Origin of the sequence: Providencia sp. PROV156, assembly GCF_028480905.1 — a bacterium.
Taxonomy (GTDB): domain Bacteria; phylum Pseudomonadota; class Gammaproteobacteria; order Enterobacterales; family Enterobacteriaceae; genus Providencia; species Providencia hangzhouensis.
Genome location: NZ_JAMPPE010000013.1, coordinates 1 through 57,671 on the forward strand (window position 1 = coordinate 1; position 57,671 = coordinate 57,671).

The window sequence follows — 57,671 nt, forward strand, 5'->3', positions numbered from 1 at the left end:
AGTCTGAAGAGCCGGTAAAACGGCTCTTTGTTTTAATTTCAACAAAAACTTCAACCAAGGAGGGAGGCGATGGCAGCCAAACAAGTTTGTCATCTTATCTGGTTTCGTAATGATCTACGGGTCACTGATAACAAAGCACTTTCCTCCGCCTGCGCAGACCCAAATGCAAAGGTAATCGCCCTTTTTACGGCAACCCCTAAGCAGTGGCAACAACATGATATGGCTGAACGGCAAATTTCATTCATTCACCAGAATCTTGTTGAACTGCAGAATTCACTCGCAGAGCTTGGTATTCCACTGGTTTGCCAAACCGTTAACCATTTCACCGATGCGGCACAATGGGTACTCGATTACGCAAAGACACAGCAAGCGGATGCCTTGTTTTTTAATCGGCAATATGAGTGGAACGAAAAACAACGAGACGAGTGGTTAATCAATCAACCTCATGGGTTGCATATCCATGCTTTCGATGATTATTTATTACTACCACCCGGCTCCGTGACGACTCAAAAAGGGGAGATGTATCAAGTTTATACTCCCTTTCGCCGAGCCTTCCTCACCCAACTTACCGTGACAGATTGCCGTTCACTACGAGCCCCAGAAAAACGAGCGGCCGCTATCAACATCGATAAGGCTTTGCCATTATTTCCGCACCAGCCAATTGAAGACTCCCAGCAATTTCCTGCCAGTGAAAAATCTGCTTTGCAGCGACTAAGGCAGTTTTGTTCCCAGAAAGTCTTCGATTATCAAAACGATAGAGATATTCCTTCTATTGATGGTACCAGCCAATTATCACCTTACCTCGCCGTGGGAGTGCTATCCCCTCGCCAATGCTTCAACCGATTACAAGCAGAGAATCCCCAAGTGTTGGATTACCCAGATAGCGGGGCATTCACTTGGTTAAATGAGTTAGTCTGGCGTGAATTTTATTCACATCTTTTAGTCGCGTTTCCACGTCTATGCCACCACCAACCATTTATTGAATGGACGCAACACATTCATTGGAATGATTCTTCAACGGATTTTGCAGCGTGGAAAACGGGGCAAACGGGTTACCCTATTGTTGATGCCGCTATGCGCCAGCTAAATACAACAGGTTGGATGCATAACCGCCTACGAATGATTGTGGCTAGTTTTTTAGTCAAAGACTTACTGATTGATTGGCGCAAAGGTGAAAAATACTTTATGAGCCAACTACTTGATGGCAGTCTAGCCGCAAATAACGGCGGTTGGCAGTGGTCAGCCTCTACTGGCGTTGATGCCTCCCCTTGGTTTCGTATCTTTAACCCAACCACTCAAGGGAAAAAGTTTGATGCGCAAGGGGCTTTTATTCGCCATTGGTTGCCCGAATTGCAGCAAGTCCCCGACAAATATATTCATACACCTCATGAATGGGCTGTGATCAGCAACACTGCGCTTAATTACCCAGAGCCGATTGTTGACCATAAACAAGCTCGGTTAGCGACTTTGGCTGCGTTTGAGGCAGGTAAACGTAATAGTTTGAAGCAATAAATCGTTTAAAATACGATAAATAGCAAAGTTATTATTTGCTTTAAGAACTACTATAACGCTTCAATCATAAGGAGCAGATATGAGCGTTATTTTACAAGTTGATTTTCCGTATCAGGGGCCATGGGGTGATGAAATGGCATCCGCAATGAATGATTTGGCGGAATCAATTAACCAAGAGCCGGGCTTTATTTGGAAGATTTGGACTGAAAACCAACAAACACAAATGGCAGGTGGTGTGTATTTGTTTGCTTCAGAAGCTGATGCACAAGCTTACCTCACCAAACACAGCGCACGATTAAAATCCTTTGGTGTTCCTGATGTTCGCGGTGAAATTTTTGCGGTAAATAACGCGCTTAGCCAATTAAACCAAGCGCAGTTTTTAGCGCAATAATTTTTAGCGCAATAAATAGCTATTGGCACTGAAATTCAAACAACATCACATCTGAGGTAAATGAGCCATCTGCTTGTACTGCAAAGTGGCTTTTTACCTCATCACTTAATGTTCCTTGGTAGTGGCGGATAGCCTCAACGAGTGCCTTTGGTGTACGCATCCGTTCGACCCAACTGGTAAATTCCAGCGCTAAACGGAAACTTTGTACTCGTTGAACAAATAGCCCTGCATTATTAAACATACCAGACCATTCTCCCGCAGAATAATCACGAATATGTGAGGTATCCCGAAGCACTTCGAGCGTTTGTAAGTAAATATCCAATAATGGATGCCCCGGTGATACCACATCAATAAAAATGCCTTTTCCACCCGGTTTGAGCACTCGGCGCACCTCACGTAGTGCTTGTTCCACATCGTGCCAATGGTGTGCTGAATAACGGCTAATCACTCGGTCAAAACAATTGTCATCAAACGGTAGAGACTCCGCAGTCCCTTTGCAGGTAGTGATATTGTTTAATTCACGTTCTTGTGCATTTTTAGCCACAACATTGAGCATTGAGTCCGATAAATCATAAGCCGTCACTGACTTCACCAACGGCGCTGCATGGAAACTGGCATGCCCTGCTCCACAGCCAAGGTCAAGCACGTCCTCGCCCTGACAGTCTTGTAGCAATTGTTGCAAAACAAGTAAGTCCTCACCTTGTGCATGAACTTGGCTGGTTAAATACGAGTTTGCTTGCTGGTCAAATTGTTGATAAACCGCTTGGTGGTGCGTTTTCATCTTTGTTTCCCTACATTCAGTTGCTAGTAACTCATCACAACAGAAAATGATTGAAAATGCACCTATTAGCTCAATAATTAATTCATATCGTATAATGACTAATGAAAATCACCTACACGACGCTCCACCAGCGTTAAAATACTGTACAACGCCACAACGGTATCATCCTGATTAAACACTTGCACATCCCATTCAACAACACCATTGGGTTTATCTTCAGCAAGTTTTTGCGTTTTTTTGATCTTTTTCTTGCACGTTAGGCGAACTTGTATGGTGTCTCCGATTTTCACCGGTTCAATAAAACGCAAACTTTCCATGCCATAATTGGCGATTACGGGCCCAACACCTGCATCAACAAATAACCCTGCGGCTGCTGAAACGACAAAATAGCCGTGCGCAATTCGTTCACCAAATAACGACTGTGCTGCGCCAATTTTATCGACGTGAACATAAAAATTATCACCGCTGAGACAAGCAAAATTAACAATATCGGCCTCTGTAACGGTACGCCTTGCAGTCAGTAATGTGTCGCCAATCGCTAAGTCTTCAAAATGTTTACGGAATGGATGAACTACATCAGCGATAGTGTCTGCCCCGCGAATCCATTGCTTGGTAATGGCTGTTAGCATCGAAGGGCTACCTTGGATGGCAGTACGCTGCATATAGTGTTTGACAGCTCTCAACCCACCGAGCTCCTCACCACCACCTGCACGACCTGGGCCGCCGTGTACCAGTAACGGAAGCGGAGAACCGTGGCCTGTAGACTCCGCGGCGGATGCTTCGTTTAAAATTAGCATCCGCCCATGTGCCCGCGCACTCGCACGAATGACCGTTTGCGCGACTTGTGCATCAGCAGTGACTAACGTCCCCGCAAGACTACCTCCACCTAAAATCGCCAACTGCACCGCCTGTTCGATATTGTCATAGCTCATTAATGTGGCGACAGGGCCAAAAACTTCAATTTCATGTACCGCAGTCGAATTAAACGGCTCTGCACAATATAACAACGTTGGTGGATAGAAAGCCCCGTACTGGCTATCTGCTCCAATAACATCCAGCTTTTCGAATTGCCCACCACATAGGACTTCACAGCCATGGTCACGTAAATAATTCACTTTCTCTTGTACGTCTTGGCGCTGTTCTAAGTTAATCAATGCACCCATTCTAACCCCTTCCACCGCAGGATCGCCCACGGTTGTGGCAGATAAACGTTTCAATAACGCCTGCTTCACATTTTCGAGCTGGTTTTTCGGCACAATAATGCGACGAATCGCGGTACACTTCTGTCCCGCTTTCGCTGTCATTTCACGAACGACTTCTTTAATGAATAAAGCAAATTCAGGCTGTTCTGGCTGGACGTCATCACCTAAAATTGCACAATTCAGTGAATCCGCTTCCATTGTAAAAGGCACTGATTTGGCAATGATACGTGGATGCGATTTTAGTTTTTGCCCTGTACTAGCCGACCCTGTAAAAGTCACCACATCTTCAAAATCGAGGTGTTCAAACATATCGCCAACACCACCGCAAACCAGTTGAATTGCGCCATCAGGTACCAGGCCGCTATCCACCATTAACTTCACCATCGCCTGTGTTAACTGTGCTGAGGCGGTTGCTGGTTTGATAATAGCAGGCATGCCAGCAAGCCATGTTGGAGCCAGTTTTTCTAACATACCCCAGCACGGGAAGTTAAATGCATTAATGTGCAGGGCAACGCCACGGCGAGATGTTAAAATATGATGCCCAATAAATTGCCCTTGTTTCGATAATGGGATCATTTCATCTTCAGGCCAAATCGTGTCATCTGGTAGCTCACGGTTAGCGAGCCCCGAATAAGAAAATAGTGTGGCAATTCCCCCTTCAATATCCACCCAGCTATCCGCTTTGGTTGCACCAGTTTGTGCCGAAATCGCATATAACTGCGCTTTATGTTCCAGTAGATATTTTGCTAGGGCCTTAAGCATTTGCCCGCGTTGCTGGAATGTCATCGCTGACAATATTTCGCCCCCCACTTGGCGACCATATTGCAAACTTTCAGCTAACGGCAACCCTTCAGTCGTCACCGTATATAAGGTTTCATTCGTTAGCGCATGGTGAATTTTTCGCCCTTCGCCCTCACCTTGTACCCATTTTCCCATAATGTAACTTGTTAAATGCTGCATATTCCTCTCCAGAAATAAAAAACATCAATTCAAATCAGATGACAAATATGTATCATAAAAATAATCATAGAAGCTAATTTAAATTTAACAAATTAAGAACAATTTTATATAAAATGCCTATTTTCATTAAAACCACACAAAAATCAATAAATTTAACTAATTGTTTTTTATTTAATTTTACTTATTGATTGTGAAGTGCATCGCAAAACAAGGTTAATGAATATTGATCTTTATGTTAACAATTCCTAGCATTGATGTTAAATAAACATGATTCACTATTTTAATAAAAAATAACATTAACGAATCACTTAATGGAAAGATCAATGAGCGAGCATAACCAGGCTAACTTCGAAGCCAAAATCGAAGCAGATATTTCCATCGAGCCCAAGGACTGGATGCCCGATGCGTATCGGCAAAACCTTATCCGCCAAATTGGTCAGCATGCCCATTCAGAAGTCGTCGGCATGCTACCAGAAGCGAATTGGCTGACTCGAGCCCCAACACTCCGCCGTAAAGCGATTTTACTGGCCAAAATTCAAGATGAAGCAGGCCATGGTTTATACCTGTATAGCGCTGCCGAAACCCTTGGTTGCTCTCGTCAAGATATCTACCAAAAGCTACTTGATGAAAAAATGAAATATTCCTCCATTTTTAACTACCCGACATTAAGTTGGGCAGACGTAGGAGTGATTGGATGGCTTGTCGATGGTGCGGCAATTGTGAACCAAGTTGCATTGTGTCGTGCCTCTTATGGCCCTTATGCACGAGCAATGGTGAAAATCTGTAAAGAAGAAAGTTTTCACCAACGCCAAGGTTATGAAGCTGTTATGGCACTTGCAGAAGGCACCGATGAGCAAAAAGTGATGCTGCAAGATGCGATAAACCGCTTTTGGTGGCCAGTGCTAACGATGTTCGGCCCCAATGATTCGGACTCCCCGCACAGCGCTCAAAGCATGGCTTGGAAAATCAAGCGCTTCAGTAATGATGAGCTACGGCAAAAGTTTATTGATAACACCGTTCCGCAAGTGGAAGCGTTAGGTATGACGATCCCTGACCCTGATCTGGTTTGGGATGAAGAACTTGGGCATTACCGTTTTGGTGAAATCGACTGGGAAGAGTTTTATCAAGTTATTAAAGGCAATGGCATTTGTAATCACGAACGCCTTAGCGCTAAGCGCAAAGGGTGGGAAGACGGCGCATGGGTACGTGAAGGTGCAATGGCACATAGCCGCAAACAAAAATCCGTTAAAACCGCGGCTTAATCACTGACCATTTTACGAAAAGGAAAACACCATGAGCAATCAAGATTGGCCTTTATATGAAGTTTTTGTCCGTAATAAGCAAGGGCTTGCGCATCGTCATGTCGGCAGTTTACATGCGGCTGATGACCAAATGGCACTGGAGAATGCCCGCGATGCATATACAAGGCGTAGCGAAGGCTGCTCAATTTGGGTGGTGAAGGCCGCACATTTAATTGCCTCACAGCCCGAAGATAAAAGCACCTTCTTCGACCCTGCGGATACCAAAGTCTATCGTCACCCAACCTTCTATACCATCCCTGATGGTATCAAAAACATGTAAGGAGCTTGCCATGAACCAACAAGAACAGCTCCACCATTACACATTACGACTTGGCGATACCCCCTTAATTTTAGCGCAGCGCCTGTGCGAATGGTGTGGCCATGCCCCTGAGCTCGAAATTGACCTTGCGTTATCCAATATCGGCTTAGATTTGCTAGGGCAAGCGCGTAACTTTTTGAACTATGCCGCGCAATTAAAAGGAACTGAGTGCGATGAAGACACCCTTGCTTTTTTGCGTGATGAACGAGAATTCAGCAATTTATTATTGGTTGAACAACCCAACAATGGCTTTGATGACACTTTAGTGCGCCAATTTTTTATGGATGCTTATCATGTTCCATTATATGAAGCGCTAATTCATAGCCGTGATGAACAACTGTCTGCCATTGCTGAGAAATCCCTCAAAGAAGCCGTTTATCACTTGCGTTTTAGCCGTGGTTGGATGATCCGTTTAGGGGATGGCAGTGAAGAAAGTCATCAACGAATCCAACGTTCAGTCAATGAGTTATGGCGTTTTACTGGCGAACTTTTCCATGCTGATGACGTTGAAATCGCACTTAGCGAATTAGGCATCGCCGTTGACCCACGTTCTTTACAAGCCGCATGGTTAAACACCATTAACGAAACATTCACTGAAGCGACCCTCACTGTGCCGGAGAAAAAAGCGTATCGCTTAGGCGGCAAGCAAGGCAGCCATACTGAACATTTGGGCTTGTTATTAACACAATTGCAGTTTGTGCAACGCGCTTACCCGAACTGCCAGTGGTGATGCTATGGAACAGAGACTGCAACATTGCGAACTTCAATCGCCCCAGGTTCACCAGATCTGGCAACAGCTCCACCAAATACCCGATCCTGAACTACCCGCACTCTCTATTACTGATCTTGGCATGATCCGCAATGTGCTACCTGCGGCTCAGGGTTGGAAAGTTATTTTTACACCTACCTATTCAGGTTGCCCAGCAACTGAATTTTTACTCAATGAAATTAAAACTGTTCTAGGTAATGCGGGTTTTCCAAATATCGATATCGAAATTCTGTTAACCCCTTCGTGGACAACAGATTGGATGAACCAAGATGCAAAAAGACGCTTGCGTGAATTCGGTATCGCACCACCACAAGGTACGTCCTGCGAGCACCCAGAACACAAAGGTGCGGTTCGTTGCCCACGTTGTGACAGCGAGCAGACCGAAAAAATTAGTGAATTTGGTTCCACTGCATGCAAGGCATTGTATCGATGCACTGAATGCTTAGAACCGTTTGATTACTTTAAATGTATTTAGGGGCACCTATATGACTGTATTTCATCGTTTAAGTATTGCTGCCATTGAGCGTGACACCCCTGATGCTGTCGCCATTACTTTTAACGTACCCGATGCATTACGAGAGCAATATCATTACCGCCCGGGGCAACACCTCACATTAAAAGCCTCTATTAATGGTGAAAACCTACGTCGCTGTTATTCCATTTGCAGCTCACCGGATGAAAACACGCTAAAAATTGGGGTGAAAGCCATTTACGAGGGGCGCTTCTCTAATTTCGTTAACCAAGAGCTACAAGTTGGCGATAGCCTTGATGTGATGGTTCCGCAAGGGCAATTTGGCTATCAGCCAGAAGCAGATAACCACGCACACTACCTTGCCGTCGCTGCTGGCTCTGGGATCACACCATTGCTCTCCATTATTAAAGCCACATTACAAACTGAACCCAAAAGCAGTTTTGTGTTGATTTATGGTAATCGAAATAGCCGCTCAGTGATGTTTAAAGAAAGCATCGCAGACCTAAAAAACCGTTTTGCAACACGTTTCCAAGTTCTCTACCTATTCAGCCAAGAACAGCAAGATAGCGAACTACTCAGCGGCAGGATTAGCCAACAACAGCTCAGCGCCTTAAATAACACCTTATTAAATTTTAAACAATTTGATCGGGCGTTTATTTGTGGGCCCGACAGCATGATGGATGAGGTACATGACACGCTAGTCGGCTATGGCATGCCAAAGGAATATGTTCACACCGAGCGTTTCAATACTTCAGGCGCTAAATTCAAACCCACAACAGCTATGACTAGCGAAACACGTCAAGTCAGTATTCACCTTGATGGCAGAACGATGGATATCGCCATGGATAGCCAAGACGACAGTATTTTGGATGCCGCACTGCGCCAAGGTGCGGATTTGCCCTACGCCTGTAAAGGGGGCGTTTGCGCAACCTGCAAATGTAAATTGCGCTCTGGTGAAGTGGAAATGGGGGTCAATTACAGCCTCGAACCCGACCAAATCGCTGCGGGGTACATTCTTAGCTGCCAAGCGTGGCCAAAAGGCGATGGTGTTGTTTTAGACTTTGACGTGTAGGAGCTGTAATGGAAAACCACTGGATTTTGTCACAACAACATAACCGCGTTTTGACACTCACGTTAAACCGCCCTGAAGTGCGTAATGCCCTGAGCACCGCCTGCTTAGAGTTGCTCGTTCAGCACCTCGAACAAGCACAAATAAATGATGAGGTCGGTGCGATCGTAATCACCGGAAATCCGCGTTTTTTCGCAGCCGGTGCCGACCTTAAAGAACTACAGCAACAAACCGTTGCGAATGCGATCACCGATAAACGCCCCCAAGTTTGGCGCAGGTTATCCATGATATCAAAACCTATTATTAGTGCTGCAAATGGTTATGCACTAGGGGCAGGTTTTGAATTATTACTCGCCAGCGACATCATCATTGCCGGTGAGTCCGCTCGCTTCGGCTTACCCGAAATTACTCTGGGTTTAATGCCAGGTGCGGGAGGAACACAGCGTTTAATTCGCGCGGTGGGCAAATCCCTCGCCATGCAAATGGTACTAACGGGTGAACCAATCAGTGCAAAACACGCGTTGCAAGCAGGGTTAATCAGTGAGATTTGTGTGGATGAATTGGTGTTAGAACGCGCCCAAAAACTGGCAGAGCGCATCGCGATGCATGCGCCTTTAGCGGTACAAGCCGCGAAAGCATCACTGGTGCATTCTCAAGAAAACCACCTTACTGAGGGGTTACAGCTTGAGCGCCAATATTTTGTGACTTTAGCGGGTACCAACGATCGACGTGAAGGGATCGAGGCATTCTTCGAAAAACGAAAACCCCAGTTTACAGGACAATAATCATGACCAATGAAGCAATGATCCTCACTACTTTAGAAAATGGGGTTCTCACCGTCACTCTCAACCGCCCCGATAGGCTGAATAGTTTTAACGATGAAATGCATCGTCAGCTCAGTGAAGCAGTCAAAATAGCAGAACGCGATGAAACCGTACGCTGTTTAGTGGTCACTGGCGCAGGCCGTGGATTTTGTGCCGGTCAAGATCTGAATGATCGTAATGTGAGCGTGGGCAGTGACGCTCCCGATCTCGGTTTCTCTGTTGAAACTTATTATAACCCCTTGATCCGTCGCCTAACCGCATTACCAAAACCAATTATTTGCGCGGTCAATGGTGTTGCAGCGGGTGCAGGAGCCGCCATTGCACTCGCTGGTGATATTGTCATTGCCGCAAAAAGTGCCAGTTTTATTCAATCTTTTTGCCGCCTTGGCTTGGTTCCTGACTCAGGGGGGAGTTGGTTTTTACCTCAATTAGTCGGCCATGCACGGGCAATGGGGATGGCATTATTAGGCGATAAAATAAGTGCGGAGCAAGCATTACAGTGGGGAATGATTTGGCAAGTCACTGAAAATGAAGAACTCACTAATACCACTCAACAGCTTGCGCAACACCTTGCGACCCAACCCACTTATGGCTTAGGGCTTATCAAAAAAGCCATTTATGCCGCGGCAACTAACACTCTTGATGAGCAACTCAACCTTGAGCGCGACTTACAGCGCCTTGGCGGGAGAAGTGAAGATTATCGCGAAGGAGTTAGTGCTTTTTTAAATAAACGTGAACCACAGTTTAAAGGAAGATAATCATGACCTTACCTTTGAATTTAGCCATCAATACCGTCGCCGTTATTGGCGCAGGCACTATGGGTATTGGTATTGCGCAAGTTGCCGCGAGCGCGGGTTTACGTGTCTTGTTGTTTGATGTTAACCAAGAGGTTTTACGTCACTCCCTTACCGAAATGACTCAACGGCTCAATAAGCGCGTGGAGCAAGGAAAAGCAAAACCCGAGGTCACTGAGGCAATTATCGCAAAAATTGCAGTGGCAAAAAGTCTCTCGGCACTGTCAGATGCACAATTGGTAATAGAAGCTGTTGCTGAAAAACTTGAGGTAAAGCAAACCATTTTCAGTGAACTTGAAGGCATTTGTAACGAAAAAACCATTTTTGCTAGTAATACTTCATCGTTATCAATTACCGCAATCGGTAGACAATTAACTCATCCAGAACGTCTTGCAGGATTACACTTTTTTAATCCCGCTCCCGTGATGAAATTGGTTGAAGTGATCCGCGGGCTAGAAACATCAGATACGGTGATAAAACAGCTAAAAGAATTGACGCTATCATTTGGAAAAGTGCCAGTGATTTGCCGTTCCACCCCTGGTTTTATTGTCAACCGTGTGGCTCGGCCTTTCTACGCAGAAACAATGCGTGCCCTTGAAGAACAAATTGCGTCCCCTGCCACATTAGACAGCGCCATACGTGACGCCGGTGGTTTCGCTATGGGGCCATTACAACTAACAGATTTAATTGGTCATGATGTGAACTATGCGGTGACTGAATCGGTATTTCAGGCCTTTGGGTATGACCCACGCTTTCAAACCTCATTAATGCAATTGGAATTAGTCCAAGCGGGTCATTTAGGCCGTAAATCGAAGCAAGGATTTTATCATTATGATGATAATAAACCCCAGCCTTTACCTTTAGTCGCAGAAAAAATTCACCTTGACCAGCCTCTAAACATAAAAGCTCATGGCGATTGGCAGATATTTCCTGAGTTTGCGCAGCTTTTAACTGAAAATGGGATCTCTCTCGAAGGATTAACACAACATTCCGAACAATTCCCAACACTTATTGTTAATGACGTTATTATTATGTTAACGAATGGTGAATTGGCGTCATCACATACGCAAATACAAAAACAAGCGGTCGTACATTTTGATTTGTCAGCAAATTACCTTACAGCAAAAGCCATCACGATAAGCTGTGCAGCACAAAATAATACGCAGCAAAACCAACAAGCAATCGCATTTTTTCAATCATTAGGCAAACACGTGATTGTATTACCAGACTACCCTGCGCTGTTAACCATGAGAACGGTCGCGATGTTGTGCAATGAGGCATTAGATATCGTCAATAAGGGAATAGCAACTGCGTTAGATACCGATAATGCCATGTGTTTTGGTGTGAATTACCCCAAAGGCCCACTCGCTTGGGGGATGCAACTTGGCTGGCAACGCGTGCTGTCCGTACTTGAAAATTTAGCACAGTTTTATGGCGACAGCCGTTATCGGCCAAACCCACTTTTAAGGCAATTAGCAGCCGGTTATCAATCTTTATCTTTCAAGGAGCAACCATGATTTCACTGCCAAACGATACACTGGCCCAGCAATCAGCTCACATTATGTACCGTGATGATGCATGTGCAAAAGCTATGGGTATGTCCATTGAAAAAGTCGAAGAAGGCTTTGCGCAATTGAAGATGCCTATCACAGCACAAATGCTTAACGGCCATAAAACCTGCCACGGCGGGCAATTATTTAGCCTTGCCGACACTGCATTTGCCTACGCCTGTAATAGCCAAGGGCATGCCGCTGTTGCCTCAATGTGTTCCATTGATTTTATTCGTCCCGGTTTTGAAGGTGACTTACTGACTGCCACTGCCACGATGAAACACCAAGGCAAACGTAACGGCTTATATGAAGTCGAGATAACTAACCAAGATGGCAAAACACTCGCTCTATTTCACGGTCGCTCTCATCGGTTAGGCCATCGTTTAACAGGAGAACAATCATGATAGATGCGTTTATTTGTGATGGTGTCCGCACCCCAATTGGCCGCTACGGTGGCGCTTTATCACCATTACGTCCTGATGACCTTGCCACAGTACCATTAAAAGCCTTAATGGAAAGGCACCCGCAACTCGATTGGTCATTAACTGACGACATCATTTTAGGTTGCGCAAACCAAGCAGGAGAAGACAACCGTAATGTAGCTCGCATGGCAGGACTGTTATCCGGGCTCCCTGTTTCAGTTTCTGGTACCACCATTAACCGCCTATGTGGTTCTGGGCTAGATGCCATTGCATTAGCGGCAAGAAGTATCAAATCTGGTGAGTCCGGGCTCATGATTGCCGGAGGCGTCGAGTCCATGAGCCGAGCGCCGTTTGTCATGGGCAAACAAGAATCTGCATTCTCACGCCAAGCGCAAGTATTTGATACCACTATTGGCTGGCGCTTTATCAACCCGCTGATGGAACAACAGTTTTCCACAGATTCGATGCCAGAAACTGCGGAAAATGTGGCTGAAACCTACCAAATTAGCCGTGAAGACCAAGATGCTTTTGCATTACGCAGTCAACAGCGTACTGAAACTGCCAAAGTTAACGGTATTTTTGCGCAAGAAATCATCCCTGTCACGGTTAAACAACGTAAAAATGAATACGTCGTCAGTGAAGACGAGCATCCAAGAGCAGAAACGACATTTGAACAATTACAAAAACTAAAAACCCCGTTTCGCGATAACGGGACTGTAACAGCAGGTAATGCTTCTGGTGTTAATGATGGAGCTGCCGCACTGATTATCGCATCCGGCACTATTGCCAAGCAGCAAGGGCTAACACCACGGGCTCGTATCATCGCTACAGCCACTTGCGGCGTTGAGCCAAGATTGATGGGGATCGGTCCACTTCCTGCCTCGCAAAAAGTATTAAAAATGGCAGGGCTCACCATCGAACAAATGGATGTTATTGAACTAAACGAAGCCTTTGCCGCTCAAGCACTCGCCGTTTTAAGGGGGCTTGGTTTACCTGATGATGCCTCACACGTTAACCCTAACGGGGGAGCCATTTCGTTAGGCCATCCACTTGGAATGAGTGGAGCAAGGCTTGTTATTGCCGCTATCAATGAGCTGCACCGCAAGCAGGGGCGTTATGCATTATGCACCATGTGTATCGGTGTTGGCCAAGGGATAGCAATGATTATTGAACGAGTCTGAACAACGTCTTAATACAAATAAAAGCAGCCTGAAAACCCGACACCTGCTCAGGCAAATACCAGAAACGTCATTTATTCACGTGAACTGGTGACCATAATAATTATGAGGACAGGCAATTATGAGCAATATACAAGATAGCATCGACCCAATTGAATTTGCATCGCGGGATGAGATCGAGTCTTTACAGTATTCTCGAATGAAGTGGACACTCACTCACGCCTATGAAAACGTCCCCATGTATCGAAAGAAATTCGATGATGCGGGTGTACACCCTGACGATTTCAAACAACTGAGTGATATCGAAAAATTCCCTTACACGACCAAACAGGATTTACGTGAAAACTACCCATTTAGCACCTTTGCCGTGCCAATGGACCAAATCATCCGCATTCACGCCTCTTCGGGAACTACAGGGCGTCCAACTGTTGTGGGTTACACCCAACGGGATATCGATAACTGGGCTGATCTGATCGCACGTAGTTTACGTTCTGCAGGCACTGTCCGAGGCGATAAAGTCCATGTTGCTTACGGCTATGGTTTATTCACCGGAGGCCTAGGCGCTCATTATGGCGCGGAACGCCTAGGGGCTGCAGTGATCCCTATGTCTGGTGGGCAAACTGAAAAACAAGCGCAACTAATCGCGGATTTCAAACCCGATGTGATCATGGTAACTCCATCGTACTGCTTAAGTATTATTGATGAACTTGAGAAAATCATGGGCGGAGATGCTAGTAAGTGCTCACTTAGATTAGGTGTCTTTGGCGCTGAACCTTGGACAGAATCTCTCAGAACAGAAATTGAAACCCGCCTTGGTATCAAAGCGTTAGACATTTACGGTTTATCTGAAGTCATGGGGCCTGGTGTCGCTATGGAGTGTGCAGACTCAGGAGAGAGTGGCCCAACTATCTGGGAAGACCATTTTTATCCCGAAATTATTTCCCCCAATACCTTAAAAACATTAGGAGCGGGTGAACATGGTGAGTTAGTGTTTACTACCTTGACAAAGGAAGCTATGCCTGTGATTCGTTACCGAACTCGCGACCTCACCCACCTTATGCAGGGGGTAAATCGTAATATGCGTCGAATTGGTAAAATCACCGGTCGTTCAGATGACATGATGATTATTCGCGGCGTAAATGTGTTCCCTTCTCAGATTGAAGAACAAATTATGCAGTTTAAGGAGCTTTCTCCCCACTATCAGTTAGAGATTGGTCGCCAAGGCAATATGGACAACTTATCTGTCCGTGTTGAGCTCAAACACCCTGAACAACTCACTTATGATGAACGCTGTAATATCTGCCACCATTTAAAGCACCGAATCAAATCCATGGTTGGCATTAGCACCCGTATTAGTATTGTAAATTGCGGCGATATCCCTCGTTCTCAAGGCAAAGCCGAACGAGTAATTGATACTAGAATTGCGATTTAATTCAAATTATTAAGGCATATTGGAGTGAACTACTCTGATATGCCTTAATCTCTGAGAAAGTGTTCAAAACAGGTAATGGAAGACAACCTTTAAATTTATGTCTACTATTCAGTAAGCCTTCTGATACATAAATTTTATAGATGAAATATAAATGGAAAATAAACTTAGCCAATTCATACAACATGCAATAGCAAGCCAGCCCATTAGTGGTACGTCTCTAATTAGCTCACTCTATGGTGATGCTTTGCACCATCGTGGTGGCGAAGTGTGGTTAGGAAGCTTAACTAAGCTGTTAGAACCGATGGGCTTTACTGACCGCTTTGTTCGAACCTCCGTTTTCCGTTTACAAAAAGAAGGTTGGCTCGATGTAGAAAAAATCGGCCGTCGCAGCTATTACCGCATTTCTGAACGAGGGCAAAGTCGGTTTCGCCGTGCAGAAAATAAAATTTACCTCGCAGGGCAGCCTGATTGGGATGGAAAGTGGGATTTACTACTCCTCGAAGCGGCTGATAAAGACGAAAAAATTAGGCTAAAAAAGGAACTGAGTTGGCTCGGTTTCGGGCAATTTAACACGTCTCTCATGGCGGCACCAAGCTGTGCGCAAAGTGATGTACCGACACTACTTAATGAACTCAATGCTACGGAAAATGCCATTTATTTTCATGCCGATTACCCCTATAGCCGCTCAGAAAAAAACCTCAAAGAACTGGTTTCACACGCTTGGTCTTTGCAAGAAATTTCAGAGCATTACCATCAGTTTATTTCCTTATTTAGGCCACTTGCACTACTCCTTAAAGAAAATACTGACGCACAGATTTCCCCTGAACACTGCTTTCAGCTACGTTTGTTACTGATCCACTTCTACCGACGTGTCACGCTTAAAGACCCGTTATTACCTGATGAACTCCTTCCTACACAATGGGAAGGCCATATTGCTCGCCATCTTTGCACCAATATTTATCAACGCATTGATCAAGCGGCAACCCAATATGTTTCTGAACAGTGCGAAACGACGGTTGGCGAACTGCCTCAGCCATCCAGCGCTTATTATCGCCGCTTTGGTGGAGTACTCAGAGATATAGCCGCCTAAATACACATTACAGGAGCCTGTATGCCTTTTTATCAAATCGATGGTATTACGCCCGTCGTAAGCCCTGAAAGTTTTGTGCACCCTACTGCTGTGGTAATTGGTGATGTTATTATTGGCAAAAATGTCTATATTGGCCCAAACGCCAGCTTACGTGGGGACTTTGGTCGCTTGATCATTAAAGATGGTGCCAATGTGCAAGATAATTGTGTCATGCACGGTTTCCCGCAATATGAAACGATCGTCGAGGAAAATGGGCACATTGGTCATGGGGCAATTTTGCATGGCTGCCATATCAAACGTAATGCGCTAGTCGGGATGAATAGTGTAATTATGGATGGAGCCGTAATTGGCGAAAATTCCATAGTGGGCGCATGCGCCTTCGTCAAAGCTGAAGCTATCTTTCCAGAAAATAGTTTAATTGTCGGCACTCCAGCCAAGGTCTTGCGCGCTTTATCAGACAAAGAAATTGCCTGGAAAACCAGCGGAACTAAAGATTATCAAAACTTAGTCACACGCTGCTTAAACACCTTTAAAGAAGTCGAACCACTCAAAGAAATCGAAACGAACCGACCCACTCTAAGTTTCGAGAATGTGATCCCTAAATCCCAGTTATAAGCTAGATGGGGCTAAAATACGTAGCCCCATCCATTAATTATTTCGCATTACTGCCAAATGGTGGCTTAGCAAACCAAACGGTAATAATCAGCGCAATAAATACCCAACCGCATAACCAGAAAATCTCATTTGCAGCAATAATTAACCCTTGGCTAGTAATTTGCTGGGCAATAAAACCGGAAGTCTGTTCGGTACTCAGCCCATGAGCGGCCATTTCTTGATACATCCCTAAAGATTCAGGATTGTAATCGGTAATAAATTCCGTTAATTGGCTATGATGCACGGCTTCTCTATCGCTCCACAGCGTTGTGGTAATGGAAGTCCCTATTGAACCCGCTAAGGTACGGAAGAAGTTAGCTAAACTCGACGCAGAAGCGAGTTTTTCCGGCGGTAAACCTGAAAGTGTCAATGTAGTCAGTGGCATAAAGAAACAAGCCACTGCCATCCCTTGTACCAATTGCGGCCAAACCACAGCAGAAAAGCCCATACTCGGTTCAAAAGTATATGCACGCCAGAAGAAGCAAATTGCATAGAATACAAAGCTAAAGGTCACTATCCAGCGAATATCGAGAAAATCAGATAATTTTGCCACTGGAGCCGAGAACAACACAGGCAATAAGCCAATAGGTGCCAATGCGAGCCCTGCCCATGTTGCCGTATAGCCATAAACTTCCTGTAAAAGTTGCGGCAACAAGACAATAGCACCGAAATAGGCCATATATGCCAAGCTGACAGAAATCGTTCCGATGGTAAAATTGCGCGATTTAAATAACGATAATTCGACAATTGGGTTTTTATCTGTGAGTTCCCAAATAACGAGGAATACCAACGCAATCGCTGAAACAACGGCTAAGATAACAATTTCATTAGACGCCAACCATCCCAGTTCCTTACCTTTGTCGAGCAGAACTTGTAAGCAACCAACTCCCACAGAAAGTAGTGCCAAACCAATCACATTGAATGGCACTTTCACAACCGTCGACTCCATCCCTTTTAGGATAATTGAGCCGACAATAATGACGAAAATGCCTAAAGGCACATTCATAAAGAATATCCAGCCCCAATGGAAGTTATCACTAATATAACCACCAAAAATAGGACCGAATACTGGGGCTAAAATAATCGTCATCGACCAAAATGCTAACGCCATATTTTGCATTTTTGGCGGATAGCAACGCATGATAAGACTTTGCGAAAGCGGGATCACTGGCCCGGCGACGGCCCCTTGCAATACGCGGTATAAAATCAGCATACCAAGGCTATCGGAAAACCCACAAAGTAATGAAAATAATGTGAAAAGTGCCGTTGCCCATAAGAAAACACGGATTTCACCAAAACGCTTCGCCAAATAACCAGAAATGGCAATTGAAATCGCATTCGATACGCCAAAAGAGGTAATCACCCATGTCCCTTGAGACATAGAAACCCCAAGGTCACCGGCAATAGTCGGGATAGCCACGTTAGCAATCGTGGAATCAAGCACCTGCATGAAGGTCGCAAGGGACAACGCAATGGTTGCCCATACCAGTTTTGCACCCTTAAGTGGTTGAATATCTGCCACAACGGCTCCTTTCAAGCTAGTCTGCGTTATCGCTGATAATGGTGTCGATGATGTGGTCGACATCACTTAAGTTTAAGACCAACACATCACTTTCAAATGCTGGTGCTGTACGCTGGACTTCCGCTAAAACAGGGCCATTCTGGTCTTTAATATCTATGGTGACATTCATGGATAACCCAATGCGTAATGGGTGCTTCGCCACCTGCTCAGGGTCTAATTCAACACGTACAGGCAAGCGCTGTACGACTTTAATCCAGTTCCCTGTCGCGTTTTGGGCGGGTAATAATGAGAAAGCACTGCCGGTTCCCATATCAAGCCCGACAACGGTACCGTTATAAACGATATCATCTCCGTAAAAATCACTGTTAATCGTCACGGGTTGCCCAATACGGACTTTTTCCAGTTGGGTTTCTTTGAAGTTTGCATCTACCCAAACAGGCTGAACAGGCACAATGGCCATTAAAGAGCTCTGTGGGCTGACTTGAGAACCAACTTGAACATTACGCCGTGAAACATACCCCGTCATCGGGCTTTTAATTTCAGTACGTTGTAAGTTTATCCACGCACTGCGCACGCTATCAGCCGCTTGCTGAATTGCTGGTTGTTTTTTGAGCTCTGTATTACGCAACAATGCACGGTTGGCATTATATTGTTGAATAGAAATATCCAGAGCTGCCTGAGCAAGTTGCACCGCTTCTTGGGAGTGCTGTAAGTCTTCCTTCGAAATGGTACCGCTGCGGCCTAAAGCCACACGACGTTGATAATCTTTTTGCGCTTGCGCAAGTGTCACCCGGTTTTTTTGAATTTGCGCTTGATATTCATCACCATTGATATAGAGCTCTTTGGTTTTGCGCACGGTTGTTGCTAAATCATGTTTGGCTTGTTCGAATGCTAAGCGGGCGTTAGTTTTATCTAATACAACGAGTACATCACCCGCCTTTACCAAGTCGGTGTTTTCAAAGTTAACTTGAGTAACATTACCCGTTGTTTGCGCAACTATCGGGATTTGCAAGCCAGATACATAGGCATCATCGGTATATTCTTGAAAGCGTAAAACTAAAAACCAATAAGCACCGTAGGCTACAAATAATAGAATGATAATTATTGTGGCTATCACCATCCATATTGTTCTGCGTTTTTCATTCGTCGTTTTTTGATTATGTGTTTCTGAATGGGTATCTTGACTCATAATAACTCTCAAGTTCTGAAATCAATATTAATTCTTCCTATATATTTACGAACTATATGTAATAAAGCAATAGCTAATAATTTACAATCAAATTAATCCCAACAAAAAACCATTAATTCATTGATATAAAACAACTAATTAAAAGCAAATCAAATCAAGCATTAAATTGATGTTTATTATCAATTTAATCAAAATCATTCTTAATTAGATTGAAAGTGAAAATTAAAAATATATTAAATAATATTTACTCGTAATAAAAATCAATCATTCAATTATCGACATTCTTTTTTAGATGTGAAGCCCCTATTTATTAGGCTATATTTATGATTTCTTAACTTGGAGTTTTCATTTTTGATCACGGGCTGCCGCTTGCTTTTTAATACCACTGATTGTCTCGATTTTCATTTTTGTCCTCATCAATACAACATTAATAAACTCAATACGGTGCTTAATAGAGTAACGAAGTACGCTAGTATTGCTGGCCTATCGGCCGGCTTTTATCTCTTTACCAGTACTTAATATTATTCATTAGGTTAACGAGGTTATCCCCAAGGATACGGGCTAATTTTGAATGTATGTTTCATATAACTCAAATTTTTTTAGTGAACGTTGGCGCTAGAGTAGATTTACACACCGATAAACACCATAAACCAAAGTTAAGCCTTAATTTTTCGTCACGCTTGGTAAAAACGGTAAAAGGGGGGAAAACACCTTAGGTGAAAATTCTTAGCTGAGATCAAATATTGCTCATAAATTAGCTAGCTCATTATTTATTTTTGATATGTTTTAGTGATAATATTCGCAAACAATATAATTATCATTCTCATTTATATTTACTAGGGATAACTATGACTTTGCAATATCACTACACCCTTATTGCCGCCGGTGTTTGTGCGGCTTTATCTTCATTTAGCGCTACAGCAGCAGACAATAAAACAGATACCATGGTCGTCAGTGCGTCAGGCTTCTCGCAACAACTGCGTGATGCTCCTGCTAGTGTGACCGTGATCAGTGCAGACCAATTACAAAATAAACCTGTCCGTGACCTCGCCGATGCCGTTAAAGACGTGGAAGGGGTGAGTATCGTTGGGGCCGCCAACAAACAAGATATTAATATCCGTGGCTTACCCGGCGAATACACGTTGATATTGGTCGATGGGCGTCGTCAAAATAGCCGTGAATCACGTCCAAATGGGAGCGGTGGTTTTGAAGCGGGCTTTATGCCACCTGTCGAAGCGATTGAACGCATCGAAGTGATCCGTGGACCTATGTCCTCCCTGTATGGTTCTGATGCGATGGGTGGTGTTATCAATATCATCACCAAAAAAGTGACCAATGAATGGCACGGTAGTGTGACAACCGGCGCAATTATCCAAGAAAACAGTGATAGCGGTAATTCAACCGACGGTAACTTCTACCTATCTGGTCCATTAATTCAAGATAAACTCGGCCTGCAATTGTATGGTGGTGGTAACTACCGTCAGGAAGATAAAATCTTAGAAGGTCATCATCAACGTGATAACCGCAGCTTAACAGCCAAATTAACCTTTACACCACAAGAGAACCAAACGTTCTTATTAGAAGCGGGTCGTAGCACCCAAGAGAAAACATCGACACCAGGTAAATCTGGATCTGAATATGAAATTCGTGGTGGGGACAAGCAATATAATTCCAAAGAAGAGTGGCATAATGACCGCAACCATGCAGCTCTGACTTATAAAGGTGAGTGGGATTCTTTTAATACTGAGCTCAGTGTTTACCAAGAAAAAACCAAACGTAAAATAAAATCCCAAGACCGTAATCAAACAACAGGGCATTGGGAAGGCGGTTATGAAGACCGCGTACCCGAAATTACCAATACCGTTGTTGATGGAAAAGTGGTGGCTTTCCTGCCGGACAACATCTTAACCGTCGGCGGGCAATATCAGTACTCAAAACTCAAAGACAGCTCCTTGGTCTCAAAAGGCGTAATGGAAAAAACCAGTATGTCAGTCGATCAATCAGCACTGTTTGTCGAAAATGAATTTACCGCAACGGATGATCTGATCTTAACTGGTGGACTACGTTTAGATCACCACGAAACTTATGGTAACCATTGGAACCCAAGGGGTTATGCCGTTTATTATCTGACGGATGAGATCACCATTAAAGGGGGCGTTTCTTCTGCTTTCCGCGCACCTACATTACGTGAAATCAGTAAAGGTTATGGCACCTCTACCCAAGGGGGGAACGGGATTATCTACGGTAACCCAGACCTAAAACCGGAAAAAAGCGTTAGTGAAGAAATCAGTATTGCCTATAACCATGAGTCTGGCTTTAATGCGAGCTTAACGTTCTTTAATACCGACTTCAAAAACAAGCTAACTAGCTACTCACTTAACCAACCCGACCCTAACCACCCTAACCTCACGTTATATACCTACGATAATGTGGGTAAAGCGAACATCAAAGGTGTTGAAGTTGCAACAGGTATTCCTATCGCACAGGATTGGAATCTTAACCTAAATTACACATACACCGATTCCGAACGTAAAAGTGATGATGAGAAATTAGGTAACGGTATTTCCTTAAAAGGTTATCCATTGGATAAAACACCAAAACATATTGCTAATGCGAAATTGGATTGGAACTTCAATGAAGACCTCACTTTATACACACGTGCGCATTATGAAGGAAAACAGGTGTGGGCAGCACAACGTAATGGTTCTAAAGTGCCTCGCTATCGTAGTGGCTATACCACTATGGATGTCGGCGCAACCTATCAATTATTTAAAAACACTAAACTGAACTTTGCGGTGCTAAATATTGGTAATGAAAAAGGACCTAAAATTGATAAAGTTGATGGCAACTGGGATGTTGAAGACGGACGCCGTTATTGGGCGAACGTTAACGTTAGTTTCTAATTAACTCTGAGGGTATGCCTGTTTCAGGTATGCCCTCAAAACCTTTAAATAGACTCAATAAATGAATAAAATCATATTAAGTGGCATATTATTGTGTATGACCAGTTCCGCATTTTCCCGCCCAAGCCAAACCATTCCACCCTTGGATAAAACTGTCAGCCAATTTTACGATATCCAACAAACGGATATGACCTACGGTGACCGTGCACTGCGCATTTACAGTGCAGTACCCTATAATGTCACCGCACAACGCCCTGTCCTATATATGCTTGATGGCAATGGCTTATATCCTAAAGCCGTTAATCGCGCTGTTGAAAAGCTCCACGTAGATAAACTACCGATTATTATTGGAATTGGTTATCCAATCGATGAAGCCTTTCCAAAAGCATGGCGAACTTACGACTATACCCCACCTGTTGCAGGTGACGATTTTAAACAAGGGGGCGGCTCCCCTGCGCTATACCAATATTTAACTGACACAATCCGCCCATGGGCAGAACAACAGTTTCCTATTGATAAAAGCAAGCAAACCTTATTTGGCCATTCATTTGGTGGATTATTTACCTTGATGGCATACCAGCAACAGCCGGATGATTTCCAGTTTTATGTTTCTGCCAGCCCGTCATTATGGTGGGGCAAAGGAAGTATGGTGGATTTAGCAAAATTGACAGCTAAACAGGCCAGTTCCCCCCTGTTTGTGACTTTAGGTGGTTTAGAAGAGAGCCCTGATTTATCCAAACTCAGCACCGAACAGGTGAAAAATTACCAAATGCGCAAAAGTTGGATTAGCACACGCCAAGTTTGCACTGAAATTGCAAACCACCAAAGGCACTGTGAATTTACCTTGTTCGACGGCAAAAACCACGGTTCAGTGATCCCTGACGCCATCGATAAAGCCCTTGATGTCGCTAGCCAATAATACTAATTGATGGGTTTTAGGAGGTCGCTGTAGAGGTCTGCTAAAACCCCCTTTTCACCAAATTCTTTGCGGATCCACTGCGTCACAAGCCCAGTAGCTGAATGTTGTGTGGCTAATAGCATATGGGAGTCTTGTCGTGGGTTCTGAATTTGTTTTGTTACCAACAGGCCATGTTTAACATGTTCTTTGATCATATAATCGGGTAAAAAGCCAATCCCTTCACCGAGTATCTGACACTGGCATTTAGTATTAAAATCAGGAACTTGAATTGCCTCTTGCCCATGTAGTAGCCAACCCACCCGCTTATTAATGGTATGCGCGGTATCCTCTACCATAATATTTGGATAAAGACGCAACTGGCTCTCAGCGATAGGCTCTGGCATCAGTGCCAAAGGGTGAGTTGCTGCAATAGCAAATTGCCAGTGAATCGCACCAATTTCAGTGTAGTCAATTCCACCGCCATCCATCAAAGTACCCGGAGCGCCAATCGCAATATCCGCATGGTTATTAATAATGGCATCCCAAACCCCATTGTACACTTCTGTTGTCACTGTAATGTGGCAGGTAGCAAACTGTTTTTTTAATATTTGCAATAACCTAGCGGTATGATACGGCGTATATAATAACTGATTAATACAAATACGTACCCGCGCTTCAATACCTTGCTCAATAGAATAAATACTTTTTTGAATGGAATGGAAATTATTAAGCAAGTCGGTTGCTTTACGATAAAAATAATAACCGGCTTCGGTGAGTTCAATATTACGGGTATTACGAATAAATAACGCCACATCTAAATAGGTTTCGATACGTTTGATGGTATAACTCACCGCGGAGGTGGTCACGCCTAACTCTTCTGCTGCTTTACTAAAACTCGCAAACTTCGCCGCTGTTGTGTAAGTCAGTAAGTTTTCTTCCGTAAAAATTGAGTTCATACCCACCGCCAAAAATGTTTAAAATTTAGACAAATCATATTTTTATGTGAATAAAATTCAATAACGTAAAAATCAGATTATTTTTCGAGCACATTTTTATAGCTTAACAGAATTATTAACAACTGGAATAGATTAAATTTGATATGCATTTTCGCCAAGTAAAAACCACACCTTTAAAGTAACTATTAATATTCGAAATACCTAATATTATTGAATTAAATAGGCAAACCAAGTATTAACATTCGACACGATTGCGATCAATAAAATTACAAATTTAACAAATTAAAAACTTTCAATTTGATGTCTATCACAGAACTGAGTAAATCATGATTTTCGATTTTAATTAACAAAGAAAATCACACAATTCGGGTCAAAAAATGGCCATAAACTATCAAATAACGATTAAAAATAATGCTCACACGCACAAAAAAGCCGGATTATTGAATTTAATTCAACAATCAAACGCCTCATTGATGAATTAAATTTAAACGGATTCTTTTTATTAATGACAATTGCTATGCTCTAATCATTATATATTCGAAGTCACCTTTAAATTGTCTTTATCTATGTTGGTAATAAAAACCAACCTAAGGGGAAAATGATGACCGCTAGTACTCTCGCTCACGATTTTTTAACCGCCGCTGAACAAGGACAATTAGAAATATTAAAAAGTTGTCTTGAAAAAGGTGTGGATATTAATACCACCAACCGTCAGGGCCGTACAGCTATCGTCAATGCCAGCCTAAATAAACATTATGAATGTGTTTCTTTTCTGATTAATGCAGGGGCGGATATTAATAAACAAGACCAAACGTGTTTTAACCCTTTCTTATTAAGTTGTCTTAATAATGACCTCACTTTATTGCGTATTGTCTTGCCTGCAAAACCAGATTTAGATTTATTGACCCGTTTTGGTGGTGTGGGAATTACACCTGCTAGTGAAAAAGGCCATGTAGAAATTGTTCGTGAATTACTTGAAAAAACCGATATTAATGTCAACCACACCAACTTTGTAGGTTGGACACCACTATTAGAAGCTATCGTACTCAACGACGGTGGCAAAAAACAGCAGCAAATCGTTAAATTGCTATTAGACCATGGCGCAAACCCTCACATGACTGATAAATATGGTAAAAAACCATTAGAGCTAGCACGTGAAAAAGGCTATAACGAGATTGCTGAGTTACTGATTGCAGCTGGAGCCTAGCGAAATCATAGACTTTAAATAGGATAAGGAGGCATGTGAACGCATCCATATCTCATCGGCAAAGGTTATATGGGCTAACGGCTGATACACATTTTCTCAATCTGTTGAATCAGCCACAACCCCAAGGAATGGTAGAACAAGTATTTAATAAAGCCATTAACTTTTCTATTGATAATGTACTTTATACTTTGCTTTGTTCTCAATTAGATAATGCACCAAATAGTTGCCGATTAATCAATAAAGACTTTTCTCTTTTCGATATTAAAGAAGGAGAGACTATTAATTTATCAAATAAAGAAATATTGATTGGTAGTCATTATTTAATATCATTTTCTTTATGTAAAGAATGGCGGCAACCAGTTATCAACTTTAGTGATAACGAACTGAAGAAATCAAATTATTTATTATATATCGAAGAACAAATAAGTAATTTGGATTTAATCTTAACTGAAAATAAAAATTCTCTATTTAAATATCAGGGAGATAACTTTTTTTATCTCTCTATGACAGAGCAATTGGTTCAATTACGCTCTGAATTGATTGAGTCAATAATTAAAAAAAATAAAGAAAATATTATTTATGTGATCCACCAGTTTGTTGGATTAGGTATCGGGCTAACACCTTCAGGAGATGATTACTTAGTTGGGTTAATGGCATTTTTATTATTAACCGGTCACCCGGCTGCCACTTTTTACCCTGAGTTTTATCAAGGAATAACCCAAAGCTTAAGCCAGACGACACCTATCAGTGCCATCACATTAGAAAAAGCATTAAACCGAGAATATCGCGAAAATATGCAGCAATTAATTCAATCATTAGTTGATGCGAAAGAAACAAATATTTATCCACAATTTTTAGAGATTTTAAATATCGGGTCGAGTTCTGGCAGCGACATGCTATTTGGCTTGCGAGATGCCCTGTATATCACCCATTATTTCGGAGAAAACTATGTCGACTAAAGTTGTCATAAAAAAGAATACCTATTTTGATTCCGTATCACTGATGTCTATTTCGACAAAAGCCAATCAACTCGACAATGTTGAGCAAGCGTTCGTCGCAATGGCAACAGAGATGAACAAAGGTGTTTTACGTAATTTAGGTTTACTAACACCTGAATTAGAAGAGGCTAAAAATGGCGATTTAATGATTGTCATTAAAGGCCCAAGTGATGAAGCTAACGAAGCCACATTAATTGCTATCGAAGATTTATTTAATAAGAAAAATCAAGGCGGCGGGCAGCATGAAGCCAAATACGCCACCATTAATTCAGCGAAAACACATATCCCAGATGCCAACCTTGCCGTCATTTCAGTAAATGGTCAGTTTGCTGCCCGTGAAGCACGCATTGCGTTAGAAAATGACCTCAATGTCATGCTATTTTCCGATAACGTCTCCATTGAAGATGAACTCGCACTTAAACAGCTGGCTAGCAAAAAAGGCTTACTGATGATGGGCCCTGACTGCGGAACTGCCATTATCAACGGAACCGCGCTGTGCTTTGGTAATAGCGTTCGCCGTGGCAGCATTGGCATCATCGGTGCATCCGGTACGGGTAGCCAAGAACTTAGCGTCCGTATTCACGAATTTGGCGCAGGGGTTTCCCAATTAATTGGTACTGGTGGTCGCGATTTAAGCGAGAAAATTGGCGGTATCATGATGATTGACGCCCTGAAAATGCTTGATGCCGATGATGAAACCCAAGTTATCGCATTGATCTCTAAGCCACCAGCTCCTAACGTCGCGAAAAAAGTGTTAGAACAAGCGGAAAAATGCCACAAACCAGTTGTTGTGTGTTTCTTAGGTAGCCAACCACTACCAGAAGACAAACCCGGTCTAACCTTTGCTCAGGGCACCAAAGAAGCCGCACTGAAAGCCGTTCTATTAACCGGTATTCGCAAAGAAGATTTAGATTTACACCCTCTTAATTTACCACTTATTGACGAAGTCAGAGCAAAACTGAAACCTGAGCAGAAATATATTCGTGGCTTATTCTGTGGTGGAACGCTATGCGATGAAGCCATGTTTGCCGCCTTGGAAAAATACGATGATGTTTACAGCAATATTCAGCCAAACCCTGACTATCGCTTAAAAGACCTCAACAAAAGTATTGCGCACACTTTCCTCGACTTTGGTGATGACGACTTTACCAACGGTAAACCGCACCCAATGATCGACCCTACCAACCGCATTGAACGCTTATTACAAGAGGCTCGCGACCCTGAAGTTGGCGTCATTATGATGGACTTCGTTTTGGGCTTTGGTTCTCACGAAGACCCAGTAGGCGTGATGATCGACGCAATTAAAGAAGCGAAGAATATTGCCAAACAAGATGGGCGTGAATTAGAAATTTTAGGCTATGTGCTGGGTACTGACCAAGACACACCGTCGATGGATGCGCAGGTCAAAATGCTAACAGATGCCCGCGTTATCTGGGCAAGTAGCAGCACCAATACCGGTTTATTAGGGCGTGAGTTTGTATGGAAAGGGGAGAAAGCATAATGACTTCATTATTTAAGCAGCCATTAAATGTCATCAATGTTGGCATCGAAATGTTCAGTGATGACCTAAAAAAACAGCATGTTCCGGTCACACATTTAAATTGGACTCCTCCCGGACAAGGCAACGTTGCGGTTATCCGCGCCCTCGACCAAATTGAAGGTAATGCCGCACTACAAGAAAAAATTGCGGCCGCCAATGCCCAAGCGCTTGAGCGCATTATTCAATCTCAACCTGTGTTAATCGGTTACGACCAAGCGATTAATGTGGTTCCGGGCATGACCAAAAATACTATCCTACACGCAGGCCCACCGGTTGATTGGAAAGATATGTGTGGCGCGATGAAAGGTGCGGTGACGGGAGCGCTGGTTTTTGAAGGCTTAGCGAAAGACTTAGCCGATGCAGAACGTGTTGCGGCCTCGGGGGATATCATTTTCTCCCCTTGCCATGAACACGATTGTGTAGGTTCGATGGCTGGTGTCACTTCAGCATCGATGTTTATGCATATCGTTGAAAATAAAACCTATGGCAACCGTGCATTCACTAACCTCAGTGAGCAAATGGCGAAAATCCTGCGCATGGGTGCCAACGACCAAAGTGTAATAGACCGTTTAAATTGGATGCGTGATGTATTAGGCCCAATGCTGCGCGACGCAATGAAAATCGTTGGTGAAATCGACCTGCGTTTGATGCTTGCTCAAGCACTGCATATGGGCGATGAGTGCCATAACCGCAACAATGCAGGGACAACCTTACTGATTCAAGCGCTTACAACGGGGATCATTCAAACTGATTTCTCTGTCGCCCAGCAAAAAGAAGTATTTGATTTTGTTGCAAGCAGCGATTACTTCTCCGGCCCAACGTGGATGGCGATGTGTAAAGCATCAATGGATGCGGCTCACGGTATCGAATACAGCACGGTTGTCACGACCATGGCGCGTAATGGCTATGAATTTGGTTTACGCATTAGTGGACTACCAGGTCAATGGTTCACAGGGCCTTCTCAGCAAGTTATCGGCCCAATGTTTGCAGGCTACAAACCTGAAGACTCTGGTTTAGATATCGGTGACTCCGCAATCACAGAAACCTACGGTATTGGCGGTTTTGCTATGGCAACAGCGCCAGCTATTGTGGCACTCGTTGGCGGTACGGTAGAAGAAGCGGTCGATTTCTCTCGCCAAATGCGTGAAATCACCTTAGGTGAGAACCCGAACGTGACTATTCCATTACTGGGCTTTATGGGTATCCCTACAGCTATTGATATTACGAAGGTTTCAGCCAGTGGTATTTTACCTGTTATCAACACAGCCATTGCCCATAAAGATGCGGGCATCGGTATGATTGGGGCAGGTATTGTTCACCCGCCGTTTGATTGCTTTGAAAAAGCCATGTTGGCCTACGCACAGAAATATGCTTAGTTTTCAATCATAAAAAAGACGCCCAACTCCGGTTGGGCAATAAAAATAAAACGTGAACCCTGATTAATTTTATTTGAAAAACAGTGCTGTAACTCAAAATGTAGGGGTATACCCTAAATAATTTGAATTGCAGCTAGGCGGCAAGTAAATGAGTCCCTAGGAGCATACACAAGTATGTGACTAGGGTGAATGAACGCAGCCAACAACGCTGCGGTTCAAAGTATGACGGGTATGGGAGTATTTTATGAATATACTAAATATCAAATGGAAACGTGGGGATTTGGCCGCCTACTTCGGCTTAATGACCAATAACCTAACCAACCTACTCACCATGATGGGTCTCTTGATTTTCGTTGTCGGCATCCCATCAGAAATTGTTTACGGCCGTATCGCTCCTGCCTTTGGTTTCGCTGTTTTACTTGCCAGCGTAAGCTATGCTTACTTTGGCCAGCAAATGATAAAGCAAACTGGACGCAATGATGTCACCGCTTTACCATCAGGGCCCAGTGCGCCTTCTATCTTTACGGTGACGTTCTTAGTCATCATGCCTGTCTACCAAACAACACAGAATGCTGAATTTGCGATCCAAATTGCGCTAGTTTGGTGTTTTGTCGAGTCAATGATCCTCGTCGGTGGTTCTTTCTTAGGTGAAACCATCCGTAAGATGATCCCTCGCACCGTACTGTTATCCTGTTTGTCAGGTTTAGGATTACTGTTACTAGCGATGAACCCGATGCTGCAAGCGTTTGAAGCACCAACGGTTTCATTCATTGTGCTGTTATTAATTTTCATTAACTGGTTTGGTAAAAAACCGATTTTTGCTCGCATCCCAACTGGCTTATTGCTGCTAATTGCCGGTACGGTATTGGCATGGGTTTCTGGCTTGCAAAGTGCGGAAGCAATCAAAGACTCAATGGCGTCATTTGGTTTCAACCCGCCGGGCATACATATTGATAGCTTCTTCCAAGGCCTGCCACACGCTCTGCCTTACTTAGCGTCTGCGGTACCACTTGGCTTAGCAAACTATATCTTCGACCTTGAAAATATTGAAAGTGCGCATGCTGCAGGTGATGAATATAATACTCGTAAGGTTATGTTAGCTAACGGTTTATCGTCTACAGTTGGCTGTTTTATGGGTAACCCATTCCCTGTCACTGTTTATGTCGGCCATGCGGGTTGGAAAGCCATGGGCGCTAGCGTAGGTTATACCCTAGCATCCGGTATCACTATGTTTATCGTCCCATTATTCGGTATCGGTGCCTTTATGTTAGCTATCATTCCAATGACCGCTATTGTGCCAATACTGGTGTTTATCGGTGTCGTCACCGCCAACCAAGTTGTGCGAGAAACGCCAAAAATTGAAGTTCCCGTTATCTTTATCTGTCTATTCCCATGGATTGCTAACTGGGCATTGACGATGGTTAATAGTGTCATGGGCGCGGCGGGCACCTCTGCGAGTGCAATTGGTGTTGAAACCTTGCTACATAAAGGTGTTTATTACCAAGGTCTAGTTCATTTAGGTAACGGTGCACCGTTAGCCAGTATGTTATGGGGCTGTATTGCTATCTTTGCTATCCTCAATCAACCACTGCGTGGAGCCATTGCTGCTGCTGCGGGAGCAATATTAGTATTCTTCGGAATTATTCACTCCCCATCGGTCGGAATTGCTACTGGTTCAACCTTGATGTTTGTTTACGCATACCTCATGATGGCAGCTTTATTTGTACTCAAACACTTTTTAGATAGCCGGAAATCGGTGGAAGAACAACAAGCTGAAAAATCTGAGAAACTCAGTAAGTCAGTGTAACCAAGCCAACCTTTTATAGTAGGTGTGCGCTGTACACCTACTATCAGCTAAATCTCTGTCTCAGGAAACATTAACAATGAAAGAACTCGTGGTTGTTGCCATCGGGGGCAACAGTATTATCAAAGATAACAACAGCCAGTCTATCGAAGCTCAAGAAAAAGCCGTTCAAGAAGTCGCACATCATATTAGTGACATGCTTGAAGGTAATTACAACATTGTTTTGACCCATGGAAATGGACCTCAAGTTGGATTAGATTTGCGCCGTGCAGAAATTGCACACGAAACCGAAGGTTTACCTTTAACACCGCTGGCTAACTGTGTGGCAGATACTCAAGGCGGAATTGGCTATTTAGTTCAACAAGCTTTGACTAACGTCTTAGCAAAACGCCATAACCGCCAAGCAATTACAGTAGTGACACAAGTTGAAGTCGATAAAAACGACCCAAACTTTAGCGCGCCAACCAAGCCGATTGGGGCATTTTTTACTGAGCAACAAGCTCAGCAATTACAGCAAGAAAACCCAAACTGGCATTTTGTTGAAGACTCTGGTCGCGGTTACCGCCGTGTGGTGGCCTCCCCCGAACCAAAACGTGTGATTGAATCACAAGCAATCCGCACTTTAACAGAACACAATTATGTGGTGGTTGCTGCAGGTGGTGGCGGTATTCCAGTCATTGATAACGGTAATGGTGGCTACAAAAGTGTTGACGCGGTGATTGATAAAGACCTCTCAACAACTTTACTGGCGAAAGAGCTCAATGCCGATATTTTAATTATCACCACAGGTGTCGAAAAAGTGTGTATTCACTTCGGCAAACCTGAACAAAAAGCACTTGGCGAAACCAGCACTAGCGACATGCAACGCTACATGGAAGAAGGCCATTTCCCAGCGGGTAGCATGTTACCGAAGATTGAAGCCAGCCTATCGTTTATTGCCAATGGCGGTAAACGTGTGATCATCACCACCCCTGAAAAGCTACCAGAAGCCTTACGCGGTGAAACGGGAACCCATATTGTTCAAGGGTAAGTTTCTATAATCTGGATCATGCGAATTTTTTGTTAGTCGCAAACCGCAATATTCCTCAGATCGTTTGATGACGATCTGAGTGGGTAAGTGTCGCTTAAAAACAGGAAATTCGACAGTAAATGGATATCACTAGGAGTTTCTATGAAAGCAGAAAAATCATCAGGCAGAAGAGAGTTCCTTTCCACCAGCGCTAAAGTCGCAGCCGCTTGCACTTTATTCGGCGCGGTATCGGGCTTTGCCTCCGCTCAAGACCAAACTAGCCAAAAAGCAGGCCAGTCCAGTATTACGGATAAACATTATTACCTCGATGACGTATTACTCGAAACTGGCTTTAATTACCAAGATTCAACGGTCGTCGGCACCCAAACCGCATTACACACTGTAGAAATCCGGGACGGTAAAATTGCAGCCGTTTTACCGAATAAACAGCATGCTGATGGCACATTAAATGCCTATAGTGCGCAAGGCAAACTGATGCTACCGGCCTTTCGTGACATGCATATCCACCTTGATAAAACTTTCTATGGCGGGCCATGGCAAGCGCCACAGTCACGTGAAGGCAAAACCATTATGGATATGATCGCGTTAGAGCAAAAATTGCTACCTGAATTACAACCTTTCACGGAAGAAAGAGCGAATGCGCTGATCGCACTGATCCAATCCCAAGGATCGACCATTGCTCGTAGCCATTGTAATATCGAACCCGTTTCCGGTTTAAAAAATTTAGAAGCCTTACAAAAAGTGCTTGGTGAACACCAACAAGACCTAACTTGCGAAATTGTCGCCTTTCCGCAACATGGTTTATTACATTCCAAGTCAGAGGGTTTAATGCGTGAAGCCATGCAAGCGGGCGCTCATTACGTTGGCGGTTTAGACCCAACCAATGTAGATAGCGCGATGGAAAAGTCTCTCGATTCGATGTTCCAAATTGCATTGGACTACAACAAAGGCGTGGATATTCATCTGCATGAAACGAGCCCTGCAGGCGTTGCCGCTATCAATTATATGATAAAAACGGTGGATGAAAACCGCAGCTTACGCGGTAAAGTGACCATCAGCCATGCCTTTGCACTGGCAACACTCACCCCTGAACAAGCGGAAAAAACGGCAAAACAGTTGGCTGAGCAGCAAATTACCATTGCCTCTACCGTCCCGATTGGCACACTGCATATGCCACTGAAAACCCTAAATAAAAATGGGGTATTTGTGATGACCGGAACGGATAGTGTGATTGACCATTGGTCGCCCTTTGGCCTAGGCGATATGCTAGAAAAAGCCAATTTATACGCGCAGCTTTATACTCGCCCTGATGAGCTATCGCTGTCCCGCTCACTGGCCATCGCAACAGGCAACATTCTGCCGTTAGATGAAAAAGGCCAACAAGTGTGGCCAGCTAAAGGGGATGACGCCAGCTTTGTGCTGCTTGATGCATCTTGTTCTGCCGAGGCCGTTGCACGGATCTCACCAAGGTTCGCGACTTTCCATAAAGGCCATTTAGCCCATGGAATGATGCCGAAGTCTGCTTCATAGTGATAAAAAAATAGCGCCTATAGGCGCTATTCTTTCATACCACATTATTTTTTCAATTTGAGCGTATTAAAGATTAAATCTAATAAACCTGAGTTATCTACGGATTGCAGCACAGTAATTGGTTTTGTTTTTGGTTCAGGAACCCCGACCCGTAGGCGAAGTGCGTCATAGCAAAAGCTTTTACCGCGTAGTGCTCCCTGTAGCTCAATACCTACGTGCTTTTTATCATAAGTCACCAGGCCCTTATCCAATAACCATGCCACGGTTAACACATCATGTATCCAGCATCCTGCTAAATGACGTGTCGCACGTGAATAATCCATCCACGGTCGCATTGTTGCCACAAGAAAACGGCTCAGTGGTGTACCAATTTGAGCAAGCTTATCAAGATCCTCATGCACCATTTGCGTTTGTACGGTGACATCCATCGGCACTAAAGTCAGGTTAGCCCCACTATTAAGCACCGCGTAGGCCGCTTCAGGGTCGATGCCAAAATTAGTGTCTTTCAAGTACCCCGGCACGTTAAAAACCGCCCCCATGATTACTATCTCTGCCACGTTTTTAGCCATGTCAGGAAACATCTGCATTGCTATTGCGATATTGGTTAATGGGCCAATGGCAATAATCGTGATTTGTTTTGGGTTCTGGCAAACTAACTCGCCAATACGTAACGCGGCTTCTGGGATAGACTTCGGTAAGCTGGGTATGGATGGAAGGCCATCCCATAGGTGCGTAAGTTGCGCTCGTTCAGCGCCGTTATCGAGTAGTTCGCGCCATGGTGCGCTAGTTTCAACCAAGGCTGACGATGCACCACGATAAACAGGAATATTTTCACCCAGTGAATGAACTAAATGACTAGCAACGTCAAAGCCAATTTCGCTAGGTGTATTACCCGAAACTGTGGTGATCATTTCCAATTTGATTTCAGGTGCAGCGATAGCCAGCGCAAGTGCTAGGCCATCATCAACATTCGCACCAACGACCCCATTACCGGGGTCGCAATCTATAATCACACGCATAAATTTCCCTGAAACAATAAATAATCAGCACCCACATGAGTGCCCGATTTGTAATTCAAATTCCACTTCACAAATGGCTTCTTTTTGCGGCCAATTTTGTAAGATGTGTATCGCTTTTTGCGCTATTTTATCAACAGGCTGGCGAACAGTTGTGAGAGTTGGAACAGTATATTCTGATTGCACGGTACCGTTAAAACATACCAGTGCAATGTCTTCTGGTACGCGTAATTTTAATTCTGCTAAGGCTTTTAAACAGCCAAAAGCTTGCAATTCATTCGTGGCAAAAATAGCTTCGGGGAATCCCTCTTCCCGCATCTGATAGATAGCTTGGTAACCCCAATCACGGGTGTATTCCCCCGATAAAATCCATTTTTGTTGTATGGATAACTCCGCTTCTGTCAGCGCAGATTTCCAGCCATTTAAGCGGTCTTGTGTGTTGAGCATCTCATTCGGGCCGCAAATAATGCCAATATTTTGATAGCCATGCTTAATAAGATGACGGGTAATTTTATAGGCGGCCAGTTTCTCATTCACTTGAATGGTACTGATCCCTTCTGCGGCTTCAATCCTATCGAGCATCACACAGGGCGTGCCCGATGACTGAATTAAATCAACATAGGGATGCCGGTCAACACTGGTATAAATAAGCCCTTCAACTTGCCTGAGCAAAAGGTTATTAATCAGCTCTTTTTCACGAACCCGAGAATCCCCCGCATCCCCCAGTAACAAAACATGCCCATATTTAAACGCTTCACGCTGCAAAGCATGCGCAATAGAGGCTAAAAACGGGTTAGAGATATCGGGGATCACTAGCCCATAGGTTTGCGTGCTCCCTGAAGCTAGGGCTTTTGCAATACCATTTGGCCGATACCCCGTTTTTTTGATTGCTGCTAACACCTTTTGCCGCGTTGCCTCTGCAACAGGACGAGGGCCATTGTTAATCACATAACTGACTACCGCAACCGAGGTTCTGGCTTCGCGGGCAACATCTACCCGCGTCACTTTACGGTCATTTGTATCTGACACCCAGCAATTCCTTTTTCTAACATGACTTTGCCAAAGAATAGCAGCCACTCTGACTTTTATATACAGCCATGCTTACTTATATCGCATCTTCTGGTAGATTTAGGTCACGGCCTCGCGTTTCCGGTGCAAAGAATGTGGTCACTAAACCAATACATGCCATTGCAATAAAATAAACGGCTATCGGCCACCAATGCCCTGTCCATGACAATAATGCAGATGCCACCAGCGGCGCAGTACCACCAGATAAAATAGAACCAAGCTCTTTAGCGAAAGCCATTTTAGTATAACGATTACGTACACCAAATAACTCCACGCCCCAAGCTGCTTGTACGCCAAAAATCCCTAGTGATGCTAACCCCATCCCAATAACAATGGTTGGAATAACAATCATTGGCTCTCGGGAGTCTAATAACATGAAAGCGGGCACGGCATACAACATCAGTAAAAAACAGAACCAGCGATAAACAATCCGACGCCCAAATTTATCTGATAACCACCCGGCAAATGGAATGATGGCAAAACCAAGAATTGACGCTATCAAAACCGCCGTTGTTGGCACAGATTTATCAACCAACAATATTTTGGTGACATAACCGATAATAAAGCCTTGAGCAAGATAAGATGGCCCATTTTCACCAATACGCAACCCGACCATGGTCCAAAATGCCCGCGTTTTTTGCCAAAATGAACGGTTGTCTACAGGGTGAGCGACAGCATCAGATTCCAATGCGAGGCGGCGTTCTTCAGCAAGCTGTTCTTTTTGCCGCTCAAAAACTGGCGTCTCACGCATATGTTGACGAATAAATAATGCCGCCAATGCAATCAAAATACTGCCAAGGAAAGGAATCCGCCATCCCCATGACATCAAACTTTCTTTGTCCATTTGTAACACTATCAACCAAATCATTGAGGCCAGTAATGTTCCACTGTTGGAGCCTAATGCAATAATCGAAGAAACTAAACCACGGCGTTTTACTGGCGCATATTCTCCCAACATCACAGTACCACCGGATAGCTCAGCTCCCGCCCCTAAGCCTTGAGCAAACCTTAGGATCACCAAACAAACAGGCGCCCAAACACCAATTTGTGCATGGCTGGGTATCGCACCAATTAATGTAGTCGATAGCCCCATCAATGCAATCGTGATGACCATAACCATTTTTCGGCCATGTTTATCACCTAGCCAACCAAAAAATAACGCGCCAATCGGACGTGCAATAAACCCGACTGAATAGGCTGCAAAACTGGATAACAGCGCCATAATAGGCGTTGCATCAGGGAAGAAAACATCACCGAAAATAATACCTGCCGCTAAACCATAGAGAGCAAAGTCTGCATATTCCATGGTTGTACCTAACCAACAAGAAAAAATCGCCCGCCGGAAATCTTTTTTTCCTTCTGGCGTACTTAACCGTTCTTGCGCGGCTTGTTGACTCGCCTCGATATTTAATTGTGTAGCCATAGTGATAAACCCTTGGTGTTGGCGCGAAGCCTATTAATCAAAAAATCTAACTGGCGTTTTTTATTTACTTAAAGGATAGTCTACGCGCGTAGAATTAAGCAAACGAGGGTATGCTATTTTGTGAGCGTTATCACTTGATGACAAAAATATGAATTTTAGATGACTGAAATAGCACGATAGGAAATAAATAAACAAAAGCCACGCTCGTATAAATACCGTGGCTTTCTGCTTTTATTTGACACTCAATAGATACTCGACAATATCCTGTAAATTATACCATTTCATCCAGACTTCATCGCTAATGGGTTGCCCGGTATACTGCTCAATGGCTGCTATCAACTCTAACATTTCCAAAGAATCAATATGCAAATCTCTTATTAGGGCTGAGTCCATGGTAAAAGATTCCGTTATTCCTGAATAAGTCCGGATTTCCTTAATTTTATCTTCTACCCATTGTTGCTGAATTAAACTCTGTGCTGTCATTTATTAACCTTTTTCAGAACGGGTAGTATTATCGTTATAGCGTTCTTTATCTGCTTGATTACGGGTTAACGCCCCCATCTCCGTTAACGTGACTGATTGGCTTGTTTCCGCATCAGATAACTGCCACGTTATCCTCTTTTCTCCTGTTACTTCATCGACAATTTCTGTAGATTTAAAGCTGCTACTGAATGTATTGGTATTATTGGGGATCCCCATTTTTTCCGTACTTGACGCTATCGGCCCACTCGCATAACGTTCTTTATCAGCTTGGTTACGGGTTAGCGCCCCATGACCTGATAAGGTGATATTTTTTTCTTCCGGAACTTTAGCTTGCCAACTTTTTTTCGTTTCACCCGTCATCTTGTCAGTAACTTCAACTAATTCGAAGCGTCTCGCTGACACCATTGGTTTAGGAAGTAACGCGTTTATATCGGGACTAAACTTAGACTCAGCAGATGCTAATGGTTTGCTACTGGCATGTGCAGATGGATCCCGCGAACCGTCCAGAATGCTTTGGCGCAACTCATCAGCCAAAGAATGCCCCTTTTCCACTGCGTTTCTAGCTAATGCCACCTGTGGATTATTATTAACTTGAGGAATATCTAACGTGCTTTTAAACCTAAGTATACTGGGCTTATTGTCACCCTCTTCGGGGCTATTTTTTTGAGCTGACTCGGGTGTTCGGCTATCTACTGTTTTATTTTCAAACTGGCTCGTTTTTGTTCCGTCGTTATTCACAGCGACCAGTTCTTTTAGCATCACATCAGATTTATAAGGAGTTGAAGCCGAACTATTAGGTGATATAACAGAACTCGTGCCACCATCCACACTATCTTCTGGCTTAACATTTTTCTCGGAGCATGGTGTTACCACATTTTCAGTCTTAATATCCGTATTTATAGAAATACTCAACTGCCCCATAATTTCGATTTGTTGTTCCAACGCTGAAAATATATTATGTACCTGCAAAAGTCTATCAACTGATTTATCAGCTTTATGTTTTATCAGCTGGTTTTTTGCTTCTATAATTAACTCTTCTTTTGTTTTTTGAAGAGATGCATCGAATAATTTATCTATCGGTAACTCTTCGATGGTTTTTTCAGATAAAAAAGGTCTTAATTTTTCTTTAATTGCAGGATAAACATATTTATCAGTAAAGCGTTGGTTAAGTTCATCAATATTTTTATCGCTCAAGATATTATCAAAAAGCTCCGCTTCAAGCGCTTTTTGCGATGATTTAAGCACTTGCTTAAGATCTTTATCACTATTACTTTTATTAACTTGCTTAATTAATTCTGCAGCGCAGTCTAATACCTTTGACCCTTTAATTTCATCCGGAGTCAATAGCGTTAAAACAATGAGTGCATTTTCAAGTTGATACTGCAATTTTTGCCCTTGAAGACTACCAGCATGCCCCAAATTCAGGGTTTTGGTTATCATTTCCAAACTGATACTAGATTTATTTTCAATTAATAGCGATTCAATTATATTCGCCTGTAACTTTTGGTTGTTCGAGTGTAAATCCTCAGCATTACCTGAAAGATTAAATGTTTTATCAATAGCCTGTTCTTTTAAAGGAAAATGAACTTCCTGGCCTACGTTATTAACTGAATTTATATCATTTGAAAATGATATTGGCCGATCATTTTTTTTGGATACTGGTAATGCATTATTTACCGCTGATCTCGTGCTAATTTCACCCATCCCTTCACCTTATTAATATATAATAATATTTCTAAAACTATTTATCCTACGAAGAAAACCGATATTCATCTATTACATATTGACATAGCCATTATTATATTGTTGTAAATCTTTATATAATTGAATAAGTAACTGAGTTAAAGTTTCAAAATGACTATTATCTTGTCGAAAGGTTTCTAATAAACGAGATACGGAGCTATTAATCGCGTTTTTTTGGCTATCTATCGCTGTTTGTAAACTTTGAAACTCTTGAGACATAATGTCACTACCATCATTCCATGCGCCGGATGAGTGATTAATCGCATGAAACATCTCTTTGACTGGCTTTAAATCAGGGTAAATACACAGTTTTCCATTACTCTGTTTTATCACGAACCCTTGGTCTGTCAATTTTTTTTCCCAGAACTCGTATTCTTTTGTACCGCCTTTAATCTCCATTAGCGGTTTGGCCTTATAGAGATTGGGGCTCCAATCGCCATAATAATCACCATAACTTTTTAAATTAAGTGATTTTTTTATATTTGCTACTTTAGCATGTAGCTCATTATACTCACTTACTTTACCTTTCATTCCAATCACAAGCAGGTCTCCCATCTCCTTTATTTGTTTTTGTAATTTTTTTACCTCTTCTGTCTCACCAAGAACCTCAATCTCCATACTCGTACCAGAGTATTTCGACACAATGCTATCCATATCTCTCAATACATGCTCTTTGGCAAATTTTATCTTGCCATCATCCCCGGCTTTCATATGACGAGACAGCTTACTGGCTAGCGTGTTCATATCTTGCATATATTGAGTTGACGCCTTAACTAATTCACCGTATTTTTTTTGATAATTTGTATGAATATTATCAATCAAACCAGTCAGCCTATTAATATGCGAGCGGCCATCTTCGAGAGTCTCCGTTCTTCTCGTGGCTCTTAATGCTTTAGCCTCCTCATAAGCATCATTTGAGCTCTTATTTTCACGTACCAACATTCTTGCCCTAAGCTGTATATTTTCAGGGGAATCATTTTGTGGTCGTTGCTGATAACCCCCCTCCGGTACGCTATATTGCATTTGTCGGAACACATCCAGCACTTGTTGGTGAGGCATAAGTGACTCATCAAAAGTAATCCCCCCCCCAAAAAGGGGGAGGTGTGGTTGCTCTGTTGATGTCGCCTGCGGCGAAAAATGAGAAATGTTGTCTAGACGAGAAGGAGATGTAATATCCATTCTTTAGCCTCTCACCATACTTTGCATTGTTCTTAGGCTACCTTCACGAATTTCACGTAAATGTTCTTGCATTTGTTTCGCAAGATCCTGGCTCTTATCGATTTGTTTGTCTTTATCTGAATAAACTGAACGCGCAGTATCCGCAACGGATTGTTCAATCATTTTATCCGCTTCCGCCGATTTCACATTGACTTGATTTGACGCCGTCGCGAGTTGACCCGCATTGTCTGACATTCGAGAAGCTTGCTCTGCCACCCCCATTTGCACACGAGTTTTATTCATGATTTGGTCGTGCTTCTCATGCTGTGAGGCACCCAAATCTCTTGTACGTTTACCAGCCTCCTCAATCCTTTGATTTGAAAGGTTTTTTTGACTTTGTGAAGCTTGATTACCCAGCGTCACTGTTGAGCCATCTTTACCCGCCAGACTCAATGTATTCGGCTTCGTTGAGACGCTCTCTGTATTTCCATTTAACCCCGATAACTTACTAGCACCACTGATATTTTTATTGCCTGGTATCAAGTTATGTTTTATCGATTGCTGTTGCTGGCGCAGCCCTCTTGCTTGGAAGGCTCCGCCTGCAGCTGTAATTGCAAGAGCCGTAAAAAAGCCCATCATAGCCCCTTTAAAGGTTTCTTTACCTTCACGAATCGTTGAATCCGCAGAAGCTTGTACCATTTTGGCATTTAATTGCAGAAACTCCGCACTAATACGACGATCTGAAATGTTTATCTCTGCCATCACTTTGCGAATAATTTTCGACAACTCCGCCAGTAAGTCATTACTAATAATTCCAACAAACGTGTTGTTTTTAATGCCATCAATAAGCTCTTGACCTTTATTACCACCTTCAACCTGCCCAGAAGGCGAATCTTTGAAGAAACTGCTGGCAATCAATAATTGAACAGCTTGAGACATTTGTTTTAAATCGGCTTCATCTGGAAGCTGAGCATCTCCAACCAACTGTTCAATATGACTTTTTTCTTCTTCTAATACCTTGCCAATTGCCTGTCGAATATTTTCTGGTGTCAGTGTCCGAAAAGTATGAAGATCATCCAATGTGGCTAATTTATCGGAATTCGTTAACGCAGAAATGTCCGCTAGCATCTGGTCATCATGCATTGAAAATTGAACCATTTTTAATAATGGCTTATCCAGCACCATCTCAGCCCCTGACGCCATTGCATGCACATCATTTAAATGCACGCTTTGCAGTAAAGGAATGGCTACTGTTTTTGTATTACTGTTAATTGTCGGAGAAACGCTACCGAAACTGACAGGCTTATGAAATAAAACTGGCTTATTTGATTCTGATTGAATATTAAGACTCATTTGATAAATTCCTATATTAACTATGCAAAGCGGGCTGTTTTCAGCATATTGACTTTCGTTTGACCTGATTGATTTAATGACGCCAGCATTCCGCTAAACATTTCCTCAAATTTCTCATAGTTTTGAGACATGGACTTCAGTAGATTTTTTAATAACTCATCCAACGCTTGAATGGTTTCACTGTTAAGCATCATGTCTGCAAGCATTTCTTTCATATCTCGAATTTGCCCCGCGGCATGCAAATTTAGCCCTCCGGTTGTTGCCGTATTCGCAACCATCAATGTCGCTCCAGCCCCCTTCATGCCCACTTCAAGGCGAGCCACTGCAACGCTTTGCGTTTTAGCCGTGTTTACGGCTTTATCTGAGGTTTTGGTGATATCCGTAATATTGTCTGCTTGGTCTGCCGCTTTATCGGCCGCTTTCACGGTGTCTTTTATGTCATCAGCTTTTCTCGCTACCTTAGTGGTAGTTTTTACTGCTTGCTGTAAGTCATCAATACTATCGGCCAACTTGTTAAATTTAGTGAGCACCACCATATTATCCGCCGATTTTCCTACCTTACCGGCTCCATTCGCGATATTACCTAAGGCATTCATTAAACTATTTGGCATCGATTTAATAATGCTTTTCAATAATGTTCCTGCGTTTTTAGCAAGCGCTTTTACTGAGTTACTGGCAATATTGCCGATGTTTTTCGCAAAAGATGACATAGAAGCTAATGAAAGCGCTAGAAATGCGATTGCCGCCAAAATCATTCCAACAATACTGCCAATTTGTTTCGCTTTTTCCTCTGAGACACCAAAAGTCATCAGCATGTCGGTAACAACACTAGAAATTTCAGCCGCTAGCATCTGCATAAGGCTACTTTGTCCCGTTTCTTCCAAAACGATATCAGCCACTGAGATAGCAATACCGATAGCAGCAACTGCAAGCGTTAGTGGTGCAGCGGCGCCAAAAGTCGCAACAGTGGCGACAACAGACACAGCAAGCATCACATAGCTAAAAATTTTACTCGCACAAGAGGCCGCTTTGTTCGCTTCATCAGCTTTACGCTGTGCTTCTTCCGCCTCTTTGGCTTTTTTATCTGAATCTTTGCGAGAAGCTTCATTGACTGTTGCCATCACGGCTTCTTGCTCTTTCATATTGCGAATCGAATCTTCATTCATCGCCTTTTTAAGTTGAGCGGTTAACATTGTAAGCAGTGCCAGCATGTTTTCCCATTTTTCACCATCAATCTCGACTCGTCGTGGCGCTGTTTCTACAAATTGATTGAGTTTTTTTGCATCCTCACCTGCACTTTTCGCATAATTACCAGCCGACTCAAGCAAGTTATCGATTTTGGTGCCTAAATTTGTAATTTTTGTATTTTCTGCCTTAATTTGCTGCTTAATTTTCTCTTGGTTTCCACCCTGCAAAGACTTGAGATTCGCTAAACGCTCTTTACTTTCGGCTCGCTCTTGTATTAAAGCATTAGCTTCGTTATTAAGTGCACTGGCCTTGTCCGTATTACTTGTAAAAGAACTTAATAAATCATTTCCTTTTTCTCGAAGTGTATTTGATTCTATATTTAACAATTGGAGGCGATTAGCCAGTTCACTAATATTCCCTTCATGTAATAACTGGCGTAATGCCGTAAGGCTACCAACAAGTACTGAAGCCGCATTAAACCCCTCTTCTTTTAGGAATAATTTTTCTTCTTTTGCCGCGGCTGCCTTGAACATAACGGATAAATTATTTTTAGGTGCAGGTAATTGCGGTGCGTTTTCAATACGGCTGCGCTTCATCTGCTCTGTTGACGTTAATTCTTCACACGCCATTTCTAAAGCTAATACCGACTTGATGCACTCATCCCCTAATCCAATAGGATTACTGCCTTGTAGAAATGTATGAATATTATTTATTCGTTCATTACTTGAATTGATAATTTGAACCATATAATTTCCTCTACGTTATATTAGGGGTTTTATTTTCTAAATTTGTCTTTTCTAATTTTTTTTCTAATGCGGCTAAATAAGCTTGAGATTTATTTTTTAAATCAATATCTGTACTGCTTTTTACAACGCTTTCAAAACAATGAATTGCGGCACTGCTTTTTTTCATCATTAAATTGCACTGTCCTGCATGGAATAGTGGGCGGTAATCATTTTTTGCCAATACAAATGCGAGAGCATATAATTCAGTTGCTTTGTCATACCGTTTCGTTAATTGATAGACAGCAGCAAGTCCCATCACATAATCTGTATTATAGAAATCATAAATACTTAAAAATCGGAAAAAAGTTTCTGCTTCTTTTAATTTACCTTGTTGATAGAATTCGTATGCATAGGAATAAATGCCATCCATTGTACTTTGTGGGATCCCGTGAATATCTTTATAAGTTGCACCATCCATTAGTGCAGTTGTAATATTGTCAAGTAATTCTTCCATATCAGATTGTTGAAAACTCTCTGTTTCCGCATTATTCATATATTTACCTTATTGTTGATATGTAATGCATAACATATACTTTATGCTTGCATCATAATTAACCGATTTGATTCTTTCTTTAAAAAAACGATTTAAGTAATAAACAAATTATTAAGCTCGCTATTATTTTTCGAATATGCCTCGTTCTCTGATATTTTTTCTAATGCTTTATCAATATCGACTCCCATTTTTACTAATTCTATACGGATTAACCATGATATTATTTGCATAACATCCTCTAGTCCTTTTTCATCGATAAAACTATCATTTTTATATGACCGCCATATTTGCCTTGCTAAAACGATATCCCTAATAACGGGAACACCTTGTTGTTCCGCGTATTTAATAATTGCTTTTGCTTGTGAGCCTTTACTTTTAGAGAATAAAAAGGGCAATGGTGCAATATTCGAATCATAATAAATAAGCAATGCAATATGCGTTGGGTTTGCCATTACAAATGTTGAATTACGAACATTTGATTTAACCTCTTCAGACAGTAATTCCTGATGCATTCCTCGACGTGCACTTTTGATATGAGGATCACCTTCATTATCTTTGTATTCCTTTTTAACCTCTTGCTTTTCCATTTTTAAGTTTTTAATATACAAAAAGAATTCAGCTATTGCATCAACCAAGATAATAATAAGAGCAACTGCAAGAAAGACGACAATAAATGTTACGCACAAACTAACCCATTGGCTAATCATCCCATTAATCATTGTTCGGTAGAGCATAAAAATATCTTTACGCCAAACAATAAAAAAGACTAATATTGATATAATAAAGACAATTAAATACAAAATCGCCTTAATTAACTCTTTCAATGAATTCAATGAAAATATTTTTTTAAATCCTGCAATTGGATTTAATTTAGTAAAATCAAGCTTTATTGCTTCACTGGCCAATCTAAATCGACTTTGTAATAAAGAAATAATTGTACCGGATAAAAAACAAGTAAATAGAACAGGTAATACAATACTTAAAAATATCGTGAAGAATTGCCAAAGTAGTGCATCAATTTTTATCTCCGTTGGGGATAAAAATATTTTTCGCATTAACCCACCCAGTTCATATAAACTAGATACGCCTTCAATAACAAATGCACTTACGACTAATACAATTGCCGCAACGCTATCTTTACTCTTAAAACTTTGCCCTTTTTTAGCTGAATCTCTAATTTTTTTATCAGTAGGTTTTTCTGTTTTTTCAGCCATATTTATTTATATCCATAAAATCAAGAAGAAAGGAATATGTCTCGCAGTGGTGAAATCGAAATCATATTGACTAATATCTCTGGGACCTCATTATGGAAATAAAGTAAAAAAACACAGAAAGCGATGATTGATTTTATTGCTAAAGATAATGAAAATGCATTTAATTGAGGGCAAAAACGGGAATATAGCCCTAAGGCAACCTCTGTAATAAATAATGTCACTAATATGGGTGCAGTTAAAACAACTCCATTGACTACCATTTTATTTAACCATTCCCCTAAAGGAAGGCTATTGAATGACGTAAATCCATGGGCAAAGGGTAATAACTGATAGCTCTGTGCGAATAGATTAGCAAGTTGATACATTCCATTTTGTGCTAAGAATATCATACACGTAATATGACTTAATAATACAGCAAGCTCCGAAGCCTCGGTTCCGCTCGCAGGGTCAACAATACTACTAATCGTCTCGCCACGCTGCGCATCAATTAATTCGCCAATAATATTGGCTATCATAAAAGGCAGCGCTAATATCAGTGCTAATACGAGTCCAATCGAAATTTCATAAATAAATACATCAACAAAATTAATTTCATCCCATTGTATTTCATAGGATGAAAAAAAAGGCCATAAACCTAATGCAATATAAGCCACCACACAGTTTTTAATAATCCCACCATTAAGTAATTTGTTACTTAAAAAAGGTAATAAAAACATCACTGGTGCAATTCTCAACCAAGCTAACGCTATTTTTATCAATCCTTCTTGAAAGATAAAATAGAGCGAGAACATCAGCGATAGTATTTCCTGATTCATCCGAATAACCCAATAGCAGGGATAGCAGCGCTTAAGGTTTCTAATGCGAAATTCATTACCTTATCGGATAACCAACCAGAGATCATAAAAAGTGAGCCAAAAACAGCTAATAATTTAATACCAAAAGGTAATGTTTGCTCTTGAAGTTGCGTGACAGTTTGTAGTAACCCTACCAACAATCCTACTGCAGTAGCCACTATTACTGGTATTGCAGATAATATAACGATTAATAGCATCGTTTTATTACTTAAATAAACGATTTGATCCATAGTATCATTCGCTTTAATGCTGTGCTAATTCAATGTATTGCATCACTAACCCCTTAGAAATCAGTGACCAGCCATCAATTGCAACAAATAGAATTAATTTAACAGGAATCGAAATTGTTACTGGGCTCATCATCATCATACCCAGTGCCAATAAAATGCTGGAAATAACTAAATCAACTACAACAAAAGGTAAATAAATATAAAAACCGATTTCAAAAGCTGATTTTATTTCGCTTAATGCATAAGCAGGTAATAAAGAAAATAATGTAGCTTTACCTTCATCGGCGGTTATTTCCTCTTCACTTCGACCTTGTTGTATTGATTCAAAGAACGTCACTAACTGTGGATCTGAATATTTTTTCAAATACGATTTATATCCCCCTAGCCCATTCTCAACAAAATTATCGATTGATTCGACATTACTAAAATCAACCTGTTCTTGTCGCATATGATTATTCACATCCTGTAAAACTGGCATCATAACGAAAATAGAAAGTAACAATGCAATACCATTTAATACCATGGTAGAAGGAACTTGTTGAACGCCCATCGCGTTGCGTACCATAATTAATACAATAGATATTTTTAAATAACAGGTGCCTGCAGCAATAACAAATGGCAATAATGTCGAGAATGCGATAATCGCTAATAATGGGATCCCATCAGGTATCGTTGGCATATTAAACTCTTTTATCACCCAAACTGACAACATGTGTGATTTCCAAACCTAACTCATCACTATTGCCAATATAAATAAGCTCCCCTTCTGCAATAAATTGCTTATTAGCATAGACTTTAACTTCACGTTCTTTATTTTCACCAATAGAATAAATATAACCAGGCTCCATCTTTGAAAGCTCATCGACCGTAATATCACTATGGCCTAAAACAAAGGTTAATTTAATATTCATTTCTTTTACATTAAAGGGGCGTACAATTTCTTGCATTTCATCTTCTTCAGGAAATACGAATTCCTCTTCACTCTCTGGCGCCACTAATTCTTCAATCATAAGTAGTCCTTCATCTTGCTTTTGAAATCGAGCTAATACCTGTCCTGCCACAGATATATTTAACTGTAATTGTTGGATACTCAGCACATCACGTAATTCTATAGTTTGCAAAAGTTTGGCACTAATATAGCTATACCCTAATATCCAATCCGCTCGCAGTTTTAAATGGTCGAATATCTGATTAGTTCCCTGCTTTTTTTCGAGGCTTTCTATTGGTTCTGCTAATAATACTTCCCCGAGGCTAGCTTCTTTAACAATTAGCCATGGCTGGTAATTAATACGCATATCATCAACTATCTCGACAGATTCACAACGGAAATTCTGGGAGAAAAATGTAATTCCAATATATTCAGAAGCAAACAATTCACATAGCTGGCTGTTTGATAATGAACTCCATGCATAATGAACCAGTTCAGGCCAACGATAATGACACCAACTTTCAACAACAACGAATGCATTTATTTTCTGTGTTTCACTCACTAGTGATAATTGAAAATAACCAATACTGCGGTTAGCTAGCTTTATTTGTGGATTAACTAAATAATATTGCTGCCAAATTTTCAGTTGTTTTTCTTGAGAGCTGATCCGTCGAATCTTCAACATAATTAATCTTCTTCTTGCTGTTGGTCATGCTGCTGTCGGTTTCGATGTTGCTGACGTTCATCTTCACGTCGAATATGCACACTCGTTTCATGAGCCAATAAATGCTTATTCTCATTTAATGCCAATTGAACTTCTGGACTCGCTGTTGAGGCAACGAACTCTCCTTTAGAGGCCAATTCAAACGTCACTGATGGGCTACTTTGCCACTGGTTAAAGGTATAAGTGAAACTACGTTCTGCAGTTTTCGGCTGTTGGTTTTCACCTAAAAATGGGGGGGTTTCCACTAGCTCTGGCATTTTGTGCATCTCTGGCTTTTGCTGTGTGGCTTGTAGTGGCGCAGACACCCGCATAACCTCATTCGCAGTCGTTGCTATCATATTGCTAGGTGGGCTCATATCTTCTGCAGGTGAGATTTGTGCAGAAATTGTCGTCTCTTGCACTTTATCAGGGAAATTATTCGTCTCATTTTCAGATAATAAAATACTTTTATTATCATGTAGATAAGAATTTTTCAGTGAGGTAACTGGCTGTGTAGGTGGCTCATTTTTTGTCAAAGCAAGTTCAAGCTGCCCAACAACATGATGATGGGTGTTCTCTTTAATACCTTGATAGGTGCTCTCTTTAATACCTTGATGAGTGTTCTCTTTAATACCTTGATTAGTGCCCTGTTGGTCATGCATATGATGGGTAGCTAACTGCATTCCCAGAAGAGAAGGGGTATTTTTTGGTGAGTCATCTTTTGCTAGGTTGTTTTTTCGTGGATATGTATTTAACAAAATGGTATCGAGTGAATCAATGTGTCGAGTCTTAACTGGCTTGGGTTGTTGTCCAACTATTTTCCGTTGGATAACGGGTTCAAGCTCTGCTTTTACTGAAGATCTAATATACTGTTGCCCAGTTTTAATCTCTGGTTTTAACTCTTTTGATATCGGTTCTAAAGTACTCTTTAGCGCTAACTTCACCAACGGAGCTTCCATACTGAGCTGATTCTTCTCACTTAATTGCGGTTTATTTTCCCCGTATGGAACTGAATTATCGTTAGCTTTTCCCCTTACTCGCTGTGGGATATTCGGTAATGGAAAGCTGGTCATCATAGAGTTGAACAACGGGATCTCATCTTCGTCAGCAATATTTTGTTCAACGTGAATAACCGGACTCTCTGACAGATTATTATCAACGATCGGTTTATTTAGTATATCGACTAGGTCAGCGGCTGGGGTGCTAATAATAAAGTTAGTATTCTCATTATTCTCAATTAATTCAGGGACGGTTTCGACTTTCCCAGTAGTCGTCAAATCAGCCAATAGATTCATATCTGGCTGATTACCCACCATCAATTTATTCGTAATATTGACCTGATGAGTCTTTGGTAAGTTATCCTGAAAATGATGAACAACAGGTATACAACTTTCCGTAAATATATAATTATTTATTAGCGGCTCAATCGCTTTGGCCTTTAATTCTTTATTTTCCCCGGCTATTTGGATACCTTCACCAATATATACATTTTCTTTCCATGTAATAAACCCCTTCGCTAAGTCGCTCAATTGCGATATTTTTTGCATAAAAGGAAGGGATGCGGATAGAAAAGCAGATATATCCTTTGGCTGACTTTTATTTTTATGGCCGAATAGATGCATCATATTTTTGTCATTCACTACTTTTGCCATTTCTGGAGTTATATTTTGGTGGCTAAATTCAGTGGTGTTATATGTTGATGATATTGCTTCTCTGTCGATAGCTACACAGGGTACTTTTTCATTTGAGCTCATTTTTATTGCTGACATGTACGAATAACTCCTCAATTTCATTTTGTTGCTGCAGCTCTGATTTTAACCTTCTGGCTATACGTTGTTGCTTGAGATAATTTCGGAATTTCTCGCACTTATTACGTAATATGAATATTCGTTTAGCAATTTCAGACTGTAGTATTTTATTTTTTGATATTTCGGTTGCTAGAGTTTCTATTTGAAATTCAAGTTGAGCTATTTCCGCTAGAACCGCTGCCTTTAATCGTTGCCTTTCCCAAAAAGCAGTTCGGCTTAATTCTTCTGATTTTTCATAAGATGCAGTTTGTGTTGATAGAACTAAAATACGCTGGCGAATATCCCTGCATTGCTGTTGCTGTTGCTTTATTATTGAATTTAATTGCGATTGTTCTTGTAATGTCCGGTCAAAACGTCTCTCAGTTAAAGCCAACAAGTTAGAAATCATTAAGATGCCAATTCATTGAGATTGCTTAATATATTGTCGAAACTCATTGGCTCATCCATGGCTTGTTTTAAGAAAGCTTCAATTTGCTCTTTTTTATCTAAAGCTCGATCATTTTCATGGCTTTCACCATGTTGATATTCACCGAGTTCAAGGTAAAGCTGAATTTGTTCAAGCCTTGAGATCATGTCACGTAGATCAATTGCGCACCGGCGATGCTCTGGAGTCGTTACCTTTTGGAATACGCGGCTAATACTGTGTAAGATATCAATCGCTGGGTAATGCCCACGTCCCGCTAATTTGTGGCTTAAATAAATATGACCATCTAGAATGGAGCGAATCTCATCGCCAATCGGGTCAGCTTCTTCTTCACTTTCTAATAACACCGTATAAAAAGCAGTAATCGAGCCATGCTTCAATTGCCCTGGACGCTCCAACAACATAGGAAGCTGTTCAAAAACAGAGGCAGGATAACCGCGTCTAGCTGGCAGTTCTCCGGTAGCTAAAGCCACATCTCGCAACGCTCTCGCATATCGGGTCATGGAATCAACGTACAGCAATACATTACGACCACAGTCACGAAAATATTCAGCAATCGTAGTCGCAAGCAACGCAGCATTACACCGCTCAATCGGTGGGCTGTCTGAAGTTGCATAAATTAATATCGTCTGTGCCGCATGAGGCGACTCTTTCAACTCCTCAATAAATTCAATAACTTCTCGGCCTCGCTCACCGATTAAAGCAACGACATGAATATCCGCATGAGCGTGGTTGATGATCATGTTCATTAATGAAGTTTTACCACTACCTGCGGCGGCAAAAATACCAATACGCTGCCCTAAGCCACATGTTAGTAGGCTATCAATTGCACGTACCCCTGTGACCATCGGCTCAGAAACCGGCCGCCTTTGTGTCACGCTCACCGGAGGGCTATCAATACGTAATAATTTTGTATTGAGCAACATTGGCTCAGCAAGGTCTTCACTCAACGCACCAACTTGTTCTCCTGCCGCATTAAAAATTTTACCCGCTAAATATTCGCCAACTTCAAATACAAATGGGTAGCCACTCGGGCGAATAACCACTTCTCGCGTTAAACCTTGTGTGCGACCTATTAAACTCAATACCGTGAGCCCTTCTTTAAAACCAACAACTTGCGCTTTCGCAATAATGTCGGGCTGCATAAGAGAACGCTCAATAAAACAAATTTCACCGATAAAAACACCATGTAAAGGTGCTTCTATTAGGCATCCATGAATGCGCGCAGGATGCGCGCAGATATCGAATAACTTCATAATGGGTTACGATAGCTGAGCACTAAGCTCATTTGCACGCTCAAAGAACTCTTCAAAGCTATTTGCAAATAATTGCATATCATTTAACGCTGATTCTTTTAAAACTGCAGAAAGAACATAGGCATTATCCACAAGATTTAATGCCGGTTGCCCTGGATAAAAATTACTTGGCGGGTATTCTAATAATGTTTTCAGTAAAGGAGCACTAACTAAATCTAAATGACTGTAATTGCAATCTACTAATTGACTCCAAATGATAATATCATTCGTTGATAAATCGATATTAATCGCAGAGAACTCATTCATTTCAAATTGAATATTAGAATGACAATCTAGCTGATAGTTAACTAGATCACTACGCCCCATAGAATTTAAATACTCATTTAACATTTCTATAAATCTATATTTCATTGGTATTCCTTATATTTTAAATATATTTTATATCATCCAACATTTTTAATTATATTGAATTCAGTCGCTTTATTTGTTAATAAAGCCAATTTTTTGATTATATGGTTTTAACCACATTAACCTTCACCATTTCAGAAACTTCATTAAAAGAAAGCACTTCTAGCTCTGGAAAGCGGCCTTCTAAGATTTTTTTGACAAAACGACGAATATCAACTGGTACTAAAACATTCACATCCCTAACTGACAAATAACTATTTTCTAAAGCAAGTTCTGCAGCCTGTATCAACTCATTGGTTTTTTCAGGTTCAAGATGTAAGTACACTCCACCGGAAGCCTGCCTAATCCCTTGACGTATCGTGTCTTCTAGCCCTGAGTTAATCATGAGGACATTCAAACGCCCATCCACAGAGAAACAGGATGAAATATAACGTGCCATTGAACTTCTTACGTGCTCAACTAACATTAAACTATCTTTTTCTTTTGGCACCCACTGCACTAAGGTTTCAATAATCAATTTCATATTACGAACTGAAATCTTTTCCATTAATAAACGTTGAAAAACTTCAGTAACTTTTTGTACTGTCGTATGTCTATAACACTCTTTTAATAATTCAGGGTATTTTCTTTCAAGGTCATCGAGTAAGTTTTTCGTTTCTTGAATACCAAAAAATTCATTAATAAATCGCAGTAATAAGGTGCTGGCACAATCAATCGCTTCTGTTACATCATCACGAACCATTAAACCGAGTTGTTCAATATTAGATAAGTCATTTTTCTCAAACCACGTGCTCACTGAGCCATATTCATCCGTAAACTTTGTCAATGCCATACCTAAATATTCAGGTTCATCATTAACAGTCAGTAAGCGATACCCATGAAAATAGATATCATATTCCCCTGCTTTAATTTCATTAATGAGTATCACCATTTTATTTTCAGGAATAATCGGTGAGTAATTGACAGCAATATCTGGGATCCTATATCCATATCGAATAAAAATATCTTTTTTCATTCTAGACAAAAATCTATTATCTTCTAAATGTTCTTTATATTTCTGGTTAACAGATATGATAATCGGTAATGTTTCTGGAATATATTCTTCTTCAATATCACTGATTTCTCTTTGTGTTTCACCTTCCGTCACATCTGAATTAATCGTTTCTGCTTCACCTTTAACTATTTTTTGCTTGTTTTTTTGTTTTTTAAAATATCGGAAAGAAAATAATCCAATAAGAAGCCCTGATAACAGTAAAAATATAATCGTCGGAAAACCAGGTAAAAACCCCATTGAAAGTACAATTAATGCTGTGATTAATATCGTAAAGTCATTTGCAAATAATTCCGAAACAATGTTTTCACCTAAGTTCTTATCATTACCGCCTACTCGAGTGACAATAAAACCCGCACTGATAGAAATGAGTAGTGCAGGGATTTGGGCAACTAAACCATCACCAATCGTTAATAAAGAAAACGTATTTAGTGCAGTTGAAACATCCATTCCCTGTTGAGCTGTGCCAACAGATATTCCGCCAATTAAGTTAACAAAAATGATGACAATACCCGCTATCGCATCCCCTTTAATAAATTTCATCGCACCATCAAAAGACCCAAATAACTGGCTCTCTTTTTCAAGGTCGCCACGCTTCTCTTTAACTGTCGCCTCATCAATCACACCCGCACGTAGATCAGCATCGATACTCATTTGTTTGCCCGGCATCGCATCAAGGGAAAAGCGTGCAGCCACTTCAGCAATACGTTCAGAACCTTTAGTGATGACAATAAACTGTACAATGGTAACTATCGCAAATACCACCATACCAACGACTAGGTTATCTTGAATAACAAATTCACCAAACGTTGCGATAATATCCCCTGCATCTGCTTCTAATAAAATTAGACGACTAGTACTAATTGATAAAGCAAGTCGAAATAACGTACTAATTAGCAAGATAGATGGAAATGACTGAAAATTAAGTACCCGAGTAATATAAAAAGAGCTCATAAAAATAAGTACTGAGATCATAATATTTAAGCCAATCAATAAATCGACCAATATTGTAGGTAATGGAATAATCAACATCGCAATAACCATAACCATGATAACTAATACCATTAGCTCTGGGCGATTACGGATTTGTAATAAAAATCCAGTTATATTTTTCATGAAATTACTTTTCCTATCAAACTACGAATGTCGGTGTAAAAACGGCTCTTTCACCATAACTTGGTCCATGAGTTTCTTTAATTGATCAATGAGTTCCTCTCGTGCTTCCAATGAAGGAAATACAGTAACTGGAATGATAGAAAACGCCAGTAAGAGTAATTGTAAAAATTGGCCTCGAATATCGGAGCTCATTATGTTCAATATGTTATTAATAAAAGTGATGACCACTTCTTCAAAGCCAACGTGATTACGTATACCTCGGGTAAATAATTGGCTTAACTCTTTTTCAAGCTTTGATTGATTTGATTTTCCATTGTGACGAAAAAACCCGGATTGAAAGAATTGCTGACAAAATACATAGTCTAATGATTGCAATTCTCGGAGCCGGCCAACACGGCTAAAAAAACTACCGAACGCAGTGATATTTAGATCGCCTAATGGCAACGCCTGTAAATCACAAGCAAGCGCCCGACCAAGATAACGCATCATATTTTCACGCTCTTGGATTTCCATTTCCTCAACCCATTGCTCATATAAATAAACAATCGGCCCGTCATAACTAATAAATTCACGATATAATGTACGTAAATTCCCAGCACTGAAATGTAATTTTTTTGCAAATGCCTTTGCAATGAGTGCAACATTAATGCCTGCTTGAGCGCTCCGTTCAGTGTCTTCTGCTTGCAGTAATTCCGCTAAAGCTTCAAGGTTATCAATTTGTTCTTTTTTTAATTTTTTTCGATTAAGTAATGCTGCAAGAAGCATTAATAAGTCACTAGGGTCAGTAAAAAATTGCAATAAAAATTCTCGTAACTGTTTCGGGGTCATTAACTGCTTATTAAGTAACCCTTCTATATGTAACACTTTATCATCAGCATCTTTATCTAAAATGCGTTCAGAAAATTGCAACCAGTCTTCTTCGCTGCCCTTTTTAGAACTTCCTCGGCGCACATGACTTACCGCTAGCATCGACATCGATGCATATTCACTAGAGCTATCAATGACACCTGCGCCACGAGCAACTTCATCGGAATCGTCACTACTGCTACTCACTGGTGCACGGCTTTTGTTTTGAGTATTAACCGAGAAGCGGGTATTAAAGCTCAGTGGTGTTATTGCCATGACTCACTCATGTATTGTTGAAGAAATTGAACCGTACCATGCAACTGACTGTCATGGTTGGTGATCCGCGTTTTTTCGGAAAATTGTCGCCCATCCCACCCTTCATTTTCATCCAATAAACGCGGTTGGATTAAAAATAAACGCACCATCTTTTGCTGATTCATAGATGAATGGCTAAATAACCCTCCCACATAAGGAAGATCACCTAAAAAAGGAATTTTGCTTTCATTTTCAACATATTGTTCACGCGTATACCCACCAATAAGCAAACTACTGTCTTTTGCAATACGCGCAACAGTGTTAATACTGGTTCGATTAACTGCAGGTAATCCTTCTACGCTAGATGTTTTACCCATGCTATCGCGGTTTTCTGCACCATCTTCAATATTGACTTCCATTTCAACGTTATTACCTGCGGAAATACGCGGCATCACACTCACCATGGTGCCATATGTGACTTGCTCAAGAGTCGCAATACGTTCACCTTGTAATTTGGCGTAAAAACTAGTGTTGTTATCAAATAAAGCGGGAATGTTTTCTTGGGTTAATAGCACTGGCCGAGAAACTATGTGCCCATTACCCGTCTTATTCAATGCATCAATCTGTAATAGAAATTGCTGGCTGTTCGATAATGTACTGCGATTAAAAGATACTGAGCCCGTTCCCGTATTAAATGTGCCAACTTCCCAATTGACACCTAAATTATCTAATTCAGAACGAGTAATATCGATAATCCATAATGACAGCTCCACTTGGCGACGACGCATATCCAATGTATTCACAAGTTGACGAACATAACGAATTTGCTCTTGGCTGCCTTTAACAATCAAACTATTACTGTCAGGATGCGCCACTAGAGAAAAAGCACTGTTAGAAGGCTTTCTTGTTACCAACTGGGGCTTATTCGTAGAAGATGATGAGTCCCCAATTGGCGCATCCATTAATTCATCGATTGAATCTCCTGTTGAGTTAATCGCTACAGATGGAGGCTGAATAATTAACGTTTCATCGATTGTGGTGCCATTTTTAAATAAGTTATTAATGACATTCAGCAAACCAGGGATTGTGATATTTTGTCCGCGTAATGAATAACTTCTATCTGTTACTGAGGCGTGTTTTAACGGAATAACCGCAACTTCACCGCTGGATAATTCCTCTTTCCTAATTTGTTCTGCAAGGTATAAAGAAGCCGCTTTAATTAATTCAATATATAGAGGCGGACCAGAGACAAATAATAGTCTTTCCCCCTCTTGTGAACGTACCGGGAAACGTGAATCATAGATGCCATTTCGTTGAATATAATTAAGTAGCTGGTTGCTACTGACATTATTCGTGGGAATAATTTCGCTACGCATTTCACTATTATCATAAACATAAATACTTGCACCATCGTCATACCACACTAGCGCAATTCGTCGAGATAATGCTTTAAACATTTCATCTGCATGGGCCAAATTAAAATTACCGGTTACTTTTTTTTGAGCAGCTAATTTACTGAGAATAATTGGTTTATTTAGACGCTCTGCGACCGCATCAAACACCTTACCCACCGCAATATTATTTGCGACGAATGTATCGTGGTTTTTTGACTGCGTAACGGGCTCTGCAACAATAATTTCTGCTTGCGCCGAATAAAAACTCATATTCAGTAAAAAGAGTGTTAACCCAAACACTCGATTTTTTTTACTGCTCATATAGTGTTGCTCCAATATGCCTAATTTCTGATGGCGTTAGGCCTAACTCTTTTTTAATATCATTAGTAAAATGAGATGCTGAACAATAACCCGCTTCCAGACCTACATCTAATATTGAATCATCACTTTCAATTAGCTGTAGAATGGCATTAGCCATACGCACACTCATAATTTTTCGTTTTGCCGTTTTATTAAAGTTTTCTCGATAAAGCTGCCTAAAATAAGAAGCTGATATACCATAACGTGCACATAGCTGATTAATATTGGCATTCTTATCATTTTGAGCAGAAGTAAGAATAAATCGCATCATACCGTAGGCTTCATATCGCCTTAATATTTCACACCAGCTATCAAATATAGGATGATTTCTAATAATTAAATCAATCACTATATTTTTAATCGAAATAGTTAATGGGAATTTTTCAACCAATACAATAAATTCGCTTTGACTATTTTCATCGATATTTTTTTTCTCTTTTT

51 protein-coding genes (1 of these 51 running past the window's edge) are annotated in these 57,671 nt (G+C 41.5%); 24 read left to right on the forward strand and 27 right to left on the reverse strand.

Annotation, left to right across the window (positions count from 1 at the left end; translation table 11 throughout):
• Window positions 1-69 precede the first annotated feature (69 nt).
• Window positions 70-1,512: a deoxyribodipyrimidine photo-lyase gene (gene phrB, locus PSF31_RS10930; protein WP_096863533.1), complete on the forward strand. Its 1,443-nt coding sequence runs from the start codon at window positions 70-72 to the stop codon at window positions 1,510-1,512.
• Window positions 1,513-1,591: 79 nt separating this feature from the next.
• A complete protein-coding gene (locus tag PSF31_RS10935) occupies window positions 1,592-1,903 on the forward strand; it encodes a monooxygenase (RefSeq protein WP_094960835.1) in 312 nt (103 codons plus the stop codon).
• A gap of 19 nt (window positions 1,904-1,922) precedes the next feature.
• Here PSF31_RS10935 and PSF31_RS10940 read toward each other — a convergent pair whose 3' ends face one another.
• Window positions 1,923-2,732, reverse strand: a complete 810-nt coding sequence (locus PSF31_RS10940; protein WP_255254463.1) for a class I SAM-dependent methyltransferase — start codon at window positions 2,730-2,732, stop codon at window positions 1,923-1,925.
• 50 nt (window positions 2,733-2,782) lie between these two features.
• Window positions 2,783-4,846: a phenylacetic acid degradation bifunctional protein PaaZ gene (paaZ, locus tag PSF31_RS10945; RefSeq protein WP_096863531.1), complete on the reverse strand. Its 2,064-nt coding sequence runs from the start codon at window positions 4,844-4,846 to the stop codon at window positions 2,783-2,785.
• Between the two features lie 323 nt (window positions 4,847-5,169).
• On the opposite strand from paaZ, the gene paaA reads away from it, so the two are divergent.
• The 13 genes from paaA to paaY all read left to right on the forward strand — a co-directional run bounded on the left by paaA (window position 5,170) and on the right by paaY (window position 16,681).
• Window positions 5,170-6,108: a 1,2-phenylacetyl-CoA epoxidase subunit PaaA gene (gene paaA, locus PSF31_RS10950; RefSeq protein WP_096863530.1), complete on the forward strand. Its 939-nt coding sequence runs from the start codon at window positions 5,170-5,172 to the stop codon at window positions 6,106-6,108.
• A gap of 31 nt (window positions 6,109-6,139) precedes the next feature.
• Window positions 6,140-6,427, forward strand: a complete 288-nt coding sequence (gene paaB / locus PSF31_RS10955; RefSeq protein WP_096863529.1) for a 1,2-phenylacetyl-CoA epoxidase subunit PaaB — start codon at window positions 6,140-6,142, stop codon at window positions 6,425-6,427.
• Window positions 6,428-6,437: 10 nt separating this feature from the next.
• Window positions 6,438-7,196 (forward strand): 1,2-phenylacetyl-CoA epoxidase subunit PaaC, encoded by a 759-nt coding sequence (paaC, locus tag PSF31_RS10960; RefSeq protein ID WP_094960838.1) that lies wholly within the window; start codon window positions 6,438-6,440, stop codon window positions 7,194-7,196.
• A gap of 4 nt (window positions 7,197-7,200) precedes the next feature.
• The gene (gene paaD / locus PSF31_RS10965) at window positions 7,201-7,710 is read left to right on the forward strand and encodes a 1,2-phenylacetyl-CoA epoxidase subunit PaaD (RefSeq protein WP_096863528.1); all 510 of its coding nucleotides are present in this window, start codon (window positions 7,201-7,203) and stop codon (window positions 7,708-7,710) included.
• Between the two features lie 10 nt (window positions 7,711-7,720).
• Complete coding sequence (gene paaE / locus PSF31_RS10970) at window positions 7,721-8,779, forward strand: 1,2-phenylacetyl-CoA epoxidase subunit PaaE (RefSeq protein ID WP_096863527.1); 1,059 nt, start codon at window positions 7,721-7,723, stop codon at window positions 8,777-8,779.
• A gap of 8 nt (window positions 8,780-8,787) precedes the next feature.
• Window positions 8,788-9,561 (forward strand): 2,3-dehydroadipyl-CoA hydratase PaaF, encoded by a 774-nt coding sequence (gene paaF, locus PSF31_RS10975; RefSeq protein WP_096863526.1) that lies wholly within the window; start codon window positions 8,788-8,790, stop codon window positions 9,559-9,561.
• Between the two features lie 2 nt (window positions 9,562-9,563).
• Window positions 9,564-10,358, forward strand: coding sequence for a 2-(1,2-epoxy-1,2-dihydrophenyl)acetyl-CoA isomerase PaaG (gene paaG, locus PSF31_RS10980; protein ID WP_096863525.1), 795 nt, complete (start codon window positions 9,564-9,566; stop codon window positions 10,356-10,358).
• Between the two features lie 2 nt (window positions 10,359-10,360).
• Entirely contained in the window at window positions 10,361-11,911 is a 1,551-nt protein-coding gene (locus PSF31_RS10985) for a 3-hydroxyacyl-CoA dehydrogenase (protein WP_096863524.1), read from the forward strand.
• Window positions 11,908-12,348: a hydroxyphenylacetyl-CoA thioesterase PaaI gene (gene paaI, locus PSF31_RS10990; protein WP_004262926.1), complete on the forward strand. Its 441-nt coding sequence runs from the start codon at window positions 11,908-11,910 to the stop codon at window positions 12,346-12,348. The genes PSF31_RS10985 and paaI overlap by 4 nt, the downstream gene beginning before the upstream one ends.
• On the forward strand, window positions 12,345-13,547 hold the full coding sequence (pcaF, locus tag PSF31_RS10995) for a 3-oxoadipyl-CoA thiolase (protein ID WP_096863523.1): 1,203 nt from the start codon (window positions 12,345-12,347) through the stop codon (window positions 13,545-13,547). Before paaI ends, pcaF begins: the two co-directional genes overlap by 4 nt.
• 118 nt (window positions 13,548-13,665) lie before the next feature.
• Window positions 13,666-14,976: a phenylacetate--CoA ligase PaaK gene (paaK, locus tag PSF31_RS11000; RefSeq protein ID WP_094960845.1), complete on the forward strand. Its 1,311-nt coding sequence runs from the start codon at window positions 13,666-13,668 to the stop codon at window positions 14,974-14,976.
• Window positions 14,977-15,127: 151 nt separating this feature from the next.
• Window positions 15,128-16,066, forward strand: coding sequence for a phenylacetic acid degradation operon negative regulatory protein PaaX (gene paaX, locus PSF31_RS11005; protein ID WP_004262932.1), 939 nt, complete (start codon window positions 15,128-15,130; stop codon window positions 16,064-16,066).
• A 21-nt stretch (window positions 16,067-16,087) separates the two neighbouring features.
• Window positions 16,088-16,681, forward strand: a complete 594-nt coding sequence (paaY, locus tag PSF31_RS11010) for a phenylacetic acid degradation protein PaaY (RefSeq protein WP_004262936.1) — start codon at window positions 16,088-16,090, stop codon at window positions 16,679-16,681.
• 37 nt (window positions 16,682-16,718) lie between these two features.
• Here the strand turns inward: paaY and PSF31_RS11015 are convergent, their stop codons facing one another.
• Both PSF31_RS11015 and emrA read right to left on the reverse strand, forming a co-directional pair.
• Window positions 16,719-18,242, reverse strand: a complete 1,524-nt coding sequence (locus PSF31_RS11015) for a DHA2 family efflux MFS transporter permease subunit (RefSeq protein ID WP_094960846.1) — start codon at window positions 18,240-18,242, stop codon at window positions 16,719-16,721.
• Between the two features lie 16 nt (window positions 18,243-18,258).
• Entirely contained in the window at window positions 18,259-19,431 is a 1,173-nt protein-coding gene (gene emrA / locus PSF31_RS11020) for a multidrug efflux MFS transporter periplasmic adaptor subunit EmrA (RefSeq protein ID WP_004262941.1), read from the reverse strand.
• Between the two features lie 848 nt (window positions 19,432-20,279).
• Between emrA and PSF31_RS11025 the strand changes: the two genes are divergently transcribed.
• Together PSF31_RS11025 and PSF31_RS11030 are read left to right on the forward strand one after the other, a co-directional pair.
• Window positions 20,280-22,334, forward strand: a complete 2,055-nt coding sequence (locus PSF31_RS11025) for a TonB-dependent receptor domain-containing protein (RefSeq protein WP_096863522.1) — start codon at window positions 20,280-20,282, stop codon at window positions 22,332-22,334.
• A gap of 61 nt (window positions 22,335-22,395) precedes the next feature.
• Window positions 22,396-23,253, forward strand: coding sequence for an alpha/beta hydrolase (locus PSF31_RS11030; protein WP_096863521.1), 858 nt, complete (start codon window positions 22,396-22,398; stop codon window positions 23,251-23,253).
• Between the two features lie 2 nt (window positions 23,254-23,255).
• Here the strand turns inward: PSF31_RS11030 and PSF31_RS11035 are convergent, their stop codons facing one another.
• Entirely contained in the window at window positions 23,256-24,188 is a 933-nt protein-coding gene (locus PSF31_RS11035; protein ID WP_096863520.1) for a LysR substrate-binding domain-containing protein, read from the reverse strand.
• Window positions 24,189-24,789: 601 nt separating this feature from the next.
• On the opposite strand from PSF31_RS11035, the gene PSF31_RS11040 reads away from it, so the two are divergent.
• From PSF31_RS11040 to PSF31_RS11070, 7 genes are all read left to right on the forward strand, one after another.
• Complete coding sequence (locus tag PSF31_RS11040; RefSeq protein WP_096863519.1) at window positions 24,790-25,395, forward strand: ankyrin repeat domain-containing protein; 606 nt, start codon at window positions 24,790-24,792, stop codon at window positions 25,393-25,395.
• A gap of 35 nt (window positions 25,396-25,430) precedes the next feature.
• Window positions 25,431-26,354 carry a DUF2877 domain-containing protein gene (locus PSF31_RS11045; protein ID WP_112307991.1) on the forward strand — a complete coding sequence of 308 codons (924 nt, stop codon included), beginning with the start codon at window positions 25,431-25,433 and terminating at the stop codon, window positions 26,352-26,354.
• Window positions 26,344-27,894, forward strand: a complete 1,551-nt coding sequence (gene fdrA / locus PSF31_RS11050; protein WP_096863518.1) for an acyl-CoA synthetase FdrA — start codon at window positions 26,344-26,346, stop codon at window positions 27,892-27,894. Before PSF31_RS11045 ends, fdrA begins: the two co-directional genes overlap by 11 nt.
• Window positions 27,894-29,309 carry a DUF1116 domain-containing protein gene (locus tag PSF31_RS11055; protein WP_096863517.1) on the forward strand — a complete coding sequence of 472 codons (1,416 nt, stop codon included), beginning with the start codon at window positions 27,894-27,896 and terminating at the stop codon, window positions 29,307-29,309. Before fdrA ends, PSF31_RS11055 begins: the two co-directional genes overlap by 1 nt.
• Before the next feature lie 244 nt (window positions 29,310-29,553).
• Entirely contained in the window at window positions 29,554-31,116 is a 1,563-nt protein-coding gene (locus PSF31_RS11060; RefSeq protein WP_096863516.1) for a xanthine permease, read from the forward strand.
• Between the two features lie 76 nt (window positions 31,117-31,192).
• Window positions 31,193-32,143: a carbamate kinase family protein gene (locus PSF31_RS11065; RefSeq protein ID WP_004262965.1), complete on the forward strand. Its 951-nt coding sequence runs from the start codon at window positions 31,193-31,195 to the stop codon at window positions 32,141-32,143.
• Between the two features lie 141 nt (window positions 32,144-32,284).
• Window positions 32,285-33,673, forward strand: a complete 1,389-nt coding sequence (locus PSF31_RS11070; RefSeq protein WP_096863515.1) for an amidohydrolase family protein — start codon at window positions 32,285-32,287, stop codon at window positions 33,671-33,673.
• Between the two features lie 44 nt (window positions 33,674-33,717).
• Here the strand turns inward: PSF31_RS11070 and PSF31_RS11075 are convergent, their stop codons facing one another.
• From PSF31_RS11075 to PSF31_RS11180, 22 genes are all read right to left on the reverse strand, one after another.
• The gene (locus PSF31_RS11075; RefSeq protein ID WP_096863514.1) at window positions 33,718-34,692 is read right to left on the reverse strand and encodes a nucleoside hydrolase; all 975 of its coding nucleotides are present in this window, start codon (window positions 34,690-34,692) and stop codon (window positions 33,718-33,720) included.
• Between the two features lie 24 nt (window positions 34,693-34,716).
• Complete coding sequence (locus tag PSF31_RS11080; RefSeq protein ID WP_096863513.1) at window positions 34,717-35,718, reverse strand: LacI family DNA-binding transcriptional regulator; 1,002 nt, start codon at window positions 35,716-35,718, stop codon at window positions 34,717-34,719.
• 76 nt (window positions 35,719-35,794) lie between these two features.
• On the reverse strand, window positions 35,795-37,180 hold the full coding sequence (locus PSF31_RS11085) for an MFS transporter (RefSeq protein ID WP_094960854.1): 1,386 nt from the start codon (window positions 37,178-37,180) through the stop codon (window positions 35,795-35,797).
• Between the two features lie 231 nt (window positions 37,181-37,411).
• Entirely contained in the window at window positions 37,412-37,663 is a 252-nt protein-coding gene (locus PSF31_RS11090; protein WP_096863512.1) for an acyl carrier protein, read from the reverse strand.
• Window positions 37,664-37,666: 3 nt separating this feature from the next.
• On the reverse strand, window positions 37,667-39,367 hold the full coding sequence (locus tag PSF31_RS11095; RefSeq protein ID WP_096863511.1) for a hypothetical protein: 1,701 nt from the start codon (window positions 39,365-39,367) through the stop codon (window positions 37,667-37,669).
• A 72-nt stretch (window positions 39,368-39,439) separates the two neighbouring features.
• On the reverse strand, window positions 39,440-40,585 hold the full coding sequence (locus tag PSF31_RS11100) for a hypothetical protein (RefSeq protein ID WP_164561250.1): 1,146 nt from the start codon (window positions 40,583-40,585) through the stop codon (window positions 39,440-39,442).
• A 3-nt stretch (window positions 40,586-40,588) separates the two neighbouring features.
• On the reverse strand, window positions 40,589-41,917 hold the full coding sequence (locus PSF31_RS11105; RefSeq protein ID WP_096863508.1) for a type III secretion target, IpaC/SipC family protein: 1,329 nt from the start codon (window positions 41,915-41,917) through the stop codon (window positions 40,589-40,591).
• 20 nt (window positions 41,918-41,937) lie between these two features.
• Entirely contained in the window at window positions 41,938-43,851 is a 1,914-nt protein-coding gene (gene sctE / locus PSF31_RS11110) for a type III secretion system translocon subunit SctE (RefSeq protein ID WP_096863507.1), read from the reverse strand.
• A gap of 10 nt (window positions 43,852-43,861) precedes the next feature.
• Window positions 43,862-44,383 carry a type III secretion system translocator chaperone SicA gene (gene sicA / locus PSF31_RS11115; RefSeq protein WP_096863506.1) on the reverse strand — a complete coding sequence of 174 codons (522 nt, stop codon included), beginning with the start codon at window positions 44,381-44,383 and terminating at the stop codon, window positions 43,862-43,864.
• Between the two features lie 92 nt (window positions 44,384-44,475).
• Window positions 44,476-45,597: an EscU/YscU/HrcU family type III secretion system export apparatus switch protein gene (locus PSF31_RS11120; protein ID WP_004262995.1), complete on the reverse strand. Its 1,122-nt coding sequence runs from the start codon at window positions 45,595-45,597 to the stop codon at window positions 44,476-44,478.
• 20 nt (window positions 45,598-45,617) lie between these two features.
• On the reverse strand, window positions 45,618-46,412 hold the full coding sequence (gene sctT, locus PSF31_RS11125) for a type III secretion system export apparatus subunit SctT (protein WP_164561251.1): 795 nt from the start codon (window positions 46,410-46,412) through the stop codon (window positions 45,618-45,620).
• A complete protein-coding gene (gene sctS / locus PSF31_RS11130) occupies window positions 46,409-46,681 on the reverse strand; it encodes a type III secretion system export apparatus subunit SctS (RefSeq protein ID WP_004262998.1) in 273 nt (90 codons plus the stop codon). Before sctS ends, sctT begins: the two co-directional genes overlap by 4 nt.
• Window positions 46,682-46,694: 13 nt before the next feature.
• On the reverse strand, window positions 46,695-47,351 hold the full coding sequence (locus PSF31_RS11135; RefSeq protein WP_172767530.1) for an EscR/YscR/HrcR family type III secretion system export apparatus protein: 657 nt from the start codon (window positions 47,349-47,351) through the stop codon (window positions 46,695-46,697).
• A 10-nt stretch (window positions 47,352-47,361) separates the two neighbouring features.
• Window positions 47,362-48,294, reverse strand: a complete 933-nt coding sequence (locus PSF31_RS11140) for a FliM/FliN family flagellar motor switch protein (protein ID WP_004263014.1) — start codon at window positions 48,292-48,294, stop codon at window positions 47,362-47,364.
• A gap of 2 nt (window positions 48,295-48,296) precedes the next feature.
• Entirely contained in the window at window positions 48,297-50,081 is a 1,785-nt protein-coding gene (locus tag PSF31_RS11145; protein WP_096863505.1) for a SpaN/EivJ family type III secretion system needle length determinant, read from the reverse strand.
• The gene (locus PSF31_RS11150; protein WP_096863504.1) at window positions 50,053-50,508 is read right to left on the reverse strand and encodes a hypothetical protein; all 456 of its coding nucleotides are present in this window, start codon (window positions 50,506-50,508) and stop codon (window positions 50,053-50,055) included. Before PSF31_RS11150 ends, PSF31_RS11145 begins: the two co-directional genes overlap by 29 nt.
• The gene (gene sctN, locus PSF31_RS11155) at window positions 50,508-51,800 is read right to left on the reverse strand and encodes a type III secretion system ATPase SctN (RefSeq protein WP_096863503.1); all 1,293 of its coding nucleotides are present in this window, start codon (window positions 51,798-51,800) and stop codon (window positions 50,508-50,510) included. The genes PSF31_RS11150 and sctN overlap by 1 nt, the downstream gene beginning before the upstream one ends.
• 6 nt (window positions 51,801-51,806) lie before the next feature.
• A complete protein-coding gene (locus tag PSF31_RS11160; RefSeq protein WP_096863502.1) occupies window positions 51,807-52,211 on the reverse strand; it encodes a type III secretion system protein in 405 nt (134 codons plus the stop codon).
• Window positions 52,212-52,308: 97 nt separating this feature from the next.
• The gene (locus tag PSF31_RS11165; RefSeq protein ID WP_164561252.1) at window positions 52,309-54,375 is read right to left on the reverse strand and encodes an EscV/YscV/HrcV family type III secretion system export apparatus protein; all 2,067 of its coding nucleotides are present in this window, start codon (window positions 54,373-54,375) and stop codon (window positions 52,309-52,311) included.
• Between the two features lie 21 nt (window positions 54,376-54,396).
• Complete coding sequence (gene sctW, locus PSF31_RS11170) at window positions 54,397-55,497, reverse strand: type III secretion system gatekeeper subunit SctW (protein ID WP_096863501.1); 1,101 nt, start codon at window positions 55,495-55,497, stop codon at window positions 54,397-54,399.
• A complete protein-coding gene (sctC, locus tag PSF31_RS11175) occupies window positions 55,488-57,191 on the reverse strand; it encodes a type III secretion system outer membrane ring subunit SctC (RefSeq protein WP_164561253.1) in 1,704 nt (567 codons plus the stop codon). The genes sctW and sctC overlap by 10 nt, the downstream gene beginning before the upstream one ends.
• Window positions 57,181-57,671, reverse strand: the 3' portion of a protein-coding gene (locus tag PSF31_RS11180) for a helix-turn-helix domain-containing protein (RefSeq protein ID WP_164561254.1). Its footprint extends 289 nt past the window's final position; only the last 491 of its 780 coding nucleotides appear in the window; the start codon falls outside the window, past its right edge — the gene reads right to left on this strand; it ends in the stop codon at window positions 57,181-57,183. Before PSF31_RS11180 ends, sctC begins: the two co-directional genes overlap by 11 nt.

Excerpts from the sequence above, each read along its gene's own strand:
- phrB (WP_096863533.1), top strand. The coding sequence starts at position 70 with ATGGCAGCCAAACAAGTTTGTCATCTTATCTGGTTTCGTAATGATCTA.
- PSF31_RS10935 (WP_094960835.1), top strand. The coding sequence starts at position 1,592 with ATGAGCGTTATTTTACAAGTTGATTTTCCGTATCAGGGGCCATGGGGT.
- paaZ (WP_096863531.1), bottom strand. The coding sequence starts at position 4,846 with ATGCAGCATTTAACAAGTTACATTATGGGAAAATGGGTACAAGGTGAG.
- paaA (WP_096863530.1), top strand. The coding sequence starts at position 5,170 with ATGAGCGAGCATAACCAGGCTAACTTCGAAGCCAAAATCGAAGCAGAT.
- paaB (WP_096863529.1), top strand. The coding sequence starts at position 6,140 with ATGAGCAATCAAGATTGGCCTTTATATGAAGTTTTTGTCCGTAATAAG.
- paaC (WP_094960838.1), top strand. The coding sequence starts at position 6,438 with ATGAACCAACAAGAACAGCTCCACCATTACACATTACGACTTGGCGAT.
- paaD (WP_096863528.1), top strand. The coding sequence starts at position 7,201 with ATGGAACAGAGACTGCAACATTGCGAACTTCAATCGCCCCAGGTTCAC.
- paaE (WP_096863527.1), top strand. The coding sequence starts at position 7,721 with ATGACTGTATTTCATCGTTTAAGTATTGCTGCCATTGAGCGTGACACC.
- paaF (WP_096863526.1), top strand. The coding sequence starts at position 8,788 with ATGGAAAACCACTGGATTTTGTCACAACAACATAACCGCGTTTTGACA.
- paaG (WP_096863525.1), top strand. The coding sequence starts at position 9,564 with ATGACCAATGAAGCAATGATCCTCACTACTTTAGAAAATGGGGTTCTC.
- PSF31_RS10985 (WP_096863524.1), top strand. The coding sequence starts at position 10,361 with ATGACCTTACCTTTGAATTTAGCCATCAATACCGTCGCCGTTATTGGC.
- paaI (WP_004262926.1), top strand. The coding sequence starts at position 11,908 with ATGATTTCACTGCCAAACGATACACTGGCCCAGCAATCAGCTCACATT.
- pcaF (WP_096863523.1), top strand. The coding sequence starts at position 12,345 with ATGATAGATGCGTTTATTTGTGATGGTGTCCGCACCCCAATTGGCCGC.
- paaK (WP_094960845.1), top strand. The coding sequence starts at position 13,666 with ATGAGCAATATACAAGATAGCATCGACCCAATTGAATTTGCATCGCGG.
- paaX (WP_004262932.1), top strand. The coding sequence starts at position 15,128 with ATGGAAAATAAACTTAGCCAATTCATACAACATGCAATAGCAAGCCAG.
- paaY (WP_004262936.1), top strand. The coding sequence starts at position 16,088 with ATGCCTTTTTATCAAATCGATGGTATTACGCCCGTCGTAAGCCCTGAA.
- emrA (WP_004262941.1), bottom strand. The coding sequence starts at position 19,431 with ATGAGTCAAGATACCCATTCAGAAACACATAATCAAAAAACGACGAAT.
- PSF31_RS11025 (WP_096863522.1), top strand. The coding sequence starts at position 20,280 with ATGACTTTGCAATATCACTACACCCTTATTGCCGCCGGTGTTTGTGCG.
- PSF31_RS11030 (WP_096863521.1), top strand. The coding sequence starts at position 22,396 with ATGAATAAAATCATATTAAGTGGCATATTATTGTGTATGACCAGTTCC.
- PSF31_RS11035 (WP_096863520.1), bottom strand. The coding sequence starts at position 24,188 with ATGAACTCAATTTTTACGGAAGAAAACTTACTGACTTACACAACAGCG.
- PSF31_RS11040 (WP_096863519.1), top strand. The coding sequence starts at position 24,790 with ATGACCGCTAGTACTCTCGCTCACGATTTTTTAACCGCCGCTGAACAA.
- fdrA (WP_096863518.1), top strand. The coding sequence starts at position 26,344 with ATGTCGACTAAAGTTGTCATAAAAAAGAATACCTATTTTGATTCCGTA.
- PSF31_RS11055 (WP_096863517.1), top strand. The coding sequence starts at position 27,894 with ATGACTTCATTATTTAAGCAGCCATTAAATGTCATCAATGTTGGCATC.
- PSF31_RS11060 (WP_096863516.1), top strand. The coding sequence starts at position 29,554 with ATGAATATACTAAATATCAAATGGAAACGTGGGGATTTGGCCGCCTAC.
- PSF31_RS11065 (WP_004262965.1), top strand. The coding sequence starts at position 31,193 with ATGAAAGAACTCGTGGTTGTTGCCATCGGGGGCAACAGTATTATCAAA.
- PSF31_RS11070 (WP_096863515.1), top strand. The coding sequence starts at position 32,285 with ATGAAAGCAGAAAAATCATCAGGCAGAAGAGAGTTCCTTTCCACCAGC.
- PSF31_RS11075 (WP_096863514.1), bottom strand. The coding sequence starts at position 34,692 with ATGCGTGTGATTATAGATTGCGACCCCGGTAATGGGGTCGTTGGTGCG.
- PSF31_RS11085 (WP_094960854.1), bottom strand. The coding sequence starts at position 37,180 with ATGGCTACACAATTAAATATCGAGGCGAGTCAACAAGCCGCGCAAGAA.
- PSF31_RS11090 (WP_096863512.1), bottom strand. The coding sequence starts at position 37,663 with ATGACAGCACAGAGTTTAATTCAGCAACAATGGGTAGAAGATAAAATT.
- PSF31_RS11095 (WP_096863511.1), bottom strand. The coding sequence starts at position 39,367 with ATGGGTGAAATTAGCACGAGATCAGCGGTAAATAATGCATTACCAGTA.
- PSF31_RS11100 (WP_164561250.1), bottom strand. The coding sequence starts at position 40,585 with ATGGATATTACATCTCCTTCTCGTCTAGACAACATTTCTCATTTTTCG.
- PSF31_RS11105 (WP_096863508.1), bottom strand. The coding sequence starts at position 41,917 with ATGAGTCTTAATATTCAATCAGAATCAAATAAGCCAGTTTTATTTCAT.
- sctE (WP_096863507.1), bottom strand. The coding sequence starts at position 43,851 with ATGGTTCAAATTATCAATTCAAGTAATGAACGAATAAATAATATTCAT.
- sicA (WP_096863506.1), bottom strand. The coding sequence starts at position 44,383 with ATGAATAATGCGGAAACAGAGAGTTTTCAACAATCTGATATGGAAGAA.
- PSF31_RS11120 (WP_004262995.1), bottom strand. The coding sequence starts at position 45,597 with ATGGCTGAAAAAACAGAAAAACCTACTGATAAAAAAATTAGAGATTCA.
- sctT (WP_164561251.1), bottom strand. The coding sequence starts at position 46,412 with ATGAATCAGGAAATACTATCGCTGATGTTCTCGCTCTATTTTATCTTT.
- sctS (WP_004262998.1), bottom strand. The coding sequence starts at position 46,681 with ATGGATCAAATCGTTTATTTAAGTAATAAAACGATGCTATTAATCGTT.
- PSF31_RS11140 (WP_004263014.1), bottom strand. The coding sequence starts at position 48,294 with ATGTTGAAGATTCGACGGATCAGCTCTCAAGAAAAACAACTGAAAATT.
- PSF31_RS11145 (WP_096863505.1), bottom strand. The coding sequence starts at position 50,081 with ATGTCAGCAATAAAAATGAGCTCAAATGAAAAAGTACCCTGTGTAGCT.
- PSF31_RS11150 (WP_096863504.1), bottom strand. The coding sequence starts at position 50,508 with ATGATTTCTAACTTGTTGGCTTTAACTGAGAGACGTTTTGACCGGACA.
- sctN (WP_096863503.1), bottom strand. The coding sequence starts at position 51,800 with ATGAAGTTATTCGATATCTGCGCGCATCCTGCGCGCATTCATGGATGC.
- PSF31_RS11160 (WP_096863502.1), bottom strand. The coding sequence starts at position 52,211 with ATGAAATATAGATTTATAGAAATGTTAAATGAGTATTTAAATTCTATG.
- PSF31_RS11165 (WP_164561252.1), bottom strand. The coding sequence starts at position 54,375 with ATGAAAAATATAACTGGATTTTTATTACAAATCCGTAATCGCCCAGAG.
- sctW (WP_096863501.1), bottom strand. The coding sequence starts at position 55,497 with ATGGCAATAACACCACTGAGCTTTAATACCCGCTTCTCGGTTAATACT.
- sctC (WP_164561253.1), bottom strand. The coding sequence starts at position 57,191 with ATGAGCAGTAAAAAAAATCGAGTGTTTGGGTTAACACTCTTTTTACTG.